The sequence below is a fragment of the Humiphilus diazotrophicus genome (assembly GCF_059726315.1).
The window spans coordinates 5864286-5921956 of record NZ_AP040870.1; the positions used below are offsets into that span (position 1 = coordinate 5864286).

53 protein-coding genes and 1 tRNA gene (1 of these 54 only partly in view) are annotated in these 57671 nt (G+C 51.0%); 18 read left to right on the forward strand and 36 right to left on the reverse strand.

The features are described from left to right. Positions 1–314 precede the first annotated feature (314 nt). On the forward strand, positions 315–614 hold the full coding sequence (locus AC6I7T_RS24040; protein ID WP_497790297.1) for a type II toxin-antitoxin system RelE/ParE family toxin: 300 nt from the start codon (positions 315–317) through the stop codon (positions 612–614). 12 nt (positions 615–626) lie between these two features. Next, positions 627–929, forward strand: coding sequence for a HigA family addiction module antitoxin (locus AC6I7T_RS24045; protein ID WP_497790298.1), 303 nt, complete (start codon positions 627–629; stop codon positions 927–929). Here AC6I7T_RS24045 and AC6I7T_RS24050 read toward each other — a convergent pair. From AC6I7T_RS24050 to AC6I7T_RS24210, 33 genes are all read right to left on the reverse strand, one after another. Further along, a complete protein-coding gene (locus AC6I7T_RS24050) occupies positions 896–1327 on the reverse strand; it encodes an SOS response-associated peptidase family protein (protein ID WP_497790299.1) in 432 nt (143 codons plus the stop codon). The genes AC6I7T_RS24045 and AC6I7T_RS24050 overlap by 34 nt on opposite strands. Beyond that, on the reverse strand, positions 1306–1554 hold the full coding sequence (locus tag AC6I7T_RS24055) for a hypothetical protein (protein ID WP_497790300.1): 249 nt from the start codon (positions 1552–1554) through the stop codon (positions 1306–1308). Before AC6I7T_RS24055 ends, AC6I7T_RS24050 begins: the two co-directional genes overlap by 22 nt. Positions 1555–2032: 478 nt before the next feature. Then, on the reverse strand, positions 2033–2395 hold the full coding sequence (locus AC6I7T_RS24060) for a hypothetical protein (protein ID WP_497790301.1): 363 nt from the start codon (positions 2393–2395) through the stop codon (positions 2033–2035). Positions 2396–2752: 357 nt separating this feature from the next. After that, positions 2753–3115 carry a hypothetical protein gene (locus tag AC6I7T_RS24065; RefSeq protein ID WP_497790302.1) on the reverse strand — a complete coding sequence of 121 codons (363 nt, stop codon included), beginning with the start codon at positions 3113–3115 and terminating at the stop codon, positions 2753–2755. A 488-nt stretch (positions 3116–3603) separates the two neighbouring features. Continuing rightward, positions 3604–3834, reverse strand: coding sequence for a hypothetical protein (locus AC6I7T_RS24070; RefSeq protein ID WP_497790303.1), 231 nt, complete (start codon positions 3832–3834; stop codon positions 3604–3606). Between the two features lie 263 nt (positions 3835–4097). Continuing rightward, positions 4098–4295 carry a hypothetical protein gene (locus tag AC6I7T_RS24075; RefSeq protein WP_497790304.1) on the reverse strand — a complete coding sequence of 66 codons (198 nt, stop codon included), beginning with the start codon at positions 4293–4295 and terminating at the stop codon, positions 4098–4100. Between the two features lie 446 nt (positions 4296–4741). Then, positions 4742–7027, reverse strand: coding sequence for an AAA family ATPase (locus tag AC6I7T_RS24080; RefSeq protein WP_497790305.1), 2286 nt, complete (start codon positions 7025–7027; stop codon positions 4742–4744). A 233-nt stretch (positions 7028–7260) separates the two neighbouring features. Further along, a complete protein-coding gene (locus tag AC6I7T_RS24085; RefSeq protein ID WP_497790306.1) occupies positions 7261–8082 on the reverse strand; it encodes a hypothetical protein in 822 nt (273 codons plus the stop codon). A gap of 14 nt (positions 8083–8096) precedes the next feature. After that, on the reverse strand, positions 8097–8417 hold the full coding sequence (locus AC6I7T_RS24090; protein ID WP_497790307.1) for a hypothetical protein: 321 nt from the start codon (positions 8415–8417) through the stop codon (positions 8097–8099). 203 nt (positions 8418–8620) lie between these two features. Further along, positions 8621–9661 (reverse strand): hypothetical protein, encoded by a 1041-nt coding sequence (locus AC6I7T_RS24095; RefSeq protein WP_497790308.1) that lies wholly within the window; start codon positions 9659–9661, stop codon positions 8621–8623. Between the two features lie 26 nt (positions 9662–9687). Beyond that, positions 9688–10464, reverse strand: coding sequence for a hypothetical protein (locus AC6I7T_RS24100; protein ID WP_497790309.1), 777 nt, complete (start codon positions 10462–10464; stop codon positions 9688–9690). 1 nt (position 10465) lies between these two features. Further along, positions 10466–12247, reverse strand: coding sequence for a type IV secretory system conjugative DNA transfer family protein (locus AC6I7T_RS24105; protein ID WP_497790310.1), 1782 nt, complete (start codon positions 12245–12247; stop codon positions 10466–10468). Next, positions 12244–12483, reverse strand: coding sequence for a hypothetical protein (locus tag AC6I7T_RS24110; protein WP_497790311.1), 240 nt, complete (start codon positions 12481–12483; stop codon positions 12244–12246). Before AC6I7T_RS24110 ends, AC6I7T_RS24105 begins: the two co-directional genes overlap by 4 nt. A gap of 11 nt (positions 12484–12494) precedes the next feature. After that, on the reverse strand, positions 12495–13343 hold the full coding sequence (locus tag AC6I7T_RS24115; RefSeq protein ID WP_497790312.1) for a TrbG/VirB9 family P-type conjugative transfer protein: 849 nt from the start codon (positions 13341–13343) through the stop codon (positions 12495–12497). Positions 13344–13417: 74 nt separating this feature from the next. Continuing rightward, positions 13418–13600, reverse strand: coding sequence for a hypothetical protein (locus AC6I7T_RS24120; RefSeq protein WP_497790313.1), 183 nt, complete (start codon positions 13598–13600; stop codon positions 13418–13420). Between the two features lie 75 nt (positions 13601–13675). Beyond that, positions 13676–16255 (reverse strand): hypothetical protein, encoded by a 2580-nt coding sequence (locus AC6I7T_RS24125; RefSeq protein ID WP_497790314.1) that lies wholly within the window; start codon positions 16253–16255, stop codon positions 13676–13678. 267 nt (positions 16256–16522) lie between these two features. Continuing rightward, positions 16523–16819: a hypothetical protein gene (locus AC6I7T_RS24130; RefSeq protein ID WP_497790315.1), complete on the reverse strand. Its 297-nt coding sequence runs from the start codon at positions 16817–16819 to the stop codon at positions 16523–16525. Between the two features lie 48 nt (positions 16820–16867). Further along, positions 16868–17593: a hypothetical protein gene (locus AC6I7T_RS24135; protein WP_497790316.1), complete on the reverse strand. Its 726-nt coding sequence runs from the start codon at positions 17591–17593 to the stop codon at positions 16868–16870. 9 nt (positions 17594–17602) lie between these two features. Further along, complete coding sequence (locus tag AC6I7T_RS24140; RefSeq protein ID WP_497790317.1) at positions 17603–19747, reverse strand: TrbL/VirB6 family protein; 2145 nt, start codon at positions 19745–19747, stop codon at positions 17603–17605. A gap of 8 nt (positions 19748–19755) precedes the next feature. After that, positions 19756–20667 (reverse strand): hypothetical protein, encoded by a 912-nt coding sequence (locus AC6I7T_RS24145; RefSeq protein WP_497790318.1) that lies wholly within the window; start codon positions 20665–20667, stop codon positions 19756–19758. A 2-nt stretch (positions 20668–20669) separates the two neighbouring features. Then, positions 20670–21500, reverse strand: a complete 831-nt coding sequence (locus AC6I7T_RS24150; protein ID WP_497790319.1) for a hypothetical protein — start codon at positions 21498–21500, stop codon at positions 20670–20672. Beyond that, entirely contained in the window at positions 21497–24145 is a 2649-nt protein-coding gene (locus AC6I7T_RS24155) for a VirB4 family type IV secretion system protein (RefSeq protein ID WP_497790320.1), read from the reverse strand. The genes AC6I7T_RS24150 and AC6I7T_RS24155 overlap by 4 nt, the downstream gene beginning before the upstream one ends. Continuing rightward, positions 24145–24336: a hypothetical protein gene (locus AC6I7T_RS24160; RefSeq protein WP_497790321.1), complete on the reverse strand. Its 192-nt coding sequence runs from the start codon at positions 24334–24336 to the stop codon at positions 24145–24147. The genes AC6I7T_RS24155 and AC6I7T_RS24160 overlap by 1 nt, the downstream gene beginning before the upstream one ends. 2 nt (positions 24337–24338) lie before the next feature. Continuing rightward, positions 24339–24680 carry a hypothetical protein gene (locus AC6I7T_RS24165; protein WP_497790322.1) on the reverse strand — a complete coding sequence of 114 codons (342 nt, stop codon included), beginning with the start codon at positions 24678–24680 and terminating at the stop codon, positions 24339–24341. Positions 24681–24698: 18 nt separating this feature from the next. Continuing rightward, positions 24699–25148: a hypothetical protein gene (locus AC6I7T_RS24170; protein WP_497790323.1), complete on the reverse strand. Its 450-nt coding sequence runs from the start codon at positions 25146–25148 to the stop codon at positions 24699–24701. Between the two features lie 12 nt (positions 25149–25160). Further along, positions 25161–25829, reverse strand: coding sequence for a hypothetical protein (locus AC6I7T_RS24175; protein ID WP_497790324.1), 669 nt, complete (start codon positions 25827–25829; stop codon positions 25161–25163). A gap of 19 nt (positions 25830–25848) precedes the next feature. Further along, entirely contained in the window at positions 25849–26277 is a 429-nt protein-coding gene (locus tag AC6I7T_RS24180) for a hypothetical protein (protein WP_497790325.1), read from the reverse strand. A gap of 325 nt (positions 26278–26602) precedes the next feature. Next, a complete protein-coding gene (locus tag AC6I7T_RS24185; protein WP_497790326.1) occupies positions 26603–27055 on the reverse strand; it encodes a hypothetical protein in 453 nt (150 codons plus the stop codon). 298 nt (positions 27056–27353) lie between these two features. Continuing rightward, entirely contained in the window at positions 27354–28619 is a 1266-nt protein-coding gene (locus tag AC6I7T_RS24190) for a hypothetical protein (protein ID WP_497790327.1), read from the reverse strand. Between the two features lie 11 nt (positions 28620–28630). Then, positions 28631–29566: a hypothetical protein gene (locus AC6I7T_RS24195; RefSeq protein ID WP_497790328.1), complete on the reverse strand. Its 936-nt coding sequence runs from the start codon at positions 29564–29566 to the stop codon at positions 28631–28633. After that, positions 29563–30072 carry a lytic transglycosylase domain-containing protein gene (locus AC6I7T_RS24200; RefSeq protein WP_497790329.1) on the reverse strand — a complete coding sequence of 170 codons (510 nt, stop codon included), beginning with the start codon at positions 30070–30072 and terminating at the stop codon, positions 29563–29565. The genes AC6I7T_RS24195 and AC6I7T_RS24200 overlap by 4 nt, the downstream gene beginning before the upstream one ends. Then, complete coding sequence (locus tag AC6I7T_RS24205; RefSeq protein ID WP_497790330.1) at positions 30069–30989, reverse strand: AAA family ATPase; 921 nt, start codon at positions 30987–30989, stop codon at positions 30069–30071. The genes AC6I7T_RS24200 and AC6I7T_RS24205 overlap by 4 nt, the downstream gene beginning before the upstream one ends. A gap of 295 nt (positions 30990–31284) precedes the next feature. After that, positions 31285–31722 carry a hypothetical protein gene (locus tag AC6I7T_RS24210; RefSeq protein ID WP_497790331.1) on the reverse strand — a complete coding sequence of 146 codons (438 nt, stop codon included), beginning with the start codon at positions 31720–31722 and terminating at the stop codon, positions 31285–31287. Between the two features lie 74 nt (positions 31723–31796). Between AC6I7T_RS24210 and AC6I7T_RS24215 the strand changes: the two genes are divergently transcribed. The 3 genes from AC6I7T_RS24215 (at position 31797) to AC6I7T_RS24225 (ending at position 34375) form a co-directional block, all read left to right on the forward strand. Next, positions 31797–32474 (forward strand): CPBP family intramembrane glutamic endopeptidase, encoded by a 678-nt coding sequence (locus AC6I7T_RS24215; protein WP_497790332.1) that lies wholly within the window; start codon positions 31797–31799, stop codon positions 32472–32474. Between the two features lie 331 nt (positions 32475–32805). Beyond that, positions 32806–33078 carry a helix-turn-helix transcriptional regulator gene (locus AC6I7T_RS24220; protein WP_497790333.1) on the forward strand — a complete coding sequence of 91 codons (273 nt, stop codon included), beginning with the start codon at positions 32806–32808 and terminating at the stop codon, positions 33076–33078. Positions 33079–33145: 67 nt separating this feature from the next. Then, on the forward strand, positions 33146–34375 hold the full coding sequence (locus tag AC6I7T_RS24225; RefSeq protein WP_497790334.1) for a tyrosine-type recombinase/integrase: 1230 nt from the start codon (positions 33146–33148) through the stop codon (positions 34373–34375). 70 nt (positions 34376–34445) lie between these two features. Here AC6I7T_RS24225 and AC6I7T_RS24230 read toward each other — a convergent pair. Both AC6I7T_RS24230 and AC6I7T_RS24235 read right to left on the reverse strand, forming a co-directional pair. Then, positions 34446–34520: transfer RNA gene (locus AC6I7T_RS24230), tRNA-Asn, on the reverse strand. Between the two features lie 287 nt (positions 34521–34807). Continuing rightward, positions 34808–35608 carry a CAP domain-containing protein gene (locus AC6I7T_RS24235; protein WP_497790335.1) on the reverse strand — a complete coding sequence of 267 codons (801 nt, stop codon included), beginning with the start codon at positions 35606–35608 and terminating at the stop codon, positions 34808–34810. Positions 35609–35705: 97 nt separating this feature from the next. Between AC6I7T_RS24235 and AC6I7T_RS24240 the strand changes: the two genes are divergently transcribed. The 4 genes from AC6I7T_RS24240 to AC6I7T_RS24255 all read left to right on the forward strand — a co-directional run bounded on the left by AC6I7T_RS24240 (position 35706) and on the right by AC6I7T_RS24255 (position 43926). Beyond that, a complete protein-coding gene (locus AC6I7T_RS24240) occupies positions 35706–36548 on the forward strand; it encodes an ABC transporter permease (RefSeq protein WP_497790336.1) in 843 nt (280 codons plus the stop codon). 2 nt (positions 36549–36550) lie between these two features. After that, positions 36551–37009 carry a metallophosphoesterase family protein gene (locus AC6I7T_RS24245; protein WP_497790337.1) on the forward strand — a complete coding sequence of 153 codons (459 nt, stop codon included), beginning with the start codon at positions 36551–36553 and terminating at the stop codon, positions 37007–37009. Between the two features lie 568 nt (positions 37010–37577). Then, on the forward strand, positions 37578–40544 hold the full coding sequence (locus AC6I7T_RS24250) for a ligand-binding sensor domain-containing protein (protein WP_497790338.1): 2967 nt from the start codon (positions 37578–37580) through the stop codon (positions 40542–40544). A 424-nt stretch (positions 40545–40968) separates the two neighbouring features. Then, positions 40969–43926 carry a glycosyl hydrolase family 28-related protein gene (locus AC6I7T_RS24255; protein WP_497790339.1) on the forward strand — a complete coding sequence of 986 codons (2958 nt, stop codon included), beginning with the start codon at positions 40969–40971 and terminating at the stop codon, positions 43924–43926. A gap of 174 nt (positions 43927–44100) precedes the next feature. Here the strand turns inward: AC6I7T_RS24255 and AC6I7T_RS24260 are convergent, their stop codons facing one another. Next, positions 44101–45504 (reverse strand): glycoside hydrolase family 30 protein, encoded by a 1404-nt coding sequence (locus tag AC6I7T_RS24260; protein WP_497790340.1) that lies wholly within the window; start codon positions 45502–45504, stop codon positions 44101–44103. Between the two features lie 324 nt (positions 45505–45828). On the opposite strand from AC6I7T_RS24260, the gene AC6I7T_RS24265 reads away from it, so the two are divergent. The 9 genes from AC6I7T_RS24265 to AC6I7T_RS24305 form a co-directional block, all read left to right on the forward strand. After that, the gene (locus AC6I7T_RS24265; RefSeq protein ID WP_497790341.1) at positions 45829–49269 is read left to right on the forward strand and encodes a TonB-dependent receptor; all 3441 of its coding nucleotides are present in this window, start codon (positions 45829–45831) and stop codon (positions 49267–49269) included. A gap of 98 nt (positions 49270–49367) precedes the next feature. After that, positions 49368–50567: a tetratricopeptide repeat protein gene (locus AC6I7T_RS24270; protein WP_497790342.1), complete on the forward strand. Its 1200-nt coding sequence runs from the start codon at positions 49368–49370 to the stop codon at positions 50565–50567. Between the two features lie 102 nt (positions 50568–50669). Further along, positions 50670–50951 (forward strand): GNAT family N-acetyltransferase, encoded by a 282-nt coding sequence (locus AC6I7T_RS24275; RefSeq protein WP_497790343.1) that lies wholly within the window; start codon positions 50670–50672, stop codon positions 50949–50951. 239 nt (positions 50952–51190) lie between these two features. Continuing rightward, positions 51191–52537 (forward strand): glycoside hydrolase family 30 protein, encoded by a 1347-nt coding sequence (locus AC6I7T_RS24280; protein WP_497790344.1) that lies wholly within the window; start codon positions 51191–51193, stop codon positions 52535–52537. 514 nt (positions 52538–53051) lie between these two features. Further along, a complete protein-coding gene (locus tag AC6I7T_RS24285; protein ID WP_497790345.1) occupies positions 53052–54716 on the forward strand; it encodes a 4Fe-4S dicluster domain-containing protein in 1665 nt (554 codons plus the stop codon). A gap of 2 nt (positions 54717–54718) precedes the next feature. Then, positions 54719–55213 (forward strand): DUF6599 family protein, encoded by a 495-nt coding sequence (locus tag AC6I7T_RS24290; protein WP_497790346.1) that lies wholly within the window; start codon positions 54719–54721, stop codon positions 55211–55213. 26 nt (positions 55214–55239) lie between these two features. After that, positions 55240–56244 carry a DUF362 domain-containing protein gene (locus AC6I7T_RS24295; protein WP_497790347.1) on the forward strand — a complete coding sequence of 335 codons (1005 nt, stop codon included), beginning with the start codon at positions 55240–55242 and terminating at the stop codon, positions 56242–56244. Positions 56245–56252: 8 nt separating this feature from the next. Continuing rightward, positions 56253–57239, forward strand: coding sequence for a DUF362 domain-containing protein (locus AC6I7T_RS24300; protein ID WP_497790348.1), 987 nt, complete (start codon positions 56253–56255; stop codon positions 57237–57239). Between the two features lie 192 nt (positions 57240–57431). After that, positions 57432–57671, forward strand: the 5' end (the start) of a protein-coding gene (locus AC6I7T_RS24305; protein WP_497790349.1) for a metallophosphatase domain-containing protein. The gene runs 405 nt beyond the window's last position; only the first 240 of its 645 coding nucleotides appear in the window; the start codon lies at positions 57432–57434; its stop codon lies off the right edge, out of view.

Genomic DNA, 57671 nt, shown 5'->3' on the forward strand with positions numbered 1-57671 from the left:
ATTTGGCCCAAGGGGAGTGAAGTATCCGGCTAAGCTGTTGAGAGAAACTACGATGAGTGCAGTCGGCAGCGGGTCCTTACTAAAGTGCCGATTCCGGCCGGGTGAAGGAAATAAATAACTTAGGAGTCCTCGGCCGTCAGTTCCGGGCTGCTGTCTGCTTTGCCGTATCTTATTGCTGCCTTCATTGCCCTGATTACTGCAGCGTTATACAGAGAACAAGGCAGGCGGGACATCGGAGGGCATGCAAGCATTTATAAGCTTGAAAAATATGAACAAGGGAAAGACTATTCGTAAAAAGATTTGAGTTGTGTAAAGTGTATCGTTATACTTTACACATGATCGGGAGCTTCAGGCACGCGGGACTTGAGAAGTTCTTCAAAACGGGATCGAAGGCAGGGATACAGCCCGCACATGCTAAGAAGCTCCAGCTTCAACTGACCCTTTTGAACGTTGCCTCCGCGCCTGAAGATATGAACATTCCTGGATGGAGACTGCACAAGCTTTCGGGAGATTTAAAAGACCATTGGTCGGTGACGGTGAATGGGAACTGGCGTATGACCTTCAGATTTGAAGGCGAGGATGCCATTTTGGTTGATTATCGGGATTACCACTAGGAGGATTGCATCATGCGTATGTATAACCCAGCACATCCCGGGGAAGTTTTGAGGGAATACCTCGGCGAGATGTCTGTCTCTGATGCTGCGAACCACCTTGGTATTTCCAGGGTGACACTGTCCCGTGTTTTGAACGGCAAGGCAGGCATATCTGCTGACATGTCTCTTCGGCTGTCCGAAGCACTGAGAACTTCACCGGATCTTTGGCTAAAGATGCAGGTGCAATATGACCTATGGCAGGCATCACGGAAGCCTAGAGCAAAGATCAAGCCGTTTAGGCTTCAAAGACTGAATACGGCAAGTGCAGGCACGTAGATATTGAATCGTATAGCGACAGGAAAGCCCCGGTTCATCGCTGGGGTCTTTCCCTTTACCGGTAACAATGAGGTATTTCCGAGCGCGACGACCAAACAGCGCCTCATTTTGAAAGGTACAGCAAAGACTCTGCTCTCCAGAAGATTCTCGGCCCTTGCATTTATGTTAGAGAAGTTCACCTTCGCCTTCTTCGAATTGAATGGAACCAGTCCCCAAAGGAGGAGAGCAAACTCTCTCTTTCCTGTTTCAGGCGAAAGCCTTACGACAGGATGGAAAGTTTGAGGGGCGATGTTGTAAGAGATCCACGTCTCAGAGGGAAGGTCTCTTAGGTCCTCCACCCCGAAGTATTCCCGCAAGTAGCCAATGTCTGCGCGTGTCAGCCGGTAGCGTCCACACATGACTGATCACCAATCCCATCTACAGTCGATACTCTCCCCGTGCCGAACAAGAGCAAGGTCATAGTGTAGTTCGCCAAGAATATGGCGTCTTCAACGGCATAGATGACTCTCTCCGATTTATGTCCTGCACGAGGATCGCGGGCAAGGAGAAGCCCAGCTATAACAGCAGCGGCAAGGACCAGAAGCCGTCCATCCTTCTTATGCACTGTCCCCTCGTGACTAAGCATGTCGCCCTCCAGCAGGTTTGATGTGCCCAAGTCGATGAGAGGGAGAGCCGCGAAAGATCTCGGAGGGGCGGTACTGTCGCATTTCAGTACACAGCGGACAGGTAATCGTTAGCGAAAGGAATGGGAACTCATCGGAACCGGTGGGAATCGCCTCGTCGCAGCCTTTGCACAGGACCAAGTACGCTTGTCGGGATCTGGGTGAGTGAAACATGGTGCGGGCAGTATAGGCGAAATAAAAGCGAAAGTCATCTCCAAATTGGAAACTTACGACGCGCTCGGCTGCCGTGTACGTCCTGAGCCATCAGGGTGCTTTTGAGTCAACAATTTGCAATACAGAAGCTAGCTGTCACGGCAGAGATTACGGGCTCGGGCCTCAAAAATCATCTCCAGCATAATTCCCGGGCTCGTTCGACCCCATGGGAGAACAATTTGCGCAACGGTGGATGTAACACCACGCCTCCCGCGGTCAATCAGCAAGTCAATAAGCAATAAGATTCAAGAGTAGTTCCGGCTTCTCTATGAATCGAAACAAATCGTATTCACGAAAGGTGCGGTCGAAGAGTTCCCTGGTGAAAGAATTTTCGCACCCGTCGAAGTAAAGCATGTACCAATCCTCCTGGTTGCGATTGAAGAAATAGATTGTTCCCGAGTCAGGACAATCGGAAATCATGAGCAAGATAGCAACTCCCTTCTGCGTTTGAATCCAGCGAGTTAGAATGCCCTCTGCCATTGACTGGAAAGAGAGCACGCTTTCCTCTAACGTACAGCGCGTATATTCTTTCCAACTGTCGGAGTGATACACGCGGAGTTCTCCGAGTCTGCCAGTATTAAGCATCTCCATACAATTCCTTTCGTCAAACTGTGATATTGCCATGCAGTGGATTGAGTTAAAGCGTATTGACTGGGATTAGGAAAGCCGGCCAGCTTTGTCCCGATGAATGGCAATGCACTCGAGAACAGATGCTTCGATTTCTTTCGCCTAATAGGAAAGCCGTATGTGGCATTGTGCTGAGTTGCACTGGACGACTTCTGTCCACCACAAGCTCGCCAGTCTCTTTGCGCCTGAGTGCATAGAGAACATTCGAGAGCATACAGGGGCCAGACTTTCGGGTTGTTCGGTTGTGACGAATACTGCGTCGCCGCACTGAATGGTCATGGAAACAAATGGCTCCCTTCTTGGGGTAGAAAATGAAGGTGGTTATACTTCTATCCGGTTCCAGGATGTAATTGTGTGTTTGTTCAGTAGCTTTCGGTAAGTATCCAACAGACCATTGAGTTCTGCCGTCATTGCGTTTAGGGAAGAAGTTGCCGATAAATCTGCTTCACGCCTAAGGATCGACACCATCAGAATCAGCAGACAATAGCGTACGGAACCGGGCTCGACTGGAATTCCCACGTCTAGCAGCGCGTCGCTTGCTCCGACCAGCCAGAAGAACACGTCGCAATCGAGGATTCCAGTACCACCTGACAGCAGCCCTAATGCGGAAGATATGCATTGATTCGCTTCTGCCACTTTCGTTACTAGATGTTCGTACTGTTGTTGAGTGTTGGGCATACTCATAGACCTCTTCCTGAGTTATGGGGTTCCCTTCTGCCTTTCACAAACAGCGGTTAAGCTTTGAATGCGGAGCATAGAGGGAAGTTGGAACTCGCGCAAATTCCAGCACGCTGAGTAATTGAGACTATTTCTCTCTATTTCCTTGCGTGAGTCTTGGTAGGCAAACGCCGATAGCACGAGATGTGGTGTGATTGTGGTTCCGTCCGGGTGTTTAACACCTTCCGTACGAACGCGCTTCATGGCGTCCTCTTCGGATGTGGCATCCACAATTGTTTTTGCTGGTATCGGGAGGAATGGAAATGTTTGGTAAAGAACGCTATGAAGCATAAGCTCCTTTCTGGGTACAGGGTGAATGCACCTGAGAGTTGATTCGCTGGAGAGAAGTGCTTGGTGAGCAAATAGTGCGGGGAATATTTTTGGTGAGTACAGGTTAAAGGAATAGCTCTTTCGAAAAGCAGAGCGAGACAGCAGGACTTGGTTTCACTTCTTCACTATGCCACTTGGAACTCTTCTTTATGAAACTCCCGATAGTGGATTTCAAAGTCGCATTCGATCAACAATTCATGAAGAACGGGACGGATGGCAAGATAGAAAGGCCCTTCGGTCAGCCGAATGCCCTCGAGACAGATGGCTCTGGCTTCGGTGATCTTGCCAAGAGAGAAAGCCTGTTGTGCTTTGTTCTGATAGTATTCGCCGTGTTGTCGCGCAGCCTCCTTTCTCAATATTCTTTCTTCGTTAAGGCGAGTATCCTTCTTTCTTTTCCTCATAATGTTTTAACCTCGAATCTCAATAAAGGTGCCTGGTGCTCAGGCGCATGAATAGACCGGGCGAACGGAAGTTGATCTCTGAGGCGGCTCAACTCCCAAAGGCCGGGGACGGGACTGCAAAGATGCAGCGGTTAGGAAGGATGTTTTGGCGGGGTAGTGGAGGGATATCTTGTGTCTCGGAATAAGAACAGGAGTGGAATCGGCTCTATCCGTGATGGCTAGAGTCCAAGTAGTTGTTTCACTCGTTCGCGGTCTGTGCCCTGCACCATCAGCTTTCCGGTCGAATAGGCATTGACGATGGCGCCATTGGAGAATCGTAGTTGAAGACCGTGCGAAATTTCTTTTATGACGATGCAGAGAAGTCCGGAGGCCTCGACTCGCTCGACAATCTGCTCGATATCGATTTCTGTTTTCATATTTTTCAAGGGGATCTTCCTAATATCGGATGATCCGGAACGATTTTCGATAGGTAAGCGGGGAGGTTCGGACTGGCAGCTATGGGCCTTCACCTGATCTTTTGGCTTTGAAGTATCCCATGCCTCTTCACAAACTACATGGAAACCGGGCATCAATGTGATCCCTCTGCTTGATTGAACACGCAATCAGGATTGTGTTCGCCATCCCGTTCAGGTCTTAGCTTCCTACTACTCCCCTTGGTTGGGGTTTCGTTACGTGTGCCCGTGCGCGCAAAGACCAATAACTTGATCTTGCAGTGGCACCTCAATATCAGTGTTCCTTCAAGATGGAGAAATGCTGTTAGAACCAAAGAAATGGGACCCGAAGGTCCCTGGCTGTGGCAAGACGGCATTTCTGTTTTGCAGATGTTCTAGATTTCCCGAGGCGTTAGTTAGAGCAGGAGAATCTACGAAGCCACAGCAGTTCTTTCCGGAATATCGAAGTCGTCCAGAGTGATGTTGTATTTCCCTGGACCACCTTCGCGCATTGCACGCAAAAGTGCTCTTTGTTCAGCTTTCTCTACCAATCCTCCCAGGTCGCGGCCACTCATTGCGCAGCCTTCGGTCAGATCGGCAAGCAAGGTGGTTCCATCTTCCAGAGAGAATCCAATCTTCTTTTTCTCCAAGAATTGCCGAAAAAGGCGCCGGCGTGCAGCACGATCGGGAAAAGGGATTTCGATTTTTTCCAACATTCGGGAAAGTATCGCGGCATCGATGTGGCTCGCGTTGTTGGTTGCAGCCAGCAGAAACACCTGACGGTCATCAGCTTGAATGCCGTCCATCTCTTGCAGCAGTTGCCCGACAATCTCGTCGGTTAACGCATCGCCGCCGGAGAACATCCGGTCCGGCGCAATGATGTCCAATTCATCCAGGAACAAGATAACAGGAGCCGACAACCGTGCGCGTTCGAAGAGTTGCTTCACGCGATTTCCGCTTTGCCCGAGGAAGTTTGCTTTGACATCCGCTGTCGATGCAGCAATAAACGTCAAGCCGCTTTCGTTGGCGAGGGTACGACCGATCTGTGTCTTTCCTGTGCCCGGAGGTCCACTCAAAAGCAGACTCTTTGGAATGGAGATTCCCTGGGCACGCCAAGCCTCTGTATTGCGAAGCAGGGTACAGATCATCTTGAGCCGGTCGAGAATCGCTTCGTCGAGCACAAGCGTATCCCAAGTTGCCTTAGGATCTACTCGGATATTCTGCGCTTTTCTCTGCGTTCCGGCTGCTTCGAGAAAATCCTGATCCCGAGGTACATTGGGATGCGAATTTGTTCGAATCTTTTTTGCAAGCTGCTGCAAGTTTCTTCCGCTCATTCCCTGCGTTAGTTCCTCCATGACAGAAGGAATAGGTACGTTTACTCCGAGCAACTGCAATTCTCTGCCAAGGATTCGCACACGGTCTTGAGGTCCGGGAGCAGCAATTTCCATTTCCCATCCGAATCTGGAACGAATGGCATCGTCCAACATGTCCCGTCTGTTCGTTGCACCGATTACCCAGACATGCATATTCCGGCCATTGTTTTGCCATTCCGCCAGGAAAGTTTGCACGATCTCTGCCGATACGACATCTGTTTCTGCGGCACCGCGTCTGCCGAGCAAACCTTCGCATTCATCGAGAAATAGAATGGAATGGTTGCTCGAACGCGCACGATTCCAGATCTGACGGACATTCGCCGCGCTTTGACCTAAATTGGGAGACTTGATATCGGCCAAAGTCAGATATTGAAAATCGCAATTGACGGAGTCCGCGAGCGACCGTGCGACCAGAGTCTTGCCAGTTCCTGGAGGACCGTATAGCAGAAGACCATGCGGAGCCGCAGGATCCCCGGCCTGGAATAGTTCCGCTTGCTTGACCAACTCCATTACCTGAGCTTCCGGAATGAAGACTTGCCGCCAGGCAGATATCATTTTGTCGAGACTGGAAAGCTCGCCTTGCAGCGTACTCAGGTAGTTCTGCGATGTATTTCGTGCTGTAAAGAGTTCGTAGACTTCGGCCGCTCTCTTAAGTTCGTCTCGAAACAACTCGGCTCTATATCCGAATACATTCGCAATCGCACCATTTTCCTTCCAAATCTTGCCGTCCTTTTCGACGTGAAAATCTTCAACTCTGAGATAGTCTTGATCCGGCAAATCTTGATTTGGAAATATGAGGCACATTGGGAATACATTGCGCCAGCCTACTCCGAGTACAGGCTTGCCTATCTCGATGTGCCTGTCAGTAATATTGGAGAGGGTTCTCTGGCCATACAAAGAACCGTCAGGGCCGGGAAGGCAATGTACTGAAAGAGGGTTCAGCTGGTAGGGAAACAACAGCTCTACCCAAGCTCCTTCGGCAAAGAACTGCTTCCCGAGGGAAGCAATATCGCGATTGAATATCCTGATTTTCCACTCATCACGCAGAGCCTCTGCAATGCGGTCAAGACAACACTTGAGGTATCTGTCGATCCAACGGTATGTCTTACTTTCCAATTCCCAGGACTTATACCTAGAGACATCACAATAATCCTCCCAGGCAGTATTGTTCCGGTGGAACGCAACAGTCTCCTGGGTATGCGCGATCCTCTGAAGAAGGTTTGAACGTCGTTGGTTCCAGTAGGATTGAAGTTGTTGTGTGACCACAGGGCAACCCTTTTCGGGATCGAACTCCGATGTTCCCACATTGTAATCTGAGATTGCTTCCAAGGTTTCTATCATCATTAGAATGATTTTGAGAAGAAGTAAGATGAAAAAGCATCACGCGGGAGACTGCCTGCTTATCATCATTTACTCTCACCCAATTCCTTCCCTACCCCTTTTTCGGAATTCAAAAGGGAAAGTCAATTACATCTTGTTGAGTATTCGCGACTTAGAAGAGAGCAAAAATGGGCAATGACAGCATAAAAATGCTTAATGGAAGGGCACTCAAAAGGAAACACATGGGCAATCGTGATTCAATACAGGGGCAATTGCGCACTCAGCTTTCCCTCTTTTGTTTGCGGAAATGCCTCGGCTAGGACATCGCTGAGCTTTGAGGCGTTAGTGGGGCTGCTGTTGGAAAGCACCTTGGTTTCCAATAGATCTCTGCAAAACATATCCGACAAACCGAAGGCGGCAGGCTTGCGGATGGCGCTACATTCTTCCACCAGCAACGAGAGAATCTCGGTGCTCGGCGTTAGATAGAGGATAAAATTCGCGCGGGGATCCTCCTCTATTGATTGTAGGCTTTTGCTGTAACGGTCCTTGGATTTGGCGGTACGCTCATACTCAAGCGCGAAGGCGAAGGAGCCGCAGCGGCTATCGATCTCTACCAATGCATCGTAATCTTTTGTGGCATATCCGGATACCACTAGATTCTCGCTGACAATTTCCAATTCCGACTTCCATAACCGAAGAAGATTTGCTCTCTTTAGCGAAAGCCGGATGCGATTGAGGCCGATCGCATGCAAGACATGCGCATCTTGAATGACAATTTTTGCGCAAGAACCGATGGCTAGAGTGCAGTATCCGTAATATTCAAGCAACGAAAGCCCCTCTAGTGTGATGGAGTAAATGGGTTCTCCTATAGTCTTCTGTTGACTCATCAATTGAATGAGTCCCTGCTTGCACAACCGGTTGACGCGCCAATAAGCTGAATTTTTGCTTGTTTCTAGGCCATCGAGTCGCAGATCGTCACAGAGTTGGGATAAGGTGATTGCACGTGCATTCCGTACCCGGAGCAGAAGTGGAATATCCCGGTCCTGGTTTATCGCGATGAACCCTTTTCTGTATCTCATGTGCTATTGCCTCTCTAGACCGCTGCCGTTGCGAGTTCCAATTTCGAGGTACTTGGGTTCACCATCCACAACCCCACATCGGTTCGAATCCAATCGTAATGTCCGAGCAACGCCATGCATTCGAACCGCTCCCGGCGAGCGCTGATCGAGATGGGTCGCGCATCTTCCGATTTCCATTCGGCAGATCTGAAGTCGACATTCCCGTGCAATTCGTTGTTCAGTGTCACAAGAAATGCATCCACCGGAATTCCGTTGATGACCAGTTTTTGGAACAACAAGTGTGTACGACCTCTGTAGAGTAGCGGTCCGAATGTGATGAAACTACGTCCTTGCATCCTTTGTCTAAACTCCGGATCGAATCCGCTGTTCGCGTTAAACCGAACCTGCCCTGGAAAGATCCAGCAAAGCCTTAACCTCCTGCCGGAGAAGAGACAGGCGGAATTGAAATAAGCGCAACGGCGTCTGAAGCACAGTGGATCTTTCAGGTTCTTGGAATGTGCCATCCACCAGTTGCTTCCGAAGCTCAATATCTTTACGATCATGCGGCCTCTTCATGAATGGCCAACAATTGATCTACAAGATTTCGGACTTCCCGGCAGCGCTCCGGCTCTTCGAGCGTATTCATTTTAAGCAGACGGTCTTTCAATGTATCCGGTATACGCTTCGCTCTACTCGCGAGTGCTTCAAAACAGGAACCGATTTCGCCAAGCATGCAGGCATAGTCAACTTCATCGGGCTCGACTTGTTGCGCCACCCATTCAGACCAGGATTGCTTGGGCAGCTTTCCCTCGCGCCGGAGGATGCTATCTTCCTGATACTCGATCCACAGAAAGAAGATTGGGTCTTCCTCCACAAGTAGTTCCTGGATTTTCATGGGATCGTTTCCCTGTGCAGGAATCTGGGCAAATTGTTTCGGTCCAAGAAGGACGTCGAGCAGCGAGTGTAGGGCATGTCTCATGAGCAGGCAGCGGTCGGGTTCGCCACTGAGATGGATCGCCATCAGTTGAGTGTTAAAAAGCAGAGCCGGTATAGGAATCGAATCGGCAATACAGTCCTCCAAAAATATTCCTAACCGGCGCTGAAGCAAAGTAAATGAAAGATCCTCTGCAAGCACGTTTCGCGCGGCATAGAACTCCCAGGATTCTTCAGGCTCCGTATTGTCCTCTGATCGTTCGCGATAGGCTGCCCATACGCGGAAGAAAGGATTGTGCTCTTCGAGAAATTCAATGACTTCGGAAGGGGCAGAAGATTCGGCTTCTCTATAACTCCGGCCATTTTTATCGGCAGCTTTAAGTTTCTCTGTGAGATCTTGCAGCATCAACGTCGCGATGGCGAATAGCTTCGCATCCCGCTCTCCAGCTTTCAGACTGTCAAGTCCGGTTATCTCGTCGGAGATTTCTTGAGGGACCTCAAAGTTGTGTGTCTCATAAAATTGAGAGTAGCTGGCGAATCTTCCAGCCAGCAGCACAGCAGTGCGTTCTTCCGGGTCACTGTTGTTTTCTTTCACATACCTTTCCCAATCCGATCCCGTCACAAACGATTGCGGATGCTCTTCGTCTTGTGGTGAATTTTGTTTCATATATATGTGCCTTTCTTCAATCCTGTTCAGGCGCCTTTCAGTGTTTGATTTTGTTTGCGTTCCTGGTCGAGCATTGTCGTCAACACATTGATACGGTTTCGCAGGTTCGTATCCGTGTTTTGCAGCGCATTGATTTGGCTTTTCAGAAGGAGGTTCTCTTGTCTTAGCGAGAACGCATCGGTACCGTCGCTTTCTCTACCTTGCCCTCCTGGTGCCGGCTGGTTTGTCCTTGCAACGGAAGAATCTTTGCCGATTGCAACTTCGCCTTGTTGTAATGGCTTCTTTACATCTGAGGCAACCGGTGCCGGCAGATCCGGAGACTCGGCAGCAGCGCTTTTCACTCTGCCTTCCGATTTCAGTTTTCTTTCAACGCTTTGATTGTGTGCCTCCGCCAGACAGTTGTACTTTTCCGTTCGGGTTTCAATTTCGATCTTGTCGGAAACACGCCCGTTCCAGAGCTGGGCGATGAGCGAAGCAACCAGATATTCCTTTCGTCTGGCCGCCTTGAGATGTAAAAGAAACATCGCCGTTACGGCTAGCAAGAGCGAAAGGCTTAAGGCGTTCGACCAAAAGTAGAAATCGTCGACGCTCCCGGCCAGGACATTTGCACGGTACGCTTCCATCTCTCTGCCATAATCCCGGTTGGACGAATTGATTTTTCCGAACGCATAGTCGACGAAACCATTCGGTTTCGCCTTCGATGTTTCCGGTTTGGACGAAGAATTCTGGCCGAAAGCCACGGACGTCAGAATCATGACCAGAAACAGAATTGATAACTGGAAAGACTTGCGAAGACGCATCATCTTAGCCCTCCAAAATCCCAAGTCTGGCCCCGGAGGTACGGCGGGTACGCGGCTTTTTCTCCTCGTTGGAGAACCGGAGATTCGCACCGATATTGGGATCGAGAACAGATCGGAGTCGCGGATAGAGAGCAGAAACGATTCCGCTAATTTTCGTCACCGGAGCGCGGCGCACATGAAGATGGGAGTGCAAGGTTCCCTCGCGGCTGTCGACCATCAAGATCTCCATTTGCCCGACAGGAAGATTTTTGATGTGTTCTTCTCTGGCCCGTGTCTCTTTGACTTCACTTTCGCTTCCCGTTCCTGTTTCCACATATTTTTTCGAAAATGGACCTGCCCGGCGCACCCCTAAACTCCGGCGCTTGGTTGGAACTTTAGCGGAAGCCTTCAGAAACCACTGCGCTGTTGTCTCCTCCGAGCCGTTCATGATGATCTTTGTACCTGGGGCGGAAGATACGTCATTTGCGAACGGATGGCTGATTGTTTCTAGCTGCGGGATGTTCTGGAGCGAAAACAGGAATGATACTTTTGCTCCGCGAGCCGTTTGAAGGACCCGGCGAAAACCGTCGTAGGCATAGGCATGGATCTCATCCAGGATCACGCTCAGCATCGGCTCATCGGCTTTCCTGTCGTGACTGGGTGTGGCGTAGCGCTTGCCTACCATTAGCTGAATATTCTGGAGAACGATTTTGCCTAATGCCTCGCAGGCACGGGCGTTCTTGTTCGTATTGAGGGATACCAACAAGACAAGATCCTGATCAATGACATCCTCGATAGAGAGTAGATCCTGATAACTTCCGGTTACGACAGACAAATCGTCTTCGAGAAAGATGAGCAGTTCGTTAAGAAGCCCTTGAATCTTTTCGATTCGTTCGCGATCTTTCAGGGAACGCAAAATCATCTTTACCGACATTTCGAAATTCAATCGCTGCTGCATCGAGAGACTGGCTAAAGTCTCCATGCGGGCGCGCGCAAGCTTAATCTGCTCCTGAAGAACATCTTCGTCCAACGCCATCACCAGGACATCGTGGACATTGATTACTTTTCCCGTGTAATGCAGGATTCGCACCAGATCGGAGAGATACGCCTCCTGATGCCCCTCGAAAAAGTCTTTGCGCAACCCAAAGGAGCGAAAGATGAAGTTCACATGCTCCTGGTAGTTGTCTTCCAACGCAAAGAAGGGATTGTAGGCTACCGACTGGGACGGATTCAATGGGTTGAGAAGCCGGAATTGCTGCAGACGTCCGGCGGCTTCGACGTGCGGAAGAATCCTTTCAAGAAACTCTTCATCGCCCTTTCCATCGAAGATAATGATGGGCATGTGCCGGGAACCGAAGCGTCTGCTGAGATCCTGGGCAAGAATATTTTCAAAGAAGGTCGTCTTACCGGCACCGGTTCCGCCAGCGATAATTCCATGTTTCATCCGGACGCTGTCAGTCCAAAGCCATGGCTCGCTATGAACGTTGTAACCGAGAACCGTGGCGCCTTCAGAGTTGGCTTTCGCAACAATCACCGCATCGGCCCTTCCGGGAATAGACGGTGCAGGGTGCGGCCAGTTGTTCTCGCGCATTTCTCGTCTGCCGGAAAAATGAAAGGTGGGAATCAGAATGGCAACCAGCAAAAGAAGAAAATAAGACAACAGTTCCAGGCACTGAGCGGTGGTAAGGTGAAAGCGGGAGACAGCAACATACCAAGCGAACCCGCAGAGGCCGCAACCTAAAAGGAGAAGCACGCCGAGTACGTCGTCGGCGGTGTTTCGACGGTAGGGGGTATCTTCGAAGCTCACCGCGAGCCTCCGATAAAACTGAAATACAAAAATACGATGATTCCTGAAACCAACACGATGAGAAGCCATACCAGGAGTGGATTTGGATTCCACTTACCTCTGGCATCGATAGGTTTCAGATCGTTAGCGAGGACGCGCAGAAGTGCAAGCTGCACATTTGCTTCCGGGTCTTGGCGATAGAGCATCTGCAAAGCTCTCCGGGCTTCCTCTTCGGAGATGTAGCCACGATCATCCACATAGCCTCCCCTTATAAGACGGCATGGACGATCACGGGCCGGTTTTGCTCGTTGCCAAAATTGAGTTCGAACAATTGCGGGGGATTGCCTTCGCCGCTCTTGATTTCGACTACACCTGCCGTGGCGGCTCCGGGCGCCAGGTCCTGAACAAGGGGGTGCCCTCCCGAGATCGGCCAACTGGATTTGCCGGTAACGCGGAAGGCCGAAACTATCTGTGGTTCAAGCTGGCGATTGCGAAGATTCAAGAGAGACACCGGTTGTTGCGAAGGAACCATATTGTAGACGCTCGGGGTTGTCAGCCGGAACGGCTCTTTCGTGGCGTTTAGGACGGAATAACGGACATACAATGCATCCTTGGAACGAAAAACCTGCTGAAGTTGCACCTGTACTTGACCCGCTGGAGGCCTGCTATCGTGTGCAATGGCCTGAGTCCCAAGCATGGTCTCTTGAAGAACCAGATTGGCGATCTTTCGAATCTCTTCGTCGCTCGGGTCCTCGGTCGATTGCGAAGGGACTGCAGAACTGCCGGACGCTGAAAGAAGATTGCGAACGACGACATTCATCTTCGACAGATCTCCTGCCGGATCGAGTTCGTAACTCAGCTGGCGGGTTGCTGTCCATATAAAGAGATTCGTCGAAACGCCTTCCCGGAGCGGGCGCAATAGTACTTTGTCTCCCTGGCGCTCGATTTGAAAAGAATCCTGATCGGCAAGGGCCAGCATCGTCACTGCCTCGCCGAGATCGATAACCGTCAAGTGGTTCAGCGATGTTTCGATGTGCTGGATCTGATTGAAATTCGTACTCTGTGCAACGGTGGCCAGGGTGCTGAAAGCAAGTCCAGCGATTGCGAGAGGTTTCACGGTAACTTCTCCTTATATCTGCTTGCCGGGGAAGGAGCCGGGGAAACAAACACCCGCAGCTCCTTCTTTCCGGACTAGACCTGTACCGAATCCCAGCCGAGAATGACTAACTCTTTTGCTTCCGGGACGGGGGACAGAGTGTTGGCGGTGTCGAAACTAGATATGAGAAGTGGTTTCTCAACGGACTGAACCTCTTCCTCTTCAACGCTGCCGAATTTTGCTAACAGTTGTTGGTCGGTTATGCGTTCCGCATTCATAACATCCTCTCCTTCGTTTTCAACTGATAAGCAGAGAAGGAACTGAGGGCGTGCAAGTCCTCAGTTCCATTCATGTCAGGAGCACGCTTCCGCCGGTGTAGGAGGAGCCATGCTCGTGTTTTCGAAGATCAGGTCGCGATTCCCTTTGTATTGAAAGAGGAATATCGACTTTTCTCCGTCTTGAACACCCGGGATTCTCTCAACCAGAAAGGCCCGTTGCTGATCGTCGAACCGGATATAGCCATCGATCACTTTGGGCATCCGCACTTTCACGCGTTTTCCGCCAGTCATCGTTGCGAAAGCATCGACCAGTTCCTGGCCAAATGCCTGACAGAAGACCGCTCCAGTACCCTTGCCGTTGGTAACAACGGTATGAAGTGCCTGGGCCCACGAAAGCCTGTCTTGTTTTCCTTGCGACCAATAATGGACGAAGATATTCAGCGACGAAAGCTGGTCACGTGTTTCCTCGTCATGTTCTTTCATCGCGCCCTGTGCCTTATTGCGGGCTTGCAACACTTCCTTCCGCTGCTTCTTGTTCTCGCTGCCGCTGCTCCGGAATGCTTTCCAGTCCTTTTCTGTCCGGTCCAGCACTTCGGTTATCTCAGTCGTGCGTTCGTGGATTTTCGAGACAACTTCAGCGTAGATACTGTTCACAAGCTCACATTCCACGAACATCTCTCTGGTTACCTTCTGCCCTTGGAAAAGACCGCGGTAGTTTGCAATATCGAGCTTTTCTGCCACTACGCTGCCGATTTCCTTGCGCAGATAGTTGTAGAGCCGTCCAATCTTATCGGTATCGGCGACATCGAGATGCTCGGGAAGATCCGTAACCCTGGTTACCCGTTTGTACTGGAGCCAAGGTGCCATAGGAACTTCCTTCGCAATTTCCGCGATCACATCCTCATCGACGGTTACTTTATGTTTTAGAGAATCGAGCGCGTTTTGTAGCTGTTTTACTAACTTGTATGCCAGATCCCGACGTCCGGCTGCCAGGCAGGAGGTTTTGAGATCGGTAATTCTTCCGATCTTATTTCCCCTGGCTTTCATGGCAACAGTCGACATATTCCACCAGGGAGCTTTTGCTTTAACGAGCTTTGTCTTGCCTTGATCGTCGCTGTAATGGTTGCCATACGCCAACCTTCCTGCATAGAACTTCGAGAACAGGTCGGAAGGCATCACACAAATCTGATCGAAATCGAAATCTCCGCCATTCTTGGCAGCAGTTACCGAATGGAGAATGTAGATACCCTCCATGCATAACTGACGCTCTTCGAAGGAGTGGATCTCTTCTTCCGTCAGATCATTAGCGTTCAAAGCTTTACGAACCAGAACATGCAGCTCCTCAGATGTGATATGCCGTACGGGCAGCAGGTCTTCTTGCATCCGGATGGGATACCGCACAGTGAGCCCCGCATCCGAGGACAGGGAGGTAATAGCTGCATCCTCCGGAATCCAATCGGAAGCTGAAAGAATCTTGCCGTTGTGTTCGACAAGAATGCCGTCGTCTGCCAACGCAAATGCCGGCATCTTGAATCCGCCGCTGGTCAGCATGCGATAGAAATACCAGGCAAGCTTTCGGTTGATCTGATTCGAGATATAGGGATACTTGATTCCGGTTCCGCTACGATCCGCGAGAAGGATCGCATCCGACAACTCGTACTCTTTCTCGTCGAGAGGCGATGAAGATCCATCGAGGGGAACAGAAGTGTTTTCTGAAGTCTCCTGATCGTCGTCGGTGTCTTCTCTCGATTCGATGCGGCCCAGCACTTCGAGTAATCCGGTGTAATCTCCCTCTTCCCATGCTTTCGTGACCTTGCGAATCTCCTCCAGAGCAAAGGGCATGATTTCCCTCTGTAAGGATTCTTCGCACGCATGTTCGGTAAGGCTGTAGCTGGATTGAAACTCCGAAACATGTGCCCATTGCTTGATGCCAAGGACAGCCGGGCCAGCGAACATTCTGCCGGAAGTACCCAGATGAGGAAGGAACTTCACGCCTCCTTTGAGCTTCGGCTTGCAGGAACTCTCGGGAAGAACGATGTCCACGCCCATCTTGTCCGCCAGTGCATCGGAAAGCGGCTTTAGTGCCCCTTTTGCTTGTTTCGGTTCCTTGAAATCGAAGGCGAGACGAAACTGGGCAAAGACGAGTCCCAGACCCATCTTCTTATATAGCGATTCCCGCAACCAACCACGGCAATCGTTCGTTCCCAGGACATGGTCTTCGACGATGAGAATGCGCATCGATTCTTCCAGCACCGCCTTGCAGTCCGAAACCAGGATTGAAAAGTACGTGATCGCGGCTTCGGGCCAGTGTTGAAAGCGTTCTGCGATGGCATCGCTATGTTTGGTGTCTACGAAGTAGAACTTGCCGTCCTTCGCAGAACCGCTGGCTCCAACAAGTTTGTATTCCATTCCGCCATAGACGATCTTGGCCATGGCATTTTCGACAACCGACTCTTCGTAACGATCGAGAAAAGCCGGAACAGAGACCCGAGCGACACGGATACCGGGATAGAGCTGAGCGAGAAGCGTGCCTTCGATCGTATCCTTGCGTCCGAGCCTGGTTGCTTTCCGAGTTACATTCCCCTGAGAATCGAGCTTCAACTCAAGAATGTACTTCGAGTCAGCAGCGTATTGTGTCGATGTCGTAGTCGTCATGGAATGATTCTCCTCACTCGTTTTCAGGCAGTACGCAGGAAGCGAGTGAAAGAGGGAGCTGTATTTATCCAGCTTCCGCATTCTCTCGATACCTGGTTGCCCGTGATTAGGGGTGGGCTTGCATCGAACCAGGTTTCGAGATTTCGGAAACCGGGTCAGCGGGAATTCCTCATCGCGATTGGGCGATAAGGTTCAAGAGAGGCCGACAGGGACCTGCGGTATGTCTCCTCTTTGAAGCTCAAACTCAATAGCTGACCTTGCGTTGACTTACTTTCCGACCGGGCGCTTCACCAGAACGGGATTCTTTCCGCTGATCTCTGCTTCTACCCGGAAGGCACTGAGAACATACACAATCGGGTCTTTCGATTGAAAAGCCTTTACCAACGCTTCGCTTTCGCTGCTCACCTCCTGACCAAGTTCCGGCTTGTCAAAAGATGTGCCTTCCTTGCCAAGAAAATAACGGACAGTTTTTCCTTCTGGCGCCGTATTCTTTCCCGGCTTTAGGGCTGCTCCGCGCTGTTCGACCATCTGCGGTTTCTCCTCCAGTTTTAAAGCTGCTTCCATCTCTTTGCTTACCTCCAATCTCGTTGTTCCGAACTATCTGTTTCTTGCTTACTGAACCGGTGCGGCCTGTTGATCCGGAGAGGCCAGGATCCGATCCCGGCGCTCTCCGTCAATGGCCTTTTCCATAAACTCCGCGATCCAGAGTCCCTCCGGGTTGTCGGCGGTGCGATGATCGGCGAGCAAACGAATCTGATACTCCCCGACAAACCGGTCTGAGCGCTCCGTGCCGTTTGTGACACGCCTGACGTATTTCACCCCGAAGGCCTCGAAGCTCAGCGGTGCATCTTTCACTGGCTCGATGTACTTCAAATGGAATTCAGATTGAATTTGTTCATCGTCTACTGTAGTGCGGGTGTTATCGTCCGAGAGTTTCTTGAGCGTGAATTTGCGAAGGTTGTTGGTCATCATGTTGAGACTGGCAGCCCAATGCTCGTCGATGGTGGCCGGCGTGTAATTGAGGTAACTCTGCAGGAATTTCTTTGCGAATGCCTCGTTGGCGAACTCATCCGTGCCTACACCCGCCGCGTATACTACGGCTTTCTTCGGTGGCTTTCCTGCAGCCCAACTCTCGCCATCCGGCCCGACAAGATAGACCGCTGGCGGTTGAAGCCGGACATAGACGGCGAAGCAAAGCGATATCAGTGCAATGGGAATCGAAAGGAAGGCAAGTAACCATGCCCTATTCGCATTTGCTTTGTCACGTCCATGAATCTCGTAGTACTTAGGGCGAGAATCGGTGAGTGTTTCTGCGGTCGATTTTGTTACTGACACCATACTTATTCCCTATGAACCCTCGGTGTTAGTTTTTTCACGTTTCTTTTGTAGAGCATCGCGGTAACTCGTCAAAAATTTGCTCCTTGCACTAGTTGCCGTTCCTCTCGCCGTATTAGCCACGCTACTCGCTACGTTACGAACGGCATTTCCAGCTGCCGTGGCACCACTCTGGGCAGTTTTAACCGGATGAGTAGCCGCCGAGCCTACCGCCTTGCCTACTTTTGTAAGGGCATCGCCAGTCTTGGTGGCAGCATGGACGACCGTCGCAGCCGCTTCTCCCGCTGCACCGCCAATTGCTCCAGCTGTCTTCGCAGGATCTGCAACGGCCGAGGCCGCACCTTTGGCAACCTTAGCAGTCGTTTTTGCGCCACCGACAGCACCCATGGTGGCAAGCCTGGCCGCATGATAGGCAGCCCAAGTACCAATGCCGTCGCGGTGGACATTGGGACCGGAATGGTGACCGCTCCCGCTTCTCCCTCTTGAAGATGATGAAGGCTTGGATTGCTTCGGCGTGCCGTTATCGTCCGACGATGATGTTGGAGTTGAAGCTCCAGAGCTTCCGCCTTGATTGCCGCTACTGGAGCCACTCGTTGCCGATTGCAGGTTGCTGCTGATGTTATTCGCAAGTGCCTGAGCCGCTGGCGATGGCATCTGTGAATTGGTGGTCGGCTGGTTCCCAGTTGTGGATGAATTGCCAGACGCAGTATTTCCGTTTTGCGGATTCGTTGCTGTCTGTGTCCCATTCGCCACTTGATTGCCGCCTCGAGACGTACCACCAGACGCAGAAGTATTGGTGGACGAGGAGTTGCCGCTTGAAGGATTCGTCGACGCAGACGTGTTATTTATCGGTTGGTTGCCGTTGTTTGCAGACGGGGTACCATTCGGAGAGGTATTCGTTTCGGTGTTGTCGTTTGGTGTTTCTGTACCGCTTGCCGACTGGTTGTCACTTTCGGACGTCTCCTCGGACGCAGAAGTACTGGTCGGCGAGGAGTTGCCCCCTGATGGATTTGTCGGCGGTTGCGTGTTAGTCGTTGGCTGGTTGTTATTTGCAGACGTATTCCCTGACGGAGAATTGCCACCGCCGCCTGCAGTATTCCCGGTGCCCGCAGTATTGCCACCACCTCCCGAAGGATTCCCGCTACCGCCGCTCGGGGGCGCAGTTGGAGGAGGAGGTTGATTCGTCCCTGGAGACGTAGTTGTAGGAGGTTTGACAGCTGGCGCCGCTCCGGATCCACCAGTCGAAGCCGCAAAGCCTGCACCGATCCCCTCGATAGCACCGATTCCAGACATCAAAGCTGTTGCGGCCGCGCCCACCAAGGCTCCCGCCGTAGCGCCCACATCGCCAGTCACGATTCTTTTTGCAATAAATGGAATGATCGCAATCGCCAGGGCGTAGAAGATGCTGACTAGTCCAACCAAGAACGACCCTTCGAGATTTCCCAACCCACCGAGAAAGTCTCCGCTGTTTAGCATCTGTCCTAGCTGGCCCATCTGGATCGCAGTGAGGAGTGCTCCGAAACCGCCATAGAGGACCGGCCAGGAATTCCAAATAAAAATGTGCTCGGCATAGGATTTGGCCAGTCTACTGGTGACACCGAGCGGCATTAACGCGAGAACAAGGGGGCCGAAGATATACAAAATGCTGCCGTACAAGATGTAAAAGAATCCGAAGATAACGATAGCGATTGGATAGAGAAGATAGGCAACGATCAGCAGCACTCCGTCGATCACACCTGCCATACTTCCGGTAATAAGCCCCCATAGATCTTTGAACCCGGCGGTGTTGTAATTCTGCTTGAGATCGTCCGCCCAATTCTGGAACAGGTTTCCGGCACCGGAAGCATCGTTAACCCAATTACCTGCATTGACAAAGCTTTGATTTATGGTCGAAAAGATCGTGTGGTAATTCATGATAACGATCGCTGTGACCATATACCGGATAATGTTGATCCCGATTCCGCGCACATCCGCGCCGTGTATGACGGAGCTGTAAAGCTGCCACAGAAAGCAGATACCCAGCACCACGTAAGCGACTTGCTGCATGCCCGAAGTGATGTTCGAGCTGTCGATTCCATTGACAGCTTGGGTCAGAAACCTCTCAAAGAGATTCATCTGGCTCGCGGCGATCAACGATGGAATGGAAGTCAGGATCATAATGCTACTTATTTGCTGGTGAGAGCTCCCTGAAGCAGTTTCCCGTTCGTCTGATTATCGTGAGTTGCTAACTTGGTCAACTTGCTCTGATTGGACAGATCGATACCGCGCGTACGCATCAATTCCGCCATGGCCGCTTGCGTATAGGCGTTGGCACGGACAAGCCAGACATCGGCTTCGGCTTCAAGGATCGGAGCGCTTCCTGGCGCAGCTGCGCCGATTTGTTTTCCCATATCGTCTGCTACGGACAATTCCGAGTCGGCCAGAGCATCGATTTCAATCGCCCGCTTCATCGCATCCTGCGCCTGAGCATCTGTCATGTCCGTCATGTTGCGTACATCGGGAGGTGCGGCGTTTTCCGCCATCACTTGGCCATAGACGCTTTGATAAGATCCGGAGAGAGTCCCGACATTGCCTACATTCCGGGAGAGGAGAATCGATTCGAGGCCTTGCGCTTGCGGCAATGTAGCACTCGAAACATTAATACGGGACATGGAGCGGAGTTGGCGGAACTGGTTCTCAAATTGTTGTATCGAGTTGCGAGCCTGATTGATTGCGGCAACCGGATACATAACCTCCTGCTCATATTTGTTGATGTTTTGTTCGGCTTGATTGATGGTCTTAAGTGGAGCGGCAACATAGGAACTTAGCAAAGACTGGATTTTGGCCAGCCCAGCAAGAATCTCACCCAGGCCAAAGCCAAACTGACCATTCGCATGTCGTGGAAGCAGCAACAGAACTGCGATGACCACGGCACCACCTTTCAGAAAGGCCGGCCTCGTATTGAATCCGGATTCCTGTAGCCTGTCCAAACTCATTGACGTCGTTGCCGGATCGACCTTTGTGGAGGCGCCCAGGTGCAACAGACGGCGCCAAACGAGTGGTTGTTTGAGCTTCCTTGTTTTCTTTGTCTCCTGCATCGTTACCTCCTGGTCAGCGCTCCTGTGAGGATGTTGTTCATTACTCCTATTGCGGACGCACGCCGTTTGAGTAGCGCATTATCGTGCGCAATCCGGCCTGCCTCCTGACGTAATTCCGCCGCCAGCATCTTCTGAATGAGAGCCTGGCAGCGGAGATTGGCAATCTGCGCTTGTGCGGTCAGATATGGATTCGATCCCGGAGTGCTGACTGCGACCTGGCTCTCGAGTTGATTGGCGGTCTCAAGAATCAGATCTCCGTTCTGATCCGCAATGACGGTGGTTTTGAAATTCTCCTGACCGAGGGCATCGTCGATGTCCATCATGACGCGGTCTTCCGGCGAGGCAATATTCACTGCGGGAACCGCACCGTAGTTGCCGATGTAGCTTATCCCTAACGCAGGAATCTGCGCCGCTTGACGGCTGTGCAGGATCTGCTCGAACTGCTTTGGACTGTTGAGTACCGCGCTTCTGTAAGGAGTGTAGAAGACATTTGAGATATACCTGCGGTAACCGTTGATCGTATTTACAACAAAACCTCGGGCCTGATTGATGAGCGCAAGCGGCCATACCGCTTCTCTATAGAGTTGTTGCGTCGCTTGAGTCGTTCGGTTAATCGAGGATAGGGATGCGCCAATATCCTTCTGTATCGTTCCGAAGATTTCACTGAAGATGCCAAAGAGCCCTGCATGGGCCTCGGTAGGCATAGCCAGCACCACACCGGCAGCAAGGGCGGCGATAAGCAATCGCTGTTTCCAGGTGCGCTTAGGTTCTTGCGCTTTATCGAAGGGGATATTGCTGTCGAGTTCTAAGGCTTCGTTTGTACCGGACATCATGCTGCCACCTCCTCTAAATCGAGAACAGCTCCGGAACGTTCTTCAGGCAAGAGATCGTAATCGGCCAGACCGTGGGGAAACTTTTCTGCAAGCAAGCCGTAGGCCTCCGGTTGGGACATGTTTGCATGTCGCGCCAGCCACCACTTTCGGTAAGTCTTCTCACGTTTGTATGTCGTCGATATCCAGTATTCGACCGGGGTTGGGACAACGCGAAGGATGTGGGTAGACTCGGCTTTCTGCCCGATGGCAATCAAGAACTCCGAACTTACTCCTTTCTTTGGATCGGAGAACCTTCGGATTTGGTTGATGGCCGTGTCGTTCAGGTAAAGGTGTTTTTGCAGAATGCTTAGGTCGCCGTTCTGCATGCCGACAATCTTGGTGTTCGCATTTGTAACAATACCGGCACCATACGGGTTCGGCTCTTCGCCTCTGCCGACATAATCGACAATCCCCTGGCTGAGGGCAAATACACTGTTGTCGCGCTTTCTCCCCGTACGGAAGAGTTGCTCGGCGAGACTGCCTAACACCGGTATTTGGAGCATTCTCCAGATCTCGTCGAGGACCGACAGTCCGGCTCTTCCCGGAATACCCGATGTACGCTCGGTAGCCGTATGAGCAATGAGAATGCTCATCGCTGCTTCCAGGCGTGGATCTTCTTTGAGCGCTTCTATGTTGAAGTAGAGCCAGGAAGTATCCAGTGGTACCGTGGTCGGGCGGTCGAAGAGCTTAGCATAGGGTCCATCGAGCACCCATGGCCGCAGTTTCATCGCCGCCATACGAGCCATGTCCTGGATCTTCTGATTCCTGTCCCGGTCCTGCCAGTGAGCTAGCTGCGCATAGAGATCGTTAAACAGAGGAATCGGATCCGAGGTCCTCGCGCTGCAGCGTTTGTAGGTAGCGCGGATGGCATCGAGCAGCAGGCTGTCGAGAAGATCTATGTCCAAATCCGGGGCTGGATTCTCACCCAGCATGTAGCGCGTGAGCTGCTTGATGAAAGCGAGTTTCCTGTTATCCGGTGTGGATGTCCGATGGGGCAAGTCCCAGGCATTCAAGGTTTGATTGCAGTCCAGAGAGACTGCGATCATTTCCGATCCCATGACCGATACCAGAGCCTCGTAGGAATCTCCGCATTCCAAAATGGTGACCAGAGGATTCGCGCGTGCACTCTGCAGCAAGATCTGTTCCATCAGCACCGTCTTGCCGGAACCCGTTCCGCCCATAATGAGCGCATTTGCATTCGAGAATTCAGAAGAAAAAACGGAAAAGGGGATGAGCTGCCGGAATGGGGTTTCGAAGATCATCAGTGGGCTCTTTGGCGTTCCGGACCATGGCATCTCGACGGGAAGCAGATCTGCAGCATTTGGACTGAGCATGTCGTGCTCTCGCTTGTCTATCTCTCCCATGCCCGGCAGCGTTCCGATCCATATGCGCCTCTTCGCCAAGGTCTCGACAACCGCTTTCGCGCCATTCATATGGCTGAACGCGTTCAATACCTTTTGAGTCCGGTTAGCCAATTCCTGTTCCTGGCGTTCCAATTGGGTGAAGGTATCGGCGGAGGAGGAAGTACGGATTACTACCGAAAGACTGAGCCTTGCCGTCTTGAGGGACGAAGATATGAGATCGGCCTGAACTTGTTCCAGCTGTTTTTGTGCTTCTCTCGCTTCCGGATTCGACTTGTAATTGCCATCGGCATCTTTTTGTGCGGCAATCATCTTCTTGAGTCTGGATTTGTAGCTCTTGAGAACCTTACGCTGATCCGGGATATAAGCTTGTCCGCAGATCACCAGCGGCAAACCGAGGGAGCGCAAGCGGTCGAGCATTCCCGGCAGGGTGCCGTCGGGCAGCTCTTTAAGGCTGACGACAGAGTAGAGATACCCGTCAAGATTGAGGTACGTCTCTGTCTCATCGAGAATGCTGACCTCTGCCACTTGATCGCGGGCACTGCGGTATTCGATGAGGTCTTCTCCGGGAATATAGGCTTTCTGGCTCCGTCTTGTCGGATGTTGTGCGAACTTCAGAGAGTCGAAGAGTTCCTGTGTCTTGAGACGCTGAGGACCGAGCCGGGCCTGTTCTAGAGATGTGACGACGCCATGAAGAAGTGACTCGAATTCCCCGAGATAAGTTTCGTGTTCTTTCTTGCTTCGTGCGATGCACTTCTTTTCACTTAAGGAGAAGCCGCCTAGCTTGCGATTCTGACTGGCAGAGTGATGAATCTTTGCGTGAATCCTCGGATCCCAAATGAAATAGGCTTCCAGCTGATTGTCCAAATAGGAACCAGCTGCTTCCTTTTCTTTCCATATCGAAATCCGTTCTTCGTCGAGCGCCAATAGTAAAGGATCTTCTGTACGCTGCTCTTCGACATATCGCTCCAGCAGGTCTCCGATGTTCTCACACACTTCAAAGCGGAATTGAACACGCATGCTTTCGTCGGGAATCGAACGAAGCAATGCCTCCAATTCAGCTTTCTCGTTATTGCGATCCTCATCTGTTGCAAAATAGGAAAGAAAACCTCGTAGATTGAAACCCGCAACGAAGGCTCCGCTGCTCCTCACCATCACGTTGTCCAGGACATCTCGTAGTGGCAGCAGTTCGCAGAAGGCAGGCGACTTCAGTTTCCGTTCGTGTTCGGCATAAGTTATAGGCATTAGCTACTCCCTACCAGGCCGGCGATCTCGGATTCGATATCCAGGCGTTCTTCGAGATAGATTGCCAAGGCTCGGATCTTCTCGTTGAAGCGTCCAGCGAAAATGACACTCACCACCACTATGGTGGCGGCCTCCTGATCGAGAAGGAGTTCAACGCTTTGGTCCGGATTCTTGGAAATGGTTGCGTACATGCTCACTCCTCCTTGACTAAATATGGTTTGGTAAATTTGGCATCCCGTTCCAAACAGCACCATTTCTTGGGAGTAATAAGCGAGTGCAATAAATCGGTCAAATAGCCACGAGGTTTGCCGTACTTAAAAAGAATGAGACACGGAACCGCCAGGAGCGGAACGACGAACTCCATGAAGATGTTTAATGGAAGGCCGAGGACATGGGAGTCGTTTCCCGCAAAACGCGCAAGAAGATTCATGACAGCGGCAATGGCCAGGACCAGGATGAGGTCTTCAAACTCAAGCCCCATGAACGTAACTTTTGTATGCAGATTCCGGTGCACAGGGGTGATGTTCAGACTCATAGGTGCTGTTCCTCTTTTTCAGATTCCGTGCGCTTGTGAAGCCATCGACTCGGCGAAACGCAGGAGGCCCGATATCATCAGGGCTGCGATGGCAGAGATGAACTTACGAATCCAGACCGTGCCTGGATAGATTTGGTCCAGCACTCCGCCGAAATGCAAAGCCATCGCTCCGAGCTGGGTGAGTGCATAGACGGGAAGAATCACATTCGAGGTCCAATTAACGAGGCTCAATAGACTGAGCCAAAACGCGTCGGCTCTTGTAGCTCCTGCATTTTGAACAAACCCTTCGAGCGCTCGAATTATCCCCGAGCAGGTCAGCGCCGCAAAGCCCCCGTACATATACTGTTCATGAGTAGCACCCTTGCTGTAGCGAAAAACAGCGGCGGAAAAGAAACTACCTGCAAGCGTCGGCATAATCGTGTTACCCGCCCACGATGCCAAATTCGCGATACCGCCATCGAAGCTCATGTCGGAATTCCTTTATGCCCCTGCTGCCATGGAGCGGAAGAGTGCTAACAATCCGGTTACGGTAAAAAATCCGATTGCGCAAAGGACATAACGGACAAAGGGCCGATGCCGGACATAGCAGATGACTGCGCCTATCGAAGCGAGTGCTGCTGCCGCAGGCAGTATGCTGCCGACAATGTAATTCCAGAGTTGCGTCAGCATATTTGTCAGGTCCATCGGGTCGCCCGTTTTCCAGCTCTGAAAGAGCTGCATTGTGGTGGATAAAGACATCAGAAACATGGCGCAAATAATCGATGGGAGAGGATTCTCTCCGGCCGCCGCGTCCAGTGTGGCTTTGAGGACAAAATAGGCAGCGATAACCGGCACCAGTTTCCCCACCAATACTTGACTGACAAAGTTCGTAAAGATTGTTTCCATGCTGGAGAGCCAGCTTGTTCCGATGGCTCCGTTGCCTTGAGGGACATTGATGCCTTGCGCCGCAATCCACTGCATGCCTTGTGGCAGTGTCAGCAGAAGCATAGTAATAAAGATCCATTTCGCTGTACGTCCACTGACATGAAAGTTGGTTCCGCCCTCCTGCCTGAGGCTAAGTCCGGCAAGAGTAAGGGTGCAGAATGCTCCTGGAACAGCTAGATCGAACAGTAACTGCAGCAGATCCAGAAGGAATTGCGGCACCGGCATGTTGTCCGTTCTCCTTGGGTTAAATGCCTTGGGCTTGTGAGATGAAGCCTTCGGCCATACGTCCGAGACCGGAAATTACCATGAGGGCAATTCCGGTGGCGCCCCAGCCCATATAACCGCGGCCACTCTTAAAGTGCCAACCCGCGATTCCGAGGCATGCGAGTGCGATGACCGGGGCAATAACGTTGCAACCCCAGTTGACGATGTTGAGAATGGTTCCTTCCGGTGTGGTTGCCTGTTGTCCGAGCACCGCCTTGTTGAATTGCGGTGTAGTTCCAAGGTTTTGTGCGCTCACCGCTATGGGGGCGGCGAGATTCCCGATTACGAGCACGGCCAAAGCAACAATCAGTCCGATACGGGACCAATCGGGCAGCTTTGGCCGGTTCATGGAAATGGTTTTGCCGGCGTGTCCAGAGGAGCTTCGCCAGGTGGTTGTTGCAGTCGACATCAGTGATTGTCTCCGGGACGCGGTTGCTCTGGGCATCCGTGTCGCAGTCAGAACATAGTTTGGTTGCGAAATTCGCTCAAATGACCAGTAATGACTTAAGTGGAACTTTTCTGGACGGTGAACCACACAACTGTTTTGGAATCATCGGAAAGCGTGGAGCCTTCTGCGTCTAGGCCGTGAGCTGTGGAGTTTATTTATATGTCTCAAGCTATAGCGGATTGAACCATGCTTAGGGATTTTGAGAATCTGGGAAATGGACGATAAACCAGGGACGTCTCTTTGGTAGTTGTGTATTGGGGCAGGGCGACGCTTCGGGCCAAAGAGATTAGAGAAATCCTAGCAGTACAGCACTTGCAGGCAGCAGGTATACCGGGACCTTCAATATCCGAACATCGGAAACGGGAGTCCGGACCATCAATATCTCAAGATCGGAAACGGGAGTCGGTGTCTTCAATATCTCAGCGTTGGAAATGGGAGTCCGGGCCCTCAATATCTCAAGATCGGAAACGGGAGTCGGTGTCTTCAATATCTCAGCGTTGGAAATGGGAGTCCGGGCCCTCAATATCTCAAGATCGAAAACGGGAGTCGGTGTCTTCAATATCTCAGCGTTGGAAACGGGAGTCCGGACCCTCAATATCTCAACATTGGAAATGAGAGTCGGTGTCTTCAATATCTCAGCGTCGGAAACGAGAGTCCGGACCTTCAATATCTCAACATCGGAAACGGGAGTCGGAGTCTTGAATATCTCAGCATTGGAAACGGGAGACAGGACCTTCAATGCCCAAATCGCAACGTGGGGAACAAGGGCGGTTATCCATAGCGGGGAAGTGATTTTAGGTCAGGGAAACTGGAGAAGTTCAAGTAAATGAGTTTTGGCCGCCTGCAGGAATTCTTTGATCTTGGCGCAGCAGTTTTCGATCGGATTGAAATCGGGCGAGCGGTGCGACAGGTAGAGCACCTGAGCTCCAGCTTGCCGTATAGGGCTCTGTATCTGGCATGCTTGTGTGCTAGGAGGCTATTCCTGACGCCATCTACCCGAGGATTTGGAATTGTTTGCTTCTAGACTGGTAATGCTTTTAATTGACACGGTGAACCTGGTTTGTATTGTCTGTCTGCTGGCGCTTCGTGAAAACGATGAAGATCTTACTGTCGGCGGGAACACTAACGATCCAGCGGCTGTTGGCGGCCATACTCATAATTTGCGTATCGCCTGCCTGTCCAATATTTCCCGCAATTCTTTCTCTGAGCATATCCTCTTCGGACAAGGCTCCACTATTGTTATTGCCGACCAACATAGCGGCTACTGATCCGATTCCTGCGCCGGCACGAACTAGAAAGTTTCTCCCAGTGTTCTTGCCCGAGACACTGCCGCGGATGGGTCCTAGATCAAGCGAGGTGCCTATCGCGTCGATCTTGAAATGACGGCCTCCCATCTCCAGGTCGCTGAATCGGATGTCGACATAGCCGGATTTGTCTGCTTGTACTAAGGTTCCGTAGACATGCGTTCCCGCGGGAATAAGTACGTGATCACCAATCGAGTAGGTATACTCAACTACTGCATCGACGGGCGTGGCGACCACGCTCAATACCTGGGTCTCCAGTTTCGCCTGGATGCGTGTGCCTACCGGCAATTCCAGAGTATCCTGATCTGAATCGGCATGAGCGGCAGATAAAGATAGAGAAGAAGGCTGGCCGGTCTGGTTCCGAACGAAGATAAGGGAAGCTTCTTTCAGGCTGTTTTGCTCTTGTTGGCTGGGAACACTATTCGCAGGCTCCGAACCATATGGCTTCGGTTCTTCCCATTTTTGTTGTGTGCTCTCGAATGCCGGCACCTCGCGAAGGGATTCAGACGCTTTCGTGGGGGATGCTTTGTCGTTCAGTAGAGAACCAGATGCACGCGGATGTTTCATTCGAGCAATATCACTGAGAGTGACTTTGCCACCGTCTTTATCGTTCACCTCCGGGTGAACTGTATCCATCAGGGGGGTGACACTGCCTTGCGGCTGATCCGACTGACCTCTATCTTTTGTGCTTGCGTGCGCTGATTTGGATGGTGGCTGTATCTTTTTCGTGGGTTTGTTCCCGAACAGGACCGTAAAGACAAAGAAGAGCACCGCCACCAGGAGTCCTCCTCCTAAAAGGAGAAGCTTGCTTTTATCGAGTCCTTGAGCCGTAAGTTTCGCGGATCGAGTGGCATTATCTTTCTGTTCGATTTCCGCTGTGGGCGGAATCCGCTGGGAAGCTACTTCGGTTCCCAGATTTCCAGAAGAGGGTTCTTCTTCAGGGACTTCTACATTAATAGGTACTTTGCTGTTATGGCCATTTCCGTTGCTGTCGAGCATATGCTTCTCTCCTATCTTTTTGTGGTTACAGGTGGAGTGAACGGAAGCTGAATCAAGATAGGCAAATCGACCTGATCAGCTTGAGCGAATTGCAGATAAAGCTTTTCATTCGATTCTTTGAAATTCGGGCGGTCGAAGATTACAACCCCGTCCGCTCTTGCGCCTGACTCCAGTCTCGTAGAACTCAACCGACAGTCTCGGACCTCGAGCTGTTGGGAAGTCAACTTGTGTTTGTTCTTTCCCTTCTTTGCCTTCGCTCCAGATATTTGAACTTGTGGAGGTGTGATCTCAACGGGATGGTCAGAGGGATTCCACAGGGAGTAAGACACGACCATCTGATTGTTCCATTGCCGAATATCTCCGATCGCAGTCTTGATCTGTTGCCCTTGCCAAGTTTGCCAGTTGGGCGCATTAATGTGTGTTTGCAAAGCTAGCTCTTCATCTGCAAACGACAGCTGGGGCGGCTCATTGGTTTTAGATCTAGGCTCTCTTACATGAGATTTGGCATCTGGGGAAGGATGTGCAATTGGGGTCGAAGCACCAACAAGGAAACTTGGAGACGAGCGGTATTCGATTAAGAAGTCCACCGGATCGGCAGAGGAAGCGTCGTTCCCGTCGCTGATGAGCTGGAGAGTAACATGCGCACCGGATTTAGTGGCAATCAAAAGATTCGACTGCGCTGCCGCTTTTGTAATGGGCTTAACGTAAACATATTCAGGTTCCGCCTCGCTATGCTCTGCCTTGAAGTTTCCCGGGCTCCCTAGTACGACGGAAGTTATTTCCTCCGGCATGTGAATCGTCGATTCAAATTCAGGATGCAGATGCAGAGGCGTAATTTCGCCAGGACGGATGGCAATTCGTGCAACACGTCCGGAAACGAGATCCGATGAGTGAAGATTCGCAGTACTGAGCAACAACACCATTGAGAATGCGTACCACTGTTTCATTGAGATCCTCCTACGCGATGGATTGTCGGCTTGATTGCGTGTGATCTGCGAATACGTGTTGCATAACATCTCCGTACTTGGCGGACATATTCGACCACCTCTGGATTCCGATAATCCAAATGCTTCTTGCTAACCCACTGTTCTCCGGAGTTATACGCAGCGGCAACCAATCGCAGGTCCCCGCGGAACTGCCACATGAGAGCCGTAATATAGCGGGTCGCAGCAGCAACGTTCTGTTCTGGATCGAATGGTTTGAATGCTCCAAAGCGTTTCGCAGTGGCAGGCATGAGTTGACCAAGCCCCATGGCTCCTTGGGAGGAAACGGCATGGGGATTCCAGTCCGACTCTACGTCGATAAGCGCAGATACAAACTCTGGAGATATGTGGTAATAAGTGGCATAGCGAGCTACGTATTCCTCATAAGGATAATGAGAGCGAGATTTGCAGATTTGAGCCGTTATCCCTTGAGGGAGAATGCATAGTAAGAACACAAAGAAGATCTTCAAGAGGCAACTTCCTCCTCTATTGCTTGTGCGTATTTCTTGGCATCGCCAAGAAGGCTTGCGAAATTTCCACGTAGTTGCAGTATTTGTCGATCGCCCTGCGTCTTTGCCAGAAAAGGTAACAGCGCGTCTATATGCTCCGGCGTTACCTCCTGTGCATCGAGTAGCTGCAGGGCCTTGGCAAAGTGGATCATCTCCGAGATGGAGGGAGGTTTTTCCAGGGAATAGTTACGAAACGCCAGCGCAATACCCGCCATCAATCGATGGAAGGACTCATCAGCTTCTGGGGTGCGTGCAGCAATGATTTCCGCTTCGCGTTCCGGAGTAGGATGCTCAATACGAAGGTAGAGGCAGCGGCGGCGTAACGCATCTCCGAGAGATCTTTTCTGATTCGAGGTCAGCACAGTGAAGGGAATCGACTGGGCTTTAATTGTGCCAAATTCCGGGACAGACAATTGCCAGGCGGAGAGAATCTCAAGAAGCGTAGCTTCGAAGTCTTCGTCTACCTTATCGATTTCATCAATGAGCAATACACAAGGTTTATCCGATTCGATCGCACGCATCAAGGAACCAGGCCGGAAGAAATCCCTGCCCCGAAGCTTCTGCAGCATAGAGGACCAATCATTGAACTGCTCTCTGAAGAAATCGATAAACATTCTTTGCAATGAATCATCGAATCTTCCGATTGCTTTCTCCTCCGACATGCCTTCGTAGCACTGCAGTCGTTCGACGTGAGTTCCGGCTGCTTCCGCCACAGAAATAGCCAGTTGGGTCTTGCCGCTTCCGGCAGGTCCTTCCAGCAGCAGAGGCAAATTAAGCGAATCGGCCAGGAAGACATCTTTCGTCAAGGTTGGATCAAGGAAGTATCCGGTCCGTTCCAGCTTTCCTTCCAGATCCTCAAGGCTTGAAAACATTGGCATAGCAGCAGGGCTCCTTCTATGCAGCCCAAAGGATGGGGCTTTATACAAAATGGGTCAAATGAAGCCCGGGACGATTACTCTTGGCGGGGAAATTCTCGCAGCGTCTTTCGAATGGCACGAATTCCCTAATGTGCCATTTCGTAGCCGAACGATCCAAATCGTTGATAGCACTGAGAGATGAAGACATGTGCTGTGCTATCGAGGAGTTCGTCGTGACTTAGGCGACATATTCAGGTAGTCGTCGACTAGCAGCTCTACTTCCTTCTGAAAGTCGGCTAGGTTACGCAGTGGCATATCAGTTTGACCTTGAAAATGTTATTGGGCCTTTGTCGACTTCCGTGCCAAAGAGCATCATCTGCGCAGTAAGTTCGGTTTGGCCGACGAGTGTATTTTGTTCGAATTTTCCATAAAAGCTGAAATGGACAGTGGCAAATCCCTGATTGCTTTGTCCCTCGAGTGCCAGTTGGCCAGACGAATTGATTGTTGCGGCCACTAGAGGAACGTGGATCGCCGGATTTCCGTTGATGACTAGCATCGCATCACCTTTTACAGTGTTTGCCTGCTGCGACATCACTAGCGAAATGTCAGCATTGGTAGATCCGTTTCGATTGTTTGGTAGTGTTGCCTTGCCCTGCCATCTCCCGCTGAAGTTTGGTGCAGATGGACGGCATCCGTACAGCAGTGTGATGAGAACGATGGTGATGATTAGGGATTTAGTCTTTTGATGATTCATATCGGAGGTTCTGAGTCTGTTTTGGAGGGGCTGTTCAGTCAAGTTGCCGTATGATGCATTTGATGTTTCTGCAGATGAAGCAAGAAAAGCCTTCTCTGATCTGGCGAATGCTCCCTAGGTTCCTGGAGTCACGGCCAAATTATCTGGAGATCACGGCAATTCTGGGTGTTGCCTTTGCTGTGCGTTTGCTGAGCATCGACAAGCTGTGGGCAAGATTCTCAATAGGCGTTGTATCGGTGGCTTTGATAGTAACCGTCTATCTTTTGGCATGCCTTGGCCAGGGGCAGCTTTTTCGTTATGTCGGCTGGGTTGCGCCGCGGCGATGGATTCATTGGATTTACGGAGTGATGGCAGGAGTATTAGGGGGAGGCTTTGCCGTTCTTTTTGCCTATCTGACTGATACGAATTTGGGTCGTGCGCCAGAATCGACTTTGGCGTTTGGGTTGACCATAGGGCCAGTATTAGAAGAGGTTTTATTTCGAGGCCTTGTTTTTTTCGCAGTAACAATTACTGTATCTTCGGTACGGGCTTTGTCAGGAATTCGGGTATTTCTGGCCATCCTTATATCCACTTTCTTATTTGCTGTAAGTCATCGGTGGAGCGGGAATTTCCGCGAAGTGGTTTTTACATTGATGGGCATCCTCTATGGAGTTGTGCGATGGCGTTCGAGATCGACAGCCGTCACAACCTTGATGCATCAGAGCTACAATCTCGTAGTGTCCTTGGCTATGACACTATTCCCCTTTGGCTGAACGAAATGCGCTTGGTTCCAACCTGTTCCCTTGGGTTGAGTTCTATGGAGTGATCGTTTGGCGCATTGCGCTCCAGGGAGATTCCGCAGGATGTATTCCGTAGCGTGAAAGACTTGAGCTCAGATATCAACACCTAATCGATCTTTGATCGGACCTAGTAACGCCCGAATTGCTCCAGCCTGTTTTTTGACCGAGTTTGAAACTTCACTTACAACCAATTCAATGTGCTCGGAGCGGTCCGTTTCTATGGACTCGAAGAGCTGAATTCGCATTAACTCCACCCGAGGTGAAAAGATGCAGCTTTTGCGTGACAGTTTCAGATTGGAGGAACATGGACAATCTCATTCGTTCTAACCCTCCCGTTCCAATCCTCTCGCACCCAAGAGCAGGGACCGAGCCTCTCAACATTGAGGAGCGTTTATATACCGCGCAGGAAGTGGCCTCACGTTTAGGCGTGTCCGAGCGATGGATCCGCGATCACGCTACCCGCCGCAATCCACGTATCAGCGCCATCAAGCTTGGCCCTCTGCTACGGTTCCGCTGGACCGATGTGCAGTCTTTTGTTGCAGAACTTGCCATCCACAATTCTTCCAAACACCGCTAAACCATGGTTCAATAGGTCTGTTCTCACGGCCAAGGGCGGTGCCAGAAATGGAGAACTGCAAGTGGGAATGAAATATCAGAAAGGCCGTGTTTACCTGAATGGTAAGCGGGTAAAAGTATGGTATGGGCAGTATCTTGTTTATCTCAAAGATCAAAATGGAAAGGAGGTGCGCCGGCAGCGCAATATTCGTATCTGTCCGAAGTCCGAGGCTCCCAAATGGAAAGCCGAGCAAATGCTTCAGGAGATCATCCGGAAGGAAACCCAGGATTCAGTATCCACGGCAACTCTTCCTCCTGATGATTCAGTGACATTTCGGTGGTTTGTGAAGGAGCGATACATCCCGATGCGTGAAGGCGGTTGGAGTCCGGCTTACAGGAAAACGAACACCGACCATCTGGAGCGTTATTTGATTTCGCATTTTGGGGATTTGCCGTTACGAAATCTCAGCACATTTGAAATCCAGGTGTGGCTGAACAGATTAGCGGCAAAGGGATATTCGGAGTCCGTCGTTCGTAAGTGTTTTTCCAACATGCGGGCAGTTACGCATTTGGCCAGGAAACAGAAGTTTCTGGCCGAGGACCCGGCTGAAGATGTGACGATGCCGCTAACCGATCCGAGCGAAAAGCCTGTTATGACCCGGGAGCATATCCTCGCGTTGTTAGCAGCGATTGAAGATCTGCAGGATCTCTGCCTGATGTATATCGGCATCTTCTGCGGCCCTCGCGCCAGCGAAGCGATGGGTTTGCAGTGGAAGTCCTGGACAGGAGAGGCGCTGATGCTGCACGGAACGGCTTATGAAGGGCAGTTCTATAAGGGGCGTCTCAAATCGAAGGCCAGTAAGGCTCCCATCTCGGTTCCGGAATTGGTCAGGCCCGTAATCGAGGCTTGGAAGAGATTTTGTAAAGACTCTTCCCCCGAGGCTCTGATGTTTCCGACTTTTGGGAGAGGAAAGCGAAAGGGAATGGCCGTGCCACGAGATGCGAAAAACTTCCTGCGTTGCCGGATTCGCCCTGTTGCCCGGAAATTAGGAATTTCCGATCGGCTAGTGACCTTCCAGGTTATGCGGAGAACGCTGGGAACGGACCTGCAGCATCACGGTACGCTCAAGGACGCACAGGGCGCGTTGCGGCATGCCAGCATTCGAACTACCGGTGACGTGTACATGCAGCCTTTGGACGAGAGCGTGGTGCGGGCAGTGGGTTCACGAACCGCAGCGGTGCTTGGCAACTGGAAGGCGCCCGTTGAGAAACTGAGGTTGAAGGGACGTAACATCCGAACCGCTTCCATGGAAGAGTAAGGTCCAAATTGCAATTTGACGAAGTTTGACGAAGTTCAGAAAGGAGATATGTAGAAGTGATTGAAAAATTTGGCTCCTCAGGTAGGACTCGAACCTACAACCCTTCGGTTAACAGCCGAATGCTCTGCCATTGAGCTACTGAGGAGTGTCGTCGTAATGACTTGTCTTTGTTAGATATATCAAAACCGTGAGGTCTCGTCAAAGGGCTGACCTCAATTTTTTCGATGCCCTTCTTTCTGCTCCATTTTGGACCTGTTTGGGTTCAAATTGGCATCTTTATTTATCACGACCGGGCAGAGTCGATCTGAGCCAGTGGCTATAGGTATTTGAAAAAGAAGAAGAAGTTTCATGTTTCCGTCTTACATTCTGGACGGGCTGCAGCAGATCTGGAGTCTCCAAGGAAGCGGCGAATTACACAGCTAGAAGGTCTCCTTAAAAGAGGAGTACAGCTACTCGGTAGGAGGTGAAACCTTCCTTGGGACTTGCACCTTTACAGGAACCTACAGATGCCGAGCGGTAGTGGCCAGAAGAAATCCTCTTTTGTAGCACATCAGGTAGACGTCCAAGGTCAGAGCCTTCCCAGCGCATGATGAATCCTGGAGATGTTTCTCCAGCGACTCCGGAGTCCATTGCGCATGTCTGGCGTGCTGCTTGTTTTTGCCCGGCTGCAATTATGAGACCTCGTTGTGTCAGCAATGTGGAAACCCGCTGTTCTACTTCTGCGGTGGAAAGTGACTCGACTCTGGTTGCAAAATCTTCTGTGGCGTAGACGTACCCGTTTGTCCGAACGACGGAGATTCCTACTGCCGTCAGTTGCGGATCTAGAATGTTGGCCCGATGTGGCGGAGATTTCATCCACTGCGTCTGTAGTGCGGGAGCTGAAGGTCCCATAGCGACGTTTTCGGCGATTTTGCGGAAGTGTGCTCCATTGCTTCCGGCTCTGAGAGCTAATTCCGGTTCTCCGGGGAATTGGTGCGAGAGAGATCTACGTCCTGCCATCATTTGGGTGTGTTGTGCTGCTGCTTGAGCAAGTGATGCGTCCCAGGTAAGTGGTGGAAGGTTGTTCTCGGTTCGGGCTTGGTTCGTGAGATGAAAGAGCTGGTAGGCAGCCTGAATCTCGTCCTGGTTCTCCGGTTGGGCCCCTCCCTGCGTGGTGGCCAGAGCAAAAGCCACAGCCACCAGCGCATTTCTCGCACAAATGCACATTGAAGCTAGGCGTCTCCCGATCTTCATTTTCCTTGCTCTCTCCCTGTTCTTGTTCACATTCACTTCAACCCGTACCGAAGCGAGAGTACTCGCGATATTCTTGTTTCCAGGAGTATTTTGAGCATTGTCGATTGCCGGAACTATTCGTCACCAACCGTTGGCTGTTGTAGGAATGACGCTGCTCGTTATCTTTGTGTTCTGTGCGATTTTTGCTCCCTATCTGGCTCCGGCGGATCCGGCTGCTCTCGACCTCGGTGCCCGGCTGTTGCCGCCGTCGCACGCCCACTGGTTTGGAACAGATGAATTGGGGCGGGACATCCTCTCGCGTACCATCTACGGCGCACGGCTGTCTCTACTCGTAGCTGTCAGCGTGGTGAGTTGTTCTCTTTTCCTGGGATTGATCTTCGGAGGTCTTGCCGGTTATTACGGTGGGGTTGCCGATACGATTTTGAACGTATTCCTGATGAATGCCTTTCTTGCCTTGCCGGGAATCCTGCTTGCAATTGCCTTTGTCGCTTTTCTGGGGCCGGGGCTGATCAACTTGATTCTGGCACTTTCGATAGGTGGATGGGTCGGATACGCTCGTCTCGTTCGGGCACAGGTCCTGAGTGTCAAAGAGAAAGAATATGTCGAAGCTGCCCGGGCCCTCGGAGCCAGCGATTTGCGCATTTTTATCCGGCATATCCTTCCCAATATTTTGCAGCCGGTGATCGTGCAGTCTGCAATCGGCATGGCTGGAGCCGTTCTGGCCGAGGCCACTCTGAGTTTTCTTGGGCTGGGAATTCCGCCACCTTCAGCAAGTTGGGGATCGATGCTCAATGATGCTCGTTCTCATCTCTTTGATTCGCCCCATTTGGTTGTGTTTCCGGCCATTGCCGTGATGCTTTGTGTGCTAGCTTTCAACTTCCTCGGGGACGCTCTGAGGGACTATCTTGATCCACGAACCCGTTTGAGCATAGGCCTCTAGACATGAGAATTGGCGTAGTCTCAGATACGCATGGACTGTTACGGCCGGAAGCTATTACTGCGCTCCAGGGCTGTCAGCATATCTTGCATGCTGGTGATGTGGGTGATCCTGCGGTCCTGGAGAAGTTGAAGGAGATTGCACCTGTTACTGCAATTCGAGGGAATATCGATGAGCGGGGAGCGTGCCGCAATCTTCCCGCTACCGACATCGTGGAGCTGGAAGGCAGACTGTTCTACCTTATTCACGATGTCAATGCTCTCGATCTGGATCCCGCTGCTGCCGGTTTTGCGGCTGTTATTTGTGGCCATTCGCATAAGGCGCAGATTAAGTGGAATAAGAATGTGCTTTATTTCAATCCCGGAAGCTGCGGGCCTCGAAGGTTTACTCTTCCTATCTCGTTAGGCTTTCTTATCGTGACGGAGAACGAGATCAAGCCCGACATTCTTGACTTGCATTTGTGATGATTGACCCTACCCTCTTCAATTATCGGTTTTGATTATTTCGTTTACTGGATGCGTAGACGTGATAAAACATCTCTAACAGAATGTTACTTGCGAATAGAGCGAGAGCATTTCCCGCATAGCTATAAGTTCGCCAGCGATAGGGAAGTGTAGCTTTTATAGCTTGGTTTACCTCTTTGCGGGAAATTTCTGGCGCTTGCTATCCTCCCCTTGAGTGCAAGCTGGTGGCATGTTTTGTAAGGCCTCTGCGGATTTACTCTTTCAGTAACTGTTGACTGAGAGAATATTGGCAAATCTAAAGAGGGATTCGAGTACTGTCGATACAATATCTTTCCCCCGATGTTTGTTGTACCCTAACGGGTCTGGATGCAGCCGTTTTAGAGTATTTCCTGTAATAGGTAGAGACTTGCCGAGGACAGCGAGGACCTGCTTTCTTTCTATCCCCGCAAACCAAATGACAGGTTTGTCCGGGGCTCAGGCTTGGCGGAAAGCTGCGTAAGCTTTTGTGCTTCGGTTGATCTCTTTGCGGGACGTACTCTAGCAGACAGATCAAGATATCGAGTATGAGGTGAGATACCGTCTCGAAGTGATCAAGCCTTTGCTGACTTTCTCAAACAGACGCGGGAAGATCTCGCGCAAACGGAGCCTTAGCCGCTTGGGTTTGCTTTGTGGCCAAGGGATTCTTTCCGTTTGTCTGTTGCTGCCTCTTTTCCTTTCGCTTCATTCCTCCGCGCAGCGCTTTACTTTTCGGCAGTATGGTTCGCCTGAAGGCTTATCGAGCTTAAGTGTTCTTAGCCTTCTGCAAGATCACGTCGGATATTTGTGGGTAGGGACTGAAAATGGACTATTCCGTTATGACGGCAATGCCTTCCAAGCTTTTCGGCACGAAGAAGGACTACCTAATAATGAAATCTTGACTCTTGCAGAAGCTCCGGATGGAATTCTGTGGGTGGGTACCCCCACTGGGTTGGCGCGCAGTGTGGCCAAGGGATTCAGGTCCATTGATCTGGGGAAACAAGGGGCCGTTAGTTCTATAGCCTTCGACAAGCGTGGGCGGATGTACTTGTCGCATTCCACCGGGGTTCTTCGTGGAGAACTGGATGGCGCGGGTTCCTATCGGTTCAGCAGTGTTGTGCCAGGTGAGGTCGACTGCCTATTTGTGCAAGGCGAGGATGTCTGGTTCAGCAAAGGCGGCGATGTCTGGCGGTTAAAAGCAGATCGCATGGGTCGAATAGGATCGCCGGCAGGTTTACCTTCCGATAAATGGACTGCGATCATCACGGATTCTTCCGGGAATTTATGGGTTCGTAGTTCCTCCCGGCTGTATAGGCTTCCTACCGGACAAAGCCGTTTTGTCAACGAATCGGAAGGTCTCCCGCATGCCCCACAATCACATCTCTTTGCGGACCGCCATGGACGTCTTTTTGTTTCGAGTGACTCAGGCTTGGTGATTTATGAGGGGGCGAAGCGAATGCGGATTGATTCCATCCACGGGCTTCCCAGCGATGCTGTCGGTCCGATTCTGGTTGATCGAGATGAATCTCTCTGGATGGGGATGTATGGTGGTGGGTTGGTCCGCCGTTTGGGACATGGTGAGTGGCTGTCCTGGCGCAGAGAAGACGGGCTGCTCCATAACACCATTTGGGCGGTAAACACCGATGATGCGGGACGAGTCTGGTTGGGCAACAGCCAGGGATTGAATCTCCTTGGCCGTGATGGCAGGATCGAACGCTCGTGGACAGGGCGTAATGGCCTTCCGGGGGACCGGGTTCTCGCTATTGTGAAAGGCCCTGGAGGGGACATTTGGGCGGGGACAGACCCTGCCGGGCTCGCTCGCTTTAATAAAGATGGGGTCCTAATCGAGACATTTGGCCCTAAGTCCGGATTGGCACTGGATCGAATCGTTGCAATTGCAATCGATCGCGAACAACGAATTTGGGTAGCTGGTGGCGGCCATTGCTTTAGGAGCACGGGTGCTATTGGTGGAAAAGCCCGATTAGTCTTTGATCCGGTTCCGTTTCCCGATGGACAGTTACATCCACCCTATCGTTACCTATTTCGCGATAGCGAGGGAAATATCTGGCTGGCCTCAGCCGGTGGGTTGGGAAGATTTGATGGCAGCGAGTGGAAGATCTTTACGCATAAAGATGGACTTGAGGAGGGACCAATTGCACTAGTGGCGCAAGGTGAAGGTGCAATCTGGGTTTCCTATCGGGATGCGCGTGGCATAACCCGTTTACGACTTGAAGGTGACAAGGTTCAGACTACGCACTTCGGCACCAGAAATGGGCTCTCGTCCGATCAGGTGAATGGAATTGCCTTTGACGCTTCGGCCCAGATTTGGGTGGCGACCGATAACGGAGTCGATCGTTTTCGCGATGGACGCTGGCGTCACTACGGGATGGAAGATGGACTCATCTGGGACGATACGGATATACGTGCTCTCCATATCGATGCGAAGAACAATGTTTGGATCGGAACTTCTAATGGGCTGTCCCGCTATTCTCCTCTTTCGTATTCTTTGCCGAATCTGCCTCCCACCGTGGTACTGACCTCAATTGCAGGAGAACTGCGTGAGTGGCAGCCTGGAGAGCGGCCAAGCTTATCGTATTTGCATCGTTCTTTGGCTGTTCGTTTTACCAGTCTCAATTATGCATATGAGAATCGCACCAGGTTCCATTATCGTCTTAGAGGCCATGACCAATCCTGGAAGGAAGCGTCCGGCCGCAGTGTCAATTTCGCCAGCCTTCCAGCGGGCCAGTATCTTCTTGAGATTATTGCCATCGCTCCTGATGGACTAACGAGCCCGCAACCAACGCTGTTGGCATTCTCTATCAAACAACCCTGGTGGGAGACATGGTGGTTCCTTACTGCCTGCCTGATTCTGATACTTTTCTTCGCCCGTTTTGTATGGCGTGTTCGTGTAAGTAGACTCCTCGCGCAAAAGGAGCAGCTGGAAAAACAGATTGCGGAACGTACAGCTGAGCTGCGAGAGAGTCATCGCTTGCTGGAAGAGATTGCCTATATCGATATTCTTACCTCTCTACCCAACCGACGCATGTTTACTGAGGAGTTCCATAAACGAATAACGCGGGTACAGAATATGGGCGGGAATTTGGCGTTGTTGCTTGTTGATCTGGATCGTTTTAAGCAGATCAATGACAGCCTTGGGCATTCTGCCGGCGATGCCGTATTAAACGAAGCGGCAAATCGGCTGCGCGCAGCAGTGAGCGATTCCGATTGTGTGGCTCGTGTCGGAGGAGACGAGTTTGGAATTCTTCTGATGACAACGCATGATCTTGGAGTTATCGAGAAACTTTGCCAAGAGATTCTGGATAGCTTTATCGAAGGAATCCAATTCAACGATCTTGTTCTGAAGACGACTCCCAGCATTGGAATAGCGATCTATCCCGATCACGGTGACAGCCAAGAGAGTCTCTATAAATCTGCAGATCTTGCTCTTTACGAGGCAAAGCGTGCTGGACGAAATGGCTTTTGCTGGTATCTCCCGAATTTAGGTAATGGCGCATCCTAAATGCTGTAAACAGGCGTGCAGCTTTCCTGGTTTTGCATAATTCCACACTTAAGCACGAGTTGAGGCTTGGCTCTCTTTGTGAAAGAGAATCTCTTTATTCCCAAATACAGGCAAGCGTTTGTCTCTGGGAAATTGCTTGACAGAAGCAAGGCCAATCGTGCTCAATGTGGGGTGGTTTGTGTAGGGGATATAGAGCTATTTCAGCGTAGCTGGATCCGAAGTCCAGATAACTGGGCAGATTGTTTGTGACGAGCACCTCGCCATATCTAGAGGCGGATAATGCCCCGCTGTAATTTCTTCAACAACTCCCGTTGATACGGAAGGAAGGTGCGATTGCCATTTGTATCTCTGTAAAGCAGAATATGTCACTCGGCAGTTCACCGGAATCCTTAGCAGCGAGAAGAGGTGCTTAAGGAAGAAGGACATGAGAAATTTTGCACTTGCCGTGATTATCCTGCTTGCGCTTCCCGTCGCTTGGGGCGCTTCGTATTACCCATCCCGACTTGAAGATCCTCAGGCAGTGTATCTCACGACCGACAAGTTTCCTGTCCATGCTGATGGCAAGGCCGATGATACTGGGGCTATTCAGGCGGCGATAGATCAGGTGGAATCAGCGCACGGCGAGGGGATCGTCTTTATCCCTCAAGGCAGATATCGCATTACGCGAACAATCTACGTATGGCCAGGAGTCCGGATCATCGGATATGGAGCCAAGCGCCCGATTTTTTTGTTAGGCGACCATACTCCCGGATATCAGAAAGATCTAGGATATATGTTTTTCTTTGCTGGCGGCAGACCCGGAAGCAAGCATGCGCGGTGGTATGGCGGGAATAACAATCGTCCTCCTACGCCGGGAACCGTGCCTCCTGATCATCTGGTACCCGATGCGAATCCCGGCACCTTCTATTCGGCAATGAGCAATGTGGATTTCGAAATCAGTGAGGGGAATCCGGCTGCCGTTGCGATTCGCTTTCATGTGGCACAGCATTGCTACCTTGCTCATATCGATTTTCACATCGGTTCAGGACTGGCAGCGCTTAAGGATATTGGCAACGAAGCGGAAGATCTTCACTTCTATGAGGGCGACTACGGAATCATTACAGGCAAGCCTTCTCCCGGTTGGCAATTTACCTTGCTGGATTCAACCTTTGAACGGCAGCGAAAGGCAGCTATTCAGGAGCATGAAGCGGCCCTGACGTTAGTTCACGGTCTTTTTCGCGATCTTCCTGAGGCCATTTCCATTGATCCTGGCTATTCAGAAGAGCTCTGGGTACAGAACACTCGGTTTGAAAACATAAGCGGGCCTGCTATTACCGTCAGCAATGAGAAGAATCCCAGAACAGAGATCAATCTCGAGAACATAGCCTGTCACAATGTCAAAACCTTTGTCATGCTTCGCGAAAGTGGACGGAGATTTTCTGGACCGGCTGAGAACTATGAGGTCAAGAGTTTTTCTCATGGGCTAGCGTTGAGCTCCCAGGGTTCTGGAGACGAAGTTCGAACCAACTTTGACGCGGCTGCGGTTGCGGAGCTGTCTTCGTTGGGAAAGAACATCATCTCTTCACTACCTCCAACTGACATGTGGATAAACCTTCGCTCTTTGGGGGCCAAAGGAGATGGGGTAACTGATGATACTCAGGCAATCAAAAAGGCGATTGCCGAACATCAGGTGTTGTACATTCCGACTGGACGTTATGTAGTGAGTGACACTATTACTCTCCGCCCGGACACGGTCCTCATAGGATTGCATCCCAGCACCACACAATTTGATTTATCTGAAGATGCAAAGGGATTCCAAGGCCCCGGAGCGCCCCATCCCGTGTTCGAAACACCGAAGGAGGGGCACAACATTGTGACAGGAATTGGGATATCCACGGGAGGGACAAATAGTCGGGCTGTCGGTATGCGGTGGATGGCCGGAGCCGATGCACTCATGATCGATGTTCGTTTCCTGGGTGGACATGGTACAAACGCGGCTGATGGTAGTCGGATCAATCCCTATAACAATACTCACACTGCGGATCCCGATCCTCGCAAACGATGGGATGGTCAATATCCAAGCCTCTGGATTACGAACGGAGGAGGAGGGACCTTCGCCGATATCTGGACTCCAAGCACCTTTGCGCAGGCAGGACTCTACATCTCGAATACCTCGACACCTGGCCGTGTCTACGAATTATCCAGCGAGCATCATGTTCGTACCGAGGTGAAGCTTGATCGTGTTAAGAATTGGGAGCTTCTGGCTCTGCAGACGGAAGAGGAGCGCGGCGAGAGTGCTTTTGCCATTCCTCTTGAGATATCTCGGTCTGAAAACATCACGATTGCAAATTATCACGGCTATCGTGTGGTGAGCAGCTATCAACCCATTACAACTGCCGTGAAGGTCTCTGAATCTCGTGGAATTCGTTTTCGTAATGTGAAGGTCGATAGCGATAGTAAAGCCTCCTTTGGCAACTCTGTCATCGACACTACAACCCGGAAAGAATATCGTGCGAGGGAGTTTGCTACGCTGGATATCTCCGGCATTCCTGTAACAGCTGAACGCTCTTCTACAGTTGCAGTTCTCGCTCCGGAAGCTAAGTTGGAACAGCTTGCGACCGGGTTTTTTAATATTTCCGGCGCTACGATTGATTCAGAGGGACGGCTATACTTCGTCGATGCACACAAGCAAAGCATCTATCGTTGGTCTCAGGAAACGAAGGAAGCCGTCGTTGTGCAGGACAGTCCACTTGATCCGGTAAATCTTGCCTTCGACAAATCCGGTAATCTCCTGGTGGTTTCTTATGGAGGCGAGGGCGCGGTATTTACCTTCCGCCCAGATTCTCCTGACAACACCGTGGCCCTGCTCAAGCCTGAGGAATCTGTAGCACGCCCCGGAATGACAGCGGTTTTGCCTGCAAATGTGTGGGACAATCGGAATTTGGGCGAGCAGAAGAAGTGGCAATATGTTTCTCCTGATCGCAGCATCTTCCTTCCCGCAGGAGAGGATTTTGTTACGGGGCAGCTTTACTATGGGACCAAAATGTCCGACATCTTGCGTGCTTTCGGCTTGGTGAAAGCCACTCCCGGACATCCGTTCTACATCACTTCAGAGTCGGACGAAAAAACTTATCGAGGAAATGTATCTGAAACCGGATCATTTTCAGATTTCCAGCTGTTTGTGGAGGACGGTGGCGAAAGTGTAGCACAGGACTCGGCTGGAAATGTCTATTTGGCAGCCGGACAGGTCCTTGTCTATGGTCCCGAAGGCCAGCGGATTGGACAAATCGAAATTCCGGAGCGTCCAATCGAGCTGATCTTTGGCGGGGCAGATCGGCACACACTCTACATATTTACGCACAAGTCACTCTATGCCATTCGAATGAAGAATGCAGGCTTGTGATTTTTGATCAGCTCAAGCAAGGGTTACCCTGGTATTAACTCTTGCAAATGCCAAAATCTCTTCCTTGTTTAGTTCTACCCTCCAGAGTGCAGAGAAAGCCGGTGCCGATTTTCATCTACCCGGCTTTCTCGATATAGCTCTTGAGCTCTGGGGCGCAATACTTTTGTTTTGATATCACCAAACAAGAGTTGTGATGGAGTCGGAAGGCAAACTTACCGAGAAGGATCTCTCGGCGACTCCACATTGAACCTGCTGTTCTCTTCCGCGATTTGTGAGAACCAATACCCGGCTACCATCCGGATTTTCGGCTGCAACATGGTCAACGTCGGGAAGTTCTCCAGAAGATGCAAAAATATGTGCCCCTCTCTGTATCATTTTTGAGTAATGCACAAAAGCCCGATATTGCCCACTGTACGTGAGCTCGTTGGTTTTGGAATTTAACGTTACGACTCCTCCGCAAGGGAATGGTCCGATATTCGGCTTCCCTTTTTCATCCAAAACCAGATTCCAGCTCACAATGCATCTGGCCCAGTTACGGAGAATTCCTGTGAAGGTACTCGACCAAGTGGTCCAATCTGTTGTGTAATCTGGTTGCGTATAGTCTGGACCTCCTTCAGTCCAGTAGGTGTTTTTTGCCGGGAACATTTCATGCACTCGTGTCATTGCGGACGGCGAACCCATATACCCGTGCCATGCCACCCCATCTACATATCGGTAGACATCGGGATCGCTCAGTTCGTCGGCAGCGCGTCCCCACAGGTTGTAGTTGTGGTCGAGTATCCAGATTTTTGTATCGATAGATTCTTTTTGTAACGCCGGACCTAAATGTAACTTTACAAAATCGATTTCATACTCTTGGCCCCAAAGAGCCTGGGGCATGCGCCCATCCTGATCGGTATCCACTTCGTTTTGCACCGTAACAGCCTGAATTTTTACCCCTGCGTCTGCATATGCCTTGAGAAACTTTACAAAGTACTGAGCGTAGGGTGCAAAATAGCGTTTGCGCATGGAGCCTCCAAACAGCGAGCCTCCGGTTTTCATCCAGCCAGGAGGGCTCCACGGAGAGGAGAAGTAGAACAACTCGGGGTTCACTTGTCTGGCCGCCTGCAGTACCGGCAGGATGTACTTCCTGTCATGATCGATGCTGAAGTGTTCCAGGTTGGGATCGGGCTCTTGTGCTTCGTCATAGCTGTAGGCACTAAGCGAGTAATCGCTGGAGCCGATGGTCGTACGTGCTATGGAAAAACGGAGACCGTCAGGACCAAAGCACTCCTCCAGAAGCGCTTTGCGCTTGTCGGGAGGAAGTTGCTGCAGAAGATAGCAGGATGCATCAGTAAGTGCAGCTCCAAATCCCAGTAATTCCTGATAACGCTTACTTGGATCTAATTGGATGCTAAGTGGCATAGATAGAGAAGCTTGCCGCCATGTTGGTGGCTCGATCGTCTGCCAGAATTCTCGTCCGGCAGTACGCCAGGCACGTATCGGTCCTGTCGTCGATGCTGCTAGCGGACGTGAAGCGACGGAACATGCTGCTAAAACCGCAAGTTCCAGAAAGTTGCGACGGTTAATTGGGCCCATGATCCTCTCCATCGGTGCGGAAGTCCGCGGCCCGTCCTTTCAGCAAGACAAAAAGCTAGGACAAAGGTTTGTCTAACAAGCTATACAAAAAGAAAACACTTGACAATCATATTCCAGACTTGATTTGATTACCGCCGGCTCAGAGTGTGTCTTTATCTCGATAATTTAAACAAACGGTTGCCTAAGAAGAGATACCTGCTCTGAGTGGAACTGAAGAGAAGCCGTGCCTGGCTCGCGTCAAAAGGGCGTTAGCCAGATTTACAAACATGAAAAAAGATCAGTGAAAGTCGCTGGTTAAAAAGACGGTTGCTTTAGGAGGGCGGTATGTGGAGTAGGATACGCAACAGCCTGATAGTAGCAGTTGTTGCATTGCTATCGGGGGGGATTAGCTTTTCACAGAGCATGAACGCCGGTGACATACGTGGGACAGTGACCGACGCAACGGGAGCAGTGATTCCGGATGTAACCGTTACGGTACTGAACGTCAATACCGGAGTTTCAAAGGACTTTAGTACTAACCAGGACGGTATCTACGATACCAGTTCGATTCTTCCAGGCAGTTACAAGGTCACCTTTTCGAAAGAGGGATTCGGGCAGTTTGTGCGAGGTCCGATTACAATTCAGGTCGGTTTCACAACTGTTAATGCACAGCTGAAAGTCGGTTCTTCCAAAGAACAGGTCATTGTCACTACGGATGTACCTCTGCTGCACACGGAATCGGGGGATCAAGTCTCGACCCTGCCTTCGAAAGAGATGTCGCAATTGCCTCAGACTTCCCAAAACTGGGAGAACTTTATGATCCTTCTTCCCGGCACAGCTGGTGTACCAGGAGGATCACAAGGAGCCAATAGTCCGGGGCAGGTTTCAGCGTCCAACGGAAACCTTCCTTACAGCAATGTGCTTGCCGACGGCGCTTCTACCACCTTATCTCACAGTCAGAACGCCAACCCTGCCATATTTGAAACAGTATCGGAATTACAGGTTTCCCTATCGTCGTTTTCGGCTCAGTACGGCATCGGGGGAATGATCATCAATCAGATCACAAAGGGAGGCACGGGAAGCTTCCATGGGTCTGCATACGATTATCTTCATAATGACAAATTGAATGCCGCTCAGTATGGCTTCGGAAATAAAGTAAAGGTTCCGTTCAGTCGCTATCACGATTTCGGTGCATCGATTGGTGGTCCTGTACTCAAAAAGAAGATGTTCTTCTTCTTCGATTATGACCAGATAATCGATCATGGTTCGAGCAGTAATCAGACTCAGACTGTTCCGACCGAAGCTGTCATGAAAGGCGATTTCACGGGGCAGCGACTGCTATACGACCCAACTACGCAGACCTATGCCAAGGATGCGAACGGAAATACATATCCGGTGAGAAAATCCTTCCTCGAAGAATATGGTTCGAATTCAATTCCTCAAAGCATGATCGATGCTGTTGCTGCGAAATTTCAGCAATTCTATCCGACATCGTCTAATCACATTGCTGACGGCCGCTTCGTTAGCGGAGCTATGAATTCAGTTGGTATTCTTCAGAACAACTGGTATTCCAGTGTTCCTCAATCAACTCCGTACAGAAAATTCTTCGGACGCCTCGACTACGATGTGACTCCTAATAATCGCATCACGATGTCCGATACTCAGAGCGACACCCCTGTTGTATATCCCAGCTCTGTGACTGCTTGTCCGGTGAATTGCCAGTCTGGAGATGTTGATAATAACAACGCTCAAATCACCGATGTTTGGAATATCAGCCCCACGCTCATCAATGAGGCAAGGCTTGGATATACCTGGCAGGGCAATTACTACCAGGATCTTACTTTGGGCAAAGGCTATGCCGCTAAGCTTGGGTGGCAGTACGCGAAAGCCGATACGATCCCAAGAATCCAGTTTCAAAACACGTATCCCTACGCATGGATTCAGCCCTCAGACAATGCTGTTTATAAAGAGCATGTTTTTGATCCATCCGATGTCGTCACTATGATTCGTGGTAGACATATTCTGCACTTTGGAGGCGAGCTGTTGATTTATCGAGATAACTCAACAGCATGGGGAAACACAAATCCTGGAGAGTTCCACTTTACAGGTAAGTATACTCAGCATTGGTCGGTAGATTCTAAGGGTGTTGCTTCTGCGGATAGTGCGACGACCGGAGTAGAGTACGCTGATTTTCTACTTGGACTTTCGGATCATTGGAATGCATCTGTCAGCCCGGAATATGGAGCTCGCCTCAAGAGCCCTCAGATGTTCGTCCAAGATGATTTCAAAATCCGTCCGAATTTAACACTCAATCTGGGACTCCGTTATCAGATCAACCATGGCTGGAACGAAACGCATAATAATATTCAAAGTTACGATCCCACTCTCATCAATCCTGCAACCAATACTGCGGGAGCAACTTGGTACGCTGCCACCCACGCGAATGGACGCAGGTCCCTGCAGAAGGATGTATACGACACGTTCCTTCCACGTGTCGGGTTCTCCTGGGCTCCTTATCCGGATATGACATTGCGTGGTGGCTTTGGTCTGTACTCCTATAATTGGAGCCTGGATACCTACGGCCATGGAATGGGGGATGCAATCTCTTCTAGTGGCAGCGTGTCAGACCAGACGAATGGCCTCACTCCCACAGCTAAGCTAGGATCGAGTGGGGCTGGTTTACCCTTTACGCTTAGTTCTACTGATCCCGCCAGGTTTAATGGGCAGGATATCAATTACCAGCCGTACCACACTCCAGTTCCCAAGATTTACCAATGGAACCTGGCGGTTCAGCATCAGATCGGGTCAAATCTCATGGCAGAGATATCTTATGTGGCAAGCCATGGTTTCAATCTAACGTTTCCGACAGACCTTAATGCTGTACCTGTGAATAAACTTGTATCTGGTGCACCTCGCCCAATATCCCAGTACGGGGCTATTTCTGGAAGCCTCTTTGGCGCGATTTCGAACTACAATTCGCTGCAGGCTTCAATCACGAAACGAATGAGTTCAGGCTTGAGCTTCAGCTTCAACTATGTCTGGTCTCACTTCCTTGATGATCAGGATTCTTCTGGATGGGGTAGTCGTTCAGGAGCACAGGATTATCAAATCGCGAATAATCCATCGGCAAATTACAGTAACTCCAACTTCGACGTTCGCAATGCTTTCAAGGGGCAGTTGGTCTACCAGTTACCGATTGGCAGAGGTAAAGCCTTCTTAAATACGAATAGAGTTGTGGATGCGGCCATCGGTGGATGGCAAATTGCCTCTACGATGGTTATTCAATCTGGACAGCCATTCAATGTCTTTAGTGGTGGTGGTGACGACACCTATCAAAGAGCTGGAAGGCAGTTCCCTAACTGGAGTGGGATAGCAAGTCCTAAACCGAGGCACCGCTCTGCCCGGTGTCTGTCTGGTTCCTCAAATTGCGTAAACGAATGGTTCGATCCGGCGGCCTTTACTCAACCGGCGAAGGGGACCTTCGGAAATGTTAGAAGAAACAGCTTATATGGACCAGGAATCGAACAGGTCAACCTATCCGGCAGCAAGACCTTTACGATTCGGGAGGGCATTGCGCTTCAGGTACGTGTCGATGCGTCGAATGCCTTCAACCATCCTAGCTTTGGCCAACCCGGCGGAGATTTGACGGGCTCCAATGGTCCCGGTACTCCGTATTCATGGTATAGCACTGATCCCAAAACCGGGCAGCAGGTTGGTTCGCAACAGATCAGTAAAACAACTGTAGGCGGACGGCAAGTTCAACTCGGAGCTCGCTTGTCTTTCTAAAGTAGTCCTGGTACCACAACAGCAGGGACGGCGTTCTATAGCCGTCCCTGTGTTTTTTCTTCTTGCCTCAAACTGCTCCCGAGTATGATGTGAAAGCTATGTTCGCCAGGAATTTACTATTTGTTTCGTTTCTGTTCCCAGTACTAGTTGTTTCTTCTTATTGCCAGACTACTCCAGGCAAAAAAGAACAAGTACAATTACATACTCGTGCGGCGCAACAATATCTTCAGCAGAAGCGTCCGGAGTTGGCGATTCCCGAGTTTGAGAAGATTCTTGCGCTTGATCCGGACAATGTAGATGCTCACGGTAATCTCGGAGTACTGCTCTATTTTGGGAAGGACTACAAGGCAGCAGTGCCTCATCTGCGTGCTGCTGTAAAGAGAAAGCCGGATCTGTGGAAGATTCAGGCGCTCTTGGGCTTATCTGAAGCTCGCCTGGAAGATGCCAAGGCGAGTCGCGAGGATCTGGAAGCGGCATTCCCCCATCTCCAAGGAGAGAAAATTCAAGGTGAGGTAGGGAGAGTTCTCGTTGATCTTTACAGTAGCTCCGGCGATCTGGAGAAAGCGGCGACAACTGTATCTACTCTTCTTGCTTCTGAACCGACAGATATCTCATTGCTCTATATGGCTTATCAGCTTTACTCGGATTTAGCTGGCAAAGCGATGCTAACTCTGGCCCTCACAGCTCCGGATAGTGCTCAAATGCATCAGGTGATGGGGAGAGAGTTGGCTAGACATGGAGACAACGACCCTGCGATCTCAAATTACCGCGAAGCCCTCAAAATCGATCCACAACTTCCTGGTTTACATCTGAGTATTGGTGACCTGTTAAATAATTCTTCCGATGAAAAGCTCCAAGTGGAAGCCGAATCAGAGTTCAAAGCTGCATTGGACGTAAATCCTTACGATCAGAAGGCTCAGCTCATGGTCGGGATCGTTGCGGCAAAGCATGGAGACCTGAAGGCGGCGCTAGCTGCCGATACGCGAGCGGTAGAGTTGCAGCCGAACGACAGCGACGCGTATACCGAATTAGCCAAAGTACTTGTTCAAATGAACCAGCGCGACAAGGCGAAAGAGATGTTTGAGCGAGCTATTCAGCTGGATCCGACAAACTATGTTGCCCGTTATCGTCTTAGCACAATCTACCGTCAGGAAGGGAAGACCGAAGAAGCGAAGGCGCAGGTGGCTCAATATCTGAAGTACAAGCAGATGAAAGAGAAGCTGGAGAAAATCTTCCATGACATGCGGGTTCTCTCCGGGCAACGTCCAGCCGACGATGAAACATCTGGAACACACTGAGAGGTTTCTAGAGAACTTCCGGCATAGGTAATCCTGTACCGACGTCTCTATGGCAGAATTGGAGAAACGTGTCTCACGACGAGTGTGAAGGATCAGGCTGCCATGAGCAACGCTTCCCCCAAGAAAGTTCAACGGAGCAGATTCGAGTTTGAGGAGCATGGTGCGGTTGCATATCTTGAATTCGACCTTGATAGTGATAGCTGGATTACCTTACTTCATACAGAAGTACCTGAGGTGTTGCGTGGTCGTGGCGTTGCAAGCATGCTGGCAAAGACTGCGCTGGAATATGCCCGTGACAACGATTTGAAGGTAGACGTAATCTGTCCGCTGGTTGCGGATTACATCCAAAAAAATCCTGAGTTCCAAAAGCTCGTAAAGAGATAATCCGTTCCTAAAAGAAAGCTAGCGCCTCCGTGCCCTCGGGTGATTTGTCGAGACAAACGTTTGTTTAATGAATATTTGTCTTGACAGATGTCCGTCGGCATCGCCTAATGGTTGGCGGGTTGATTTCGGCGAGATTGTGGGCGGAAGTTGATGACTCGCTTTTATTAGGGGGATGGATGCGGTTACGGCTAGCATCTTGTTTCGTGTTATCCGGGGTGTGTTTCCTTTCGAGTTCATTATTGGCTCAGAGCAGGAAAGGGATCTCCGCGTGGCTGACAACAGCTGATCGCTCTTCGCTTTTGGTACAGCAGGCTAAGCCTTTAGCCTTTACTGATGCGAAGGTGCAGCCCCGTTCGATCGAGGTGGACGATAAGCAGCGCTATCAGTCTGTCGAAGGCTTTGGATTTGCTTTGACTGGTGGAAGCGCTCAACTGCTTATGCGTATGGATGCTCCCCAACGTGCGGCTTTGCTGCGGGAGTTGTTCAGCACCGAGCGGAATGGCATTGGTGTCAGCTATCTGCGTATCAGCATAGGCTCGTCCGATATGAACGATCACGCTTTCACCTACGATGATCTTCCCTCCGGAGAAAAAGATCCCAGTTTAGCGAAGTTCAGCTTCGGTCCGGATAGTGCCACTGTAGTTCCTGTGCTGAAGGAGATCCTGGCGATCAATCCCAAAATCAAGATTCTTGGATCTCCGTGGTCTGCTCCGGCATGGATGAAGACGAATGAGAATCTGAAGGGTGGCAGCCTCAAGCCTGAATACTACGATGCTTATGCCAACTATTTCGTAAAGTTCATCGAGGGGATGAAAGCGGCGGGTATCGTGATCGATGCAATTACTCCACAGAATGAACCGCTCAATCCCAAAAACACTCCCAGCATGGTGATGCAGGCTGAGGAGGAGGCTACGTTCATCAAGCAGTCTCTTGGCCCTGCTTTTCGAAAAGCAGGTATTCGGACAAAGATCATCAGCTACGATCACAACTGCGATGTGCCTGAGTATCCTCTTACGATCTTGAACGACTCTGAGGCTCGGCCCTATGTCGATGGCTCAGGCTTCCATCTATACGAGGGCGATATCAGTGCCATGAGCAAGGTACATGAAGCCTATCCGGACAAGAATCTGTACTTCACCGAGCAGATGGTTGTCGATCGCCGGGATGACACGCGGCTCGATATAGCCGCTCCTGTGCAACGAATGATTATCGATGCTCCCCGGAATTGGAGCCGGAACGTGCTTTTATGGAATCTGGCAGCTGATCCTGAATTTAAGCCTCACACCGATAATGGCGGTTGTCCGGTCTGCCAGGGAGCTATCACGCTTGACGGAAATAACGTGACACGAAATGTCGCCTACTATACCGTGGCGCACGGCTCCAAGTTTGTCCCTCCTGGATCGGTACGTATTGGCTCGAACTATTTGGAAGGAGTACCGAACGTCGCTTTTCAAACTCCGGATGGAAGGCATGTGCTCGTTGTAGCGAATCGGAGTGGTTCCGAACAGACGTTCCACATCCGTTTTCAAGGTAAGGCCGCTACTGCGACATTAAGCGACGGTACTGTTGGTACCTACACCTGGTAAGTAGGTCTCACAATTTGAAGGGATATTGAGTCCTTCATCTATATATAGTTACTAAATTTGCGTCCGGGGCCCTGCGGTGAAGGGCCCCAATTCTATGGTGAAAGCAAATTCCGCCGTTTGGGGCAAAGCCCGCCAAAGAATCTCCCGACTCACGAAAAGAAACGACGAGACCGCATTTGGGATTTAGACTTAGAGCAATTTCAGCGTAGGTGTATCAACGGTTATGATGTTTGCTCCGGTCGTCTTTTGAGCAAAGCTGTAAATGGTCGTATGCGAAAAGGACAGACTGACGCTGAAACTGCTTTAGTGAAAACCTGCTGAAAACAACAAGGATAAGGCTTAAACTCGATTGCCGCAGCAGGACAGAATGTCTGTGATGTTGGTCACGGATTGCCGACCATGATCACACGGATGATTATGTCGTTCATTCCCCTGAACGCTGGAAGTGAGGCGATTCCAGAAGCCTTCCATGGAAGTGTGTGGAAGTAAGTTTGTGCATCGGGGGAGAGTGAACGTGTTTCGATCCTTATTAAAAAGAGTGCGGATCGCTCGCCTGCGTAGAATCTCGCAGATCTTCTTTTTCCTATTGTTTCTCTTTCTTCTGGTCCGCACGGAACTGCGCGGCGCGCTTGGCTCCAGTAGCGATATTCATTTGAAGGTTCCAGTCCGGCTCTTTTTTGAACTGGATCCGCTGGTTGCTCTGACGAATGCATTAGCCTCCCACGCTCTTTATCGTGGGCTGCTGTGGTCGCTGCTGATCCTGGTCCCGACGATGTTTCTCGGCCGCTTTTTCTGTGGCTGGATCTGCCCGATGGGCACGCTGCACCATTTCTTTGGAAACCTTTCGTCGGAGAGTAAGCGCGGTAAGCAACTTCTCGAATCGAACCGGTACAAGCGTTGGCAGACGGCAAAGTACGTCATCCTTCTGGGCGTGCTCGTTGCTGCTTTCTTCGGGACCGGAATCGTGGGTTGGTTCGATCCCTTTAGCCTGCTGGTGAGATCCGTTGGGCTTTCGATTATCCCTGGGATTAATTATGGGATCAATGCCGTTCTCAATAGTCTGGAACACAGTCACATTGGGATTATTCATGCAGCTGGTTCCTGGCTTCATGCCGCCCTGTCTGCGACTATTTTGAATTTCCGACAGCCTCATTTCCGGTTTGGAATATTCCTGGGGATTATCTTCATCGTTCTGCTTGCGATGAATTTACGGGTGACACGTTTCTGGTGCCGGGCAATATGTCCGTTGGGAGCGTTGTTGGGCAGCATCTCGCGCTGGTCGATCTTTGGATTACATAAGGATTCGGAAACCTGTAATCAGTGCAATCGCTGTTTGATGCACTGCCAGGGCGGAGATAACCCGATCGGCGGCGTTCCTTGGCACAAAGCGGAATGTCATATGTGCATGAATTGTGTGGATTCCTGTCCACACAAGAGCCTTGAGTTCCGCTTCTTCAGAAAGGAAGCGGAGGTGTCTGGACCGGATCTCCATCGTCGTAAAACCCTGACCGGGATTGCTGCCGGTCTGGCAGCGGTACCTCTTTTGCGCGCAAATGCCGCATTGGGGAAGAGCCGCAACGAAAAGCTTATTCGTCCGCCGTCAGCTCTCGAGGAAACAGACTTCCTGTCGAGGTGTATTCGTTGTGGCGAGTGTATGAAGGTATGTCCGAATAACTCGCTGCAGCCAACTATCACTGAGGCCGGTTTGGAGGGTGTCTGGACGCCGGTATTGACTCCACGTATCGGTTACTGTGAACCGAGCTGTGTTCTATGTTCGGAGGTTTGCCCGACCGGAGCCATCTGGAAGATCACTCCGCAGGAAAAGGGTTGGGTTGTCGGCGTTGAGAAGGGCAAGCGTGAACCTGTTCGGTTAGGAACTGCATTCTACGATCGCGGACGTTGCTTGCCTTGGGCTATGGCGACCGATTGCATCGTTTGTGAAGAATGGTGTCCGGTTTCGCCAAAGGCAATCTATTTGCAGGATGCCGAAGTTGTCGACTCCGAAGGCAATAAGAAGATCGTGAAACAACCGCGTATTGATCCAAGCCGCTGCGTCGGCTGCGGAGCCTGTGAATACGCCTGTCCGCTGCAGGAGCATCCTGCTGTTTATGTAACCAGTATTGGAGAAAGCCGGTCGCCGAGCAGTCAGATACTGCTGCAGCGGCAAAAGGAGAATTAGCTGTGAGGAAGATTGGTTTTAGTGGGAAAGTGCTTGCTGCCCTGTTGATCGTCATGAGTTTTGCCGCAATGGGATGCCGGAAGAAAGCTGTGAATCCGTTCCCGGATACGGGAGCAGTATCGGGATGGCAGAAGAGTGGGCAAACGCGCACTTTCGATGCAGCGAATCTCTGGCAATACATTGACGGCGATTCCGAACAATATATTCAGGCAGGTGTGGTGAACACTGTAACCACCGACTACAAATACGAGGGCAAGCTTGAGGCTACCGTCGACGTGTACACCATGAAGAATGCCGACGGCGCAAAGAAGATTTTTGAAGCCGATCCTCAAAGTGGCGCCGATTCTCCCAAGTTAGGGGATGCGGCAAGAGCTCATGAGCAGAGTGTCGTCTTCCGTAAAGGTCCTTACCTGGTTCGAATCGTAGCTTATGAGGCTGGCGCCGGAAGCAAGTCTGCACTGCTGGCACTGGCTCAAGGTGTTGAGACTCGACTGTAGGCCTAATTCAAAGATTGGTGGACGAGATGAAGAACAGACGTGAGTTTCTCAAGGAAGTAGCAGCCGGTGCAGCCATTCTGGGAACCGAAGGAAAGTTGCTGCTCGGTGCGGTAAAGAGCCAAAAAGGGGCGGCCGGTAAGTCGCGGGTTGTGATGGTTCAGGACCCTTTACTCCGTGGCCAGAGTGGTGGCGCTCCCGATGAGAAGCGAGTCAGCGCCATGCTAGACCGGGCCATGCAGACTTACTTCAATGTGAAGAATCCAATCGATCCCTGGAAGCGAGTGGCTCGTCCCGGACAGGTAGTGAGTCTGAAGGTAAATACGATTGCCGGGCGCGGCTTGTCCACTCATGTTGCATTGGTCGACGTCATCTGTGAACGGCTTCAACAGGCAGGAATCAAGGCCGGAGACATTATTGTCTGGGATCGCACCAACAGGGAACTGGAAGGAGCCGGATTCAAGATTTCTACCGACCGTAGTCGTGTACGTTGCTTTGGCACTGATTCGGTGGGTTACGAGGATGCTCAGCTTACTTTCGGCTTGGTAAAGACCCAGCTCTCGAAGATCATGACCCAGAGCGATGTGGTGATCAATGTTCCGATTCTGAAGCATCATGGGATGTCGGGTGTGACCATGGCCATGAAGAATATGTATGGTGTGATTCGGAATCCAAAAGATCAGCATGGCGGTGGCTGCAATCCATATGTTGCCGACCTGAATGCAATTCCTGAGATTCATCAAAAGGTACGGTTCATCGTCGGAGACATTATTACTTCCGCCTACCATGGCGGTCCCGGATTCAGACCTGAATTTGCCTGGAATCATAACGCCATCATGGTGGGAGAAGATCGTGTTGCCATGGATCATCTCGGATGGCAAATTATCGAACGCAAGCGTGCGGAAAAAGGGATGAAGCCACTCGAACAGGTCGGGAATCCGCCGCGCTACATTGCCACCGCAGCAGATACTCAACACCGTTTGGGCACCAACGATCTGGCAAAAATCGCGCTAACTGAGCTTTCAATGGCATAGGAGAAGAGATGGCTTCTGAACAGACAGGAATGAGCCGCCGCGAGGCAATGTTGCAGATCCTGCGCTTGGCGGGTGCTGGTGCGGGAGCTACCGCTGCGGCATTCTGGCTGGCGGAGCATAACCAAAAACCCGTCCCAACATCCGCGGCAGATGTGAAGCGGAATCACACGGTGAAGATGAATGCCGAACTTCCTGAAATGGTCGTGATTCAAGGCGACGATCCCCGGGCACTTGTGCGCCAGGCTTTTGCCGACCTGGGCGGAGTGCAGCGCTTTATCTCGCGTAACGATGTGGTGGTATTGAAACCCAACATCGCCTGGGACCGGACACCGGAGCAAGCCGCAAATACGAATCCGGAGGTCGTTGCCGAGGCTGTTAAGCAGTGTTGGCAAGCAGGGGCGAAACGTGTCATCGTGACCGACGTAAGCTGTAACGAGGCGGAACGCTGTTTCCATCGCTCCGGGATTCAAGCCGCCGCACGTAGCGAGGGCGCCGAAGTGATCCTGCCGGATCCCGAGCGTTTTCGCGAGGTGAATCTGGGAGGCGTGATTCTTAAGAACTGGCAGGTTTTTGAGCCATTTCTTGAGGCGGACAAGATCATCAATCTGCCTATTGCCAAGCACCATGGCCTAACGGGGGCAACATTGGGAATGAAGAACTGGTATGGAATTCTCGGTGGGCAGCGAAATCGGCTTCATCAGGAGATTCATCAGAGTCTCGCGGATTTGGCAGCGTTCATGCTCCCAACCTTGACGATGATTGATTGCTATCGGGTTCTTCTGCGCAATGGTCCGACTGGAGGCAATCTGGAGGATGTGGAACTCAAAAAAACGATGGTAGCTGGAACAGATCCTGTAGCGCTCGATGCCTACGTTGCAAAGGCTTACTGGAATCTGGACAGCAGCGCGCTTCCTTACCTTGGATTGGCCGCCAAACGTGGCTTAGGAAAGGTCGATTTCGAAAATGTCCGGACCAAGGTTACTCGCCTGGGTTGAGCCCGTACATCAGAAGGTGCGGAATTGCTAAATCTATATTCCGCACCTATTCTTTTCTCAGCAGACACCTCCGCGTGATTGATGTTCATTTCTGCTTCTTCCTAAATAGGTAAATCTTTGTCGACATGGCTTTTCTCCCGGGGGAACCATGCCGAAATGTTGAATACTCTACAATGCTTCGATAGAGAGACAATGGCGAAATTTCGAATCGCTTGTATGAGCGATACTCACGGAATGCACCGCAATCTTCAGGTGCCGCAGGCTGACATCCTGGTTCACTCCGGTGACTTCATGGTGCATGGACGCGAGGCGGAAGAGATTCAAGACCTCAATGATTGGTTAGGGACGCTACCGCACAAATACAAAATTGTTGTGGCCGGGAATCACGATCGCCTCTTCGAATACGAGCCTTCCCGGGCAAGGGATTTATTA

Bases quoted from the DNA above. Each gene is read 5' to 3' on its own strand.
- AC6I7T_RS24180 (WP_497790325.1), bottom strand. From the start codon at position 26,277: ATGTCGACTGCAACAACCACCTGGCGAAGCTCCTCTGGACACGCCGGC.
- AC6I7T_RS24190 (WP_497790327.1), bottom strand. From the start codon at position 28,619: ATGCTCGACAGCAACGGAAATGGCCATAACAGCAAAGTACCTATTAAT.
- AC6I7T_RS24145 (WP_497790318.1), bottom strand. From the start codon at position 20,667: ATGCAGGAGACAAAGAAAACAAGGAAGCTCAAACAACCACTCGTTTGG.
- AC6I7T_RS24150 (WP_497790319.1), bottom strand. From the start codon at position 21,500: ATGATGTCCGGTACAAACGAAGCCTTAGAACTCGACAGCAATATCCCC.
- AC6I7T_RS24100 (WP_497790309.1), bottom strand. From the start codon at position 10,464: ATGATGCGTCTTCGCAAGTCTTTCCAGTTATCAATTCTGTTTCTGGTC.
- AC6I7T_RS24160 (WP_497790321.1), bottom strand. From the start codon at position 24,336: ATGTACGCAACCATTTCCAAGAATCCGGACCAAAGCGTTGAACTCCTT.
- AC6I7T_RS24205 (WP_497790330.1), bottom strand. From the start codon at position 30,989: ATGCCAATGTTTTCAAGCCTTGAGGATCTGGAAGGAAAGCTGGAACGG.
- AC6I7T_RS24270 (WP_497790342.1), top strand. From the start codon at position 49,368: ATGTTCGCCAGGAATTTACTATTTGTTTCGTTTCTGTTCCCAGTACTA.
- AC6I7T_RS24210 (WP_497790331.1), bottom strand. From the start codon at position 31,722: ATGAATCATCAAAAGACTAAATCCCTAATCATCACCATCGTTCTCATC.
- AC6I7T_RS24080 (WP_497790305.1), bottom strand. From the start codon at position 7,027: ATGATGATAGAAACCTTGGAAGCAATCTCAGATTACAATGTGGGAACA.
- AC6I7T_RS24155 (WP_497790320.1), bottom strand. From the start codon at position 24,145: ATGCCTATAACTTATGCCGAACACGAACGGAAACTGAAGTCGCCTGCC.
- AC6I7T_RS24260 (WP_497790340.1), bottom strand. From the start codon at position 45,504: ATGGGCCCAATTAACCGTCGCAACTTTCTGGAACTTGCGGTTTTAGCA.
- AC6I7T_RS24220 (WP_497790333.1), top strand. From the start codon at position 32,806: ATGGACAATCTCATTCGTTCTAACCCTCCCGTTCCAATCCTCTCGCAC.
- AC6I7T_RS24235 (WP_497790335.1), bottom strand. From the start codon at position 35,608: ATGAAGATCGGGAGACGCCTAGCTTCAATGTGCATTTGTGCGAGAAAT.
- AC6I7T_RS24120 (WP_497790313.1), bottom strand. From the start codon at position 13,600: ATGAATGCGGAACGCATAACCGACCAACAACTGTTAGCAAAATTCGGC.
- AC6I7T_RS24165 (WP_497790322.1), bottom strand. From the start codon at position 24,680: ATGAGTCTGAACATCACCCCTGTGCACCGGAATCTGCATACAAAAGTT.
- AC6I7T_RS24255 (WP_497790339.1), top strand. From the start codon at position 40,969: ATGAGAAATTTTGCACTTGCCGTGATTATCCTGCTTGCGCTTCCCGTC.
- AC6I7T_RS24050 (WP_497790299.1), bottom strand. From the start codon at position 1,327: ATGTGTGGACGCTACCGGCTGACACGCGCAGACATTGGCTACTTGCGG.
- AC6I7T_RS24225 (WP_497790334.1), top strand. From the start codon at position 33,146: ATGAAATATCAGAAAGGCCGTGTTTACCTGAATGGTAAGCGGGTAAAA.
- AC6I7T_RS24300 (WP_497790348.1), top strand. From the start codon at position 56,253: ATGGCTTCTGAACAGACAGGAATGAGCCGCCGCGAGGCAATGTTGCAG.
- AC6I7T_RS24130 (WP_497790315.1), bottom strand. From the start codon at position 16,819: ATGGAAGCAGCTTTAAAACTGGAGGAGAAACCGCAGATGGTCGAACAG.
- AC6I7T_RS24045 (WP_497790298.1), top strand. From the start codon at position 627: ATGCGTATGTATAACCCAGCACATCCCGGGGAAGTTTTGAGGGAATAC.
- AC6I7T_RS24090 (WP_497790307.1), bottom strand. From the start codon at position 8,417: ATGCAAGGACGTAGTTTCATCACATTCGGACCGCTACTCTACAGAGGT.
- AC6I7T_RS24060 (WP_497790301.1), bottom strand. From the start codon at position 2,395: ATGGAGATGCTTAATACTGGCAGACTCGGAGAACTCCGCGTGTATCAC.
- AC6I7T_RS24065 (WP_497790302.1), bottom strand. From the start codon at position 3,115: ATGAGTATGCCCAACACTCAACAACAGTACGAACATCTAGTAACGAAA.
- AC6I7T_RS24195 (WP_497790328.1), bottom strand. From the start codon at position 29,566: ATGAAACAGTGGTACGCATTCTCAATGGTGTTGTTGCTCAGTACTGCG.
- AC6I7T_RS24175 (WP_497790324.1), bottom strand. From the start codon at position 25,829: ATGCCGGTGCCGCAATTCCTTCTGGATCTGCTGCAGTTACTGTTCGAT.
- AC6I7T_RS24140 (WP_497790317.1), bottom strand. From the start codon at position 19,747: ATGATCCTGACTTCCATTCCATCGTTGATCGCCGCGAGCCAGATGAAT.
- AC6I7T_RS24135 (WP_497790316.1), bottom strand. From the start codon at position 17,593: ATGGTGTCAGTAACAAAATCGACCGCAGAAACACTCACCGATTCTCGC.
- AC6I7T_RS24265 (WP_497790341.1), top strand. From the start codon at position 45,829: ATGTGGAGTAGGATACGCAACAGCCTGATAGTAGCAGTTGTTGCATTG.
- AC6I7T_RS24295 (WP_497790347.1), top strand. From the start codon at position 55,240: ATGAAGAACAGACGTGAGTTTCTCAAGGAAGTAGCAGCCGGTGCAGCC.
- AC6I7T_RS24095 (WP_497790308.1), bottom strand. From the start codon at position 9,661: ATGAAACAAAATTCACCACAAGACGAAGAGCATCCGCAATCGTTTGTG.
- AC6I7T_RS24075 (WP_497790304.1), bottom strand. From the start codon at position 4,295: ATGAAAACAGAAATCGATATCGAGCAGATTGTCGAGCGAGTCGAGGCC.
- AC6I7T_RS24245 (WP_497790337.1), top strand. From the start codon at position 36,551: ATGAGAATTGGCGTAGTCTCAGATACGCATGGACTGTTACGGCCGGAA.
- AC6I7T_RS24055 (WP_497790300.1), bottom strand. From the start codon at position 1,554: ATGCTTAGTCACGAGGGGACAGTGCATAAGAAGGATGGACGGCTTCTG.
- AC6I7T_RS24125 (WP_497790314.1), bottom strand. From the start codon at position 16,255: ATGACGACTACGACATCGACACAATACGCTGCTGACTCGAAGTACATT.
- AC6I7T_RS24170 (WP_497790323.1), bottom strand. From the start codon at position 25,148: ATGAGCTTCGATGGCGGTATCGCGAATTTGGCATCGTGGGCGGGTAAC.
- AC6I7T_RS24275 (WP_497790343.1), top strand. From the start codon at position 50,670: ATGAGCAACGCTTCCCCCAAGAAAGTTCAACGGAGCAGATTCGAGTTT.
- AC6I7T_RS24085 (WP_497790306.1), bottom strand. From the start codon at position 8,082: ATGAGATACAGAAAAGGGTTCATCGCGATAAACCAGGACCGGGATATT.
- AC6I7T_RS24215 (WP_497790332.1), top strand. From the start codon at position 31,797: ATGAAGCAAGAAAAGCCTTCTCTGATCTGGCGAATGCTCCCTAGGTTC.